Genomic DNA, 42,636 nt, shown 5'->3' with positions numbered 1-42,636 from the left:
GGACGTTCATCTGGTCTCTCCTTGGAACACTGAAGCTTCGCAACCTCAGCTTCCTCGGTTCAGACCAGATGGACAACCTCCTGACAGACCACAACTAGGCGGGGACGACACCTGTGTTTGCCGCACCAGCAGAGCGTCACCGCGGCAAGACGCACCAATCACGTAATCAAATGCATCCCCGCATCCATGCGCACGACCTCGCCGGTCATGTTGCTGGAGGCCGGCATCGCCAGGAAGCAGACGAGCTGTGCGATGTCTTCGGCGCTTGAAGCGACCTTGAGCGGCACCTTCGCCACCACACTGTCGCGCACCTGCTTGGCGCCGGCCTCGCCGCGGCCCTTGGTGAACCAGGGCGTGTCGATATAGCCGGGGCAGACGGTGTTGACGCGGATCAGCGGCGCCAGCGCGCGCGACAGCGACAGCGTCATGGCGTTGAGCGCGCCCTTGCTCGCGGCATAGGCGATCGACGAGCCGACGCCGCTGATGCCGGCAACCGAGGACACGTTGACCACGGCGGACGGCCGCCCCGAGGCCTTGGCGCCGACCTCGAGCAGGCTGCGCGCCGCGCGCACCATCTGGAACGGGCCGATGGTGTTGACGCCATAGACCCGCTGGAAGTCTTCAGCCGACAATCCGTCGAGATCGGCGTGAGCGACATGCTTGGTGGTGCCGGCATTGTTGACGAGGATGTCGAGCCGGCCCCATCCGCTGGCGGCCGCGACGATCTTGCGGCAATCCTCGTCCTTTGAAACGTCGCCCTGCGCGACCAGCACCTCCGCCGCGCCGGCCTTGCGGCAGGCGTCCGCGGTGGCCTCGGCCTCCTTCTGGCTCGACGAATAGTTGATGACGAGCCGCGCCCCGCTGCGCGCCAGAATTTCCGCCGTCGCTGCGCCAAGGCCGGAAGCCGACCCCGTCACGATTGCGCACAGATTGTCCTTGGCCATCCGGATGTCCTTCCCCGTATCTTTGATTTCCGCGCCCTGTTTAGCGAGTTTGCCGCGCCCTGCAAATCGAGCAAACTCCGCTAAGCGGAATTACCATCCTATTGACCCTTGCGCCCATGCCCGCGCCGCAGGTTGACCTGCGATCAACGCTTGTCAGGACCATGGCTTTTTCGGATCATCGGGCGCAAGAAGACCTGCGCGGTTCGCTCAACGAGGCGGGACGCGCCAACGGCAAAATACGGGGAACGCTGTGGCGGAGAGTGATAACATCGTCGTCGAGACCGCGGAGAAGATCTTCGCCGATCTCGCCGATCCGCAAACCATCAACAACGACAAGAAGGGGACGTGGCAGGCGCCGCTGTGGCAGGCGCTGAGCGAGGCCGGCCTGCCATTGTCCTGGGTGCCCGACGATCTCGGCGGCTCCGGGGCGAGCCTGGCCGACGGCTTTGCGCTGCTGAACGCCGCCGGCCGTTTCGCCGTCGCGGTTCCCCTGGCCGAGACCATGCTGGCCGGCTGGCTGCTGGCGCAGGCGAAGATCGCTTCGCCCGCGGGCGAGATGACGGTGTTGCCGGCAAGCCCGAAGGACCGCTTCACTCTCAATGCCGACGGTTCGCTCTCGGGCCGCGCCCGCGGCGTGCCGTTCGCGAAAACGGCCAAGCATTTTGCGGTGCTGGCGCATGGCAAGGACGGCGTCGCGATCGCGCTGGTCGATGGAGCCAAGGCCCGGATCGAATCCGGCCTCAATGTCGGCTACGACCACAGCGATACAGTCACGCTCGACAAGGTCCAGCCCGTCACGCTCAAGCCCGCGCCGAAGGGCGTTGACCAGACCAATCTGATGCTGATGGGCGGCGTTGCGCGCAGCCTGCAGATCGCGGGCGCGCTGGAATCGATGCTCGACATCTCCGTGCGCTATTCCAACGAGCGTGTCGCCTTCGAGAAGAAGATCTCGAAATTCCAGGCGGTGCAGCACAATCTCGCCCGCCTCGCCGGCGAATCCGCAGCCGCGCTCGCGGCTGCGACGTCCGCGGCCGACGCCATCGCCAACGCAGAATCCTTCGACGACGAGGTCTATCTCGAGGCTGCCTCCGCAAAAATCCGCTGCGCGGAAGCCGCCGAAAAGGGCGGCGCCATCGCGCATCAGGTGCACGGCGCGATCGGCTTCACCATCGAGCACATCCTGCACCGTTATTCGCTGCGCGCGCTGGCCTGGCGCGACGACTTTGGCTCGGAGAGCCACTGGGCCGTCGAGCTCGGCAAGCTGGTGGCAAATCGCGGCGCCGACGAATTGTGGCCGCTCGTGGCATCGCGCTGATCAGGGAGAGAAACACATGACCGCTGCGCTTCGTTTCGATCCGATCCGCCTGCCCGAAAAGTGCGAGCAATTGCGCAAGGAAGTGCGCGCCTTCCTCGCCGAGGAAATCGCCGCCGGCACCTTCGATCCGCACAAGCCCAACCGCGAGGACACCGACGTGCCGGAATTCTCCCGCCGGGTCGGCGCCAAGGGCTGGCTGGGGATGACCTGGCCGAAGAAATATGGCGGCCAGGAGCGTTCCTTCCTCGAGCGTTACGTGGTGACCGAGGAGATGCGTGTCGCCAACGCGCCGACGCGCCGCTTCTTCGTCGCCGACCGCCAGAGCGGCCCGGTGCTGCTGAAATATGCCCCCGAGCACATCAAGATGGAGATCCTGCCGCGGATCTGCCGCGGCGAGGTCTGCTTTGCCATCGGCATGAGCGAGCCGAACTCGGGATCCGACCTGTTCGCCGCGAAGACACGCGCCACCAAGACCGACGGCGGCTATCTCATCAACGGCACCAAGATCTGGACCTCGTCGGCGCACATTGCCGACTATATGATCGCGATCTTCCGGACCTCGCCGCCGACCAAGGAGAACCGCCGCCACGGCCTGACCCAGTTCCTGGTGAAGATGAAGCAGCCGGGCATCAAGGTGAATCCGATCGGCCAGATCACCGGGCAATACGAGTTCAACGAGGTCGTCTTCACCGATCACTTCATCCCCGACGACCACGTCCTCGGCGAGGTCGACGGCGCCTGGAAGCAGGCAACGAGCGAGCTCGCCTATGAGCGTTCCGGCCCTGAGCGCTTCCTCGAAACCTACTACGTGCTGACCGAGTTGGTCCGCGCGGTCGGCCCAAATCCGGACACGCGCAGCGCCGAAGGCATCGGGCGCCTCGTCGCGCAGCTCCACACCATGCGCCGCATGTCGGTCTCGGTGGCCGGCATGCTGGAGGCAGGCAAGGAGCCGGTGGTCGAGGCGTCCATCGTCAAGGACATCGGCACGGTCTGGGAGCAACAGCTTCCGCACCGCGTCCGCGATCTCGCCGCCTTCGTCGAGGAGACCGCGACCAACCGCGAGACCTTGGAGCGGCAGCTCGACTTCGCCATCAAGACCGCACCGAAACTCACCATCCAGGGCGGCACCACCGAGGTGCTGCGCGGCATCATCGCCCGCGGACTTGGTTTGCGCTAGTCGCGCGGGCCTGGTTTGCGCTCATCAATCGAGGACATCATGAGCACGTTTAAAGAAATCGGCGTCGAGAAGGTCGGGCATGTCGGCACCATCGAGATCCGCCGCCCGCCGCTCAACTTCTTCGACATTTCGCTGATCAACCAGATCGCCGACGCGCTCGACGAATTCGACCGCGACATCGAGATCCGCGCCTCCGTGCTCTCGGCGCAGGGCAAGGCGTTCTGCGCCGGCGCCAACTTCCAGGATCCGGCGCGGCAGGCGCAGGAGGCGCGCGAGGCAGAGAAGAAGGGCGACCCCGCCGACAGCCTCGGGCCGATCAACCATCTCTACATCCAGGCCGTGCGCATCTTCCGCGCCAAGAAGCCGATCGTCGCCGCGGTGCAAGGCGCCGCCATCGGCGGCGGATTGGGCCTTGCGGTATCGGCCGATTTCCGCGTCACCTGTCCCGAGGCGCGCTTCTCCGCGAATTTCACCAAGCTCGGCTTTCATCCCGGCTTCGGCCTGACCGTGACGCTGCCCGAGCTGATCGGCAAGAACAACGCCGAGCTGATGTTCTACACCAGCCGCCGCGTCACCGGCGAAGAAGCCGTGAAGTGGGGCCTCGCCAACGAGCTGGTGCCGCAGGATCAGGTCAAGGCGGCCGCCATGAAGCTCGCCGGCGAGATCGCCGAATGCTCCCCGCTCGGCCTGCTTTCCACCCGCGCCACGATGCGCAACGGGCTCGCCGACCGCGTCATGGCCGCGACCAACCACGAGCTCGCCGAACAGACCCGCCTGCGCGCAACGGAAGATTTTAGGGAGGGCGTGAAGGCCACGGAAGAACGGCGCGCGGCGAATTTTAGGGGAAGGTGATTGCGGCGGCGTTTCGCCGTATCACTCTCATGTTCCCACAATTTCCCCTGTCGTCCCTGCGAACGCAGGGACCCATAACCCAAGGGAGAAGTTGCGGCGGACAGCTGGTCACCACAAGCCCTCGCAAAACAACTTTCTGTGGTTATGGATCCCGGATCGGCGCTTCGCTTGTCCGGGACGACAGCGGTGTTGCGGCAAGAGCTCAACCCACAAGCCGAAACGTCATTCCGCTCAGCAGAAACTCATTGCCCGCGACCGCAAGCCCCTTCTCCCGCGCCGCATGTAGCACGCTCGCCACATCAGCCACCCGAAACTGCAGCGCGCTCATGATCTCGCTGGCGCCTTTCATGAAGCGGAAGGTCGCATTGGGCAGTTTCAGCTCGGCACCTTCAGGCGCAACGCCGATGATCTTGCCCCAGTGCTCCGCGAGACCATGCGGATCAGGGCTCTGCATCTCCACGGCCGTCAGCGCCTGCGTCACATTCTTGCGGATGAATTTCTGCCAGTCCGGTCCCGCCGGCGGATACGCCCCAAGAATATCGTCGCTGCCTTCGGTGTGGTTGAACTCGATGAAGGCGGCGCGGCAGTCGCGGGGATGAAGCTGCACGCCGTGATAGGGCGCGTGGTCGATGACGTTGGCGGTGCGCACGCCCATCGCATTGGCGTTGCGGCCGCGCTCGTCGGGATCGTTACAGCAGAAGATCGCCATATAGCCGCCGCGGCCGCCGGTCTTCTCGATGAAGCGGCCGGCCGTGGTGCCGTCCTTGAACGGGGCAACCACCTCCAGCAAGATCGTGTCGACCGGGAGCAGCGCGTTCTCCAGGCCGTATTTGGCGACATTGCCGTCGCGGTAGCAGACGGAAAGGCCCATGATCTCCGCGATGTCGGAGACGACGGGCGCGAGCTGCGGCGCGACGAGGCAGATCTGCCGCAGCCGCATATAGGGCGCCATGGTCATGCGCCCCTGAAGGTCGGCTTGCGCTTCTCGACGAAGGCCTTCGCGGCCTCCTTGTGGTCCTCGGTGTCGCCGCAGCGGGTATGATGGATCGCCTCGCCGTCGAAGCAATCCTCCAGCGCCAGATGCTCGGCATTGTTGATATTGCGCTTGATGAAGCCAAGCGCGATCGACGGCCCTTGCGCCAGCGACGATGCGAGCTCGTGCGCGGCGGCGTCGATCTCGGCATCGGGCACGACTTTGGTCACCATGCCGATCGCGTGCGCTTCCCTCGCAGTCAGGACCGGCGACATCAGATAGAGCTCGCGCGCTCGCGCGCTGCCGAGCAGCTGGGTGAGGAAATAGGTGCCGCCGTAATCGCCGGAGAAGCCGACCTTGGCGAAGGCGGTAGTGATCTTGCAGGACTCGGAGGCGATCCGCAGGTCGCAGGACAGCGCCATCGACAGGCCGGCGCCGGCCGCCGCACCATCGAGCTGCGCCACGACGGGCTTCGGCATCTGGTGCAGAATGCGCGAGACCTCCATGCCGCGGCGCAGGTTCGCCATCTTCACCTCGAACGGCAGCGGCGCGCGGCCGGCCGCCATCGACTTGACGTCGCCGCCGACGCAGAACGATCCGCCGGCGCCTTTTAACAGCACCGCGCGCACCTCCGGGTCGTCAGCCGCGCGGCGCGCCGCCTCGACCAGCCCGGCCACCATTTCGGGGTTGAGCGCGTTCTTCCGCTCCGGGCGGTTCATCGTGACGGTGAGCAGCCCGCCTTCGAGCTTCTGCAGGACCATATCGTTCATGGAAGCCTCCCTTGTTGATTGTCTAACCCGGCTGTCGCCTCACCGTCATTGCTAGGAGCTCTTGCGACGAAGCAATCCAGACTGTCTCTGCGGAAACATCTCTGGATTGCTTCGCTTCGCTCGCAATGACGGTCTTATTTCTTCACCAGCGGGCAGCGCGATTGCTCCAGCGACTGGAACGCTTCGTTGCCCGGCACGGTGGCGAGCAGCTTGTAATCGTCCCAGCGGCCCTTCGACTCCGACGGCTTCTTCACCTCGAACAGGTACATGTCGTGGATCATGCGGCCGTCGTCGCGGATCTTGCCATTCTTGGCGAAGAAGTCGTTGATCGGCGTTTCCTTCATCACCTTCATCACGGCCGCCGCATCGGTCGTGCCGGCTGCCTTCACGGCTTTCAGATAATGCGTGACGGAGGAGTAGACGCCGGCCTGTGCCGAGGTCGGCGGCCGCTTCACGCGCTCCTGGAAGCGCTTGGAGAAGGCACGCGTCTCGTCGTTCATGTCCCAGTAGAAGGCTTCGGCGAGCAGCAGCCCCTGCGCGGTCTCCAGGCCAATCGAGTCGATGTCGGTGACGAAGACGAGCAGCGGCGAGACCTTCTGGCCGCCCTTCATGATCCCGAACTCCGCCGCCTGCTTGATGGCGTTGACGGTGTCACCGCCGGCATTGGCGAGACCGATCACCTTGGCCTTGGAGGCCTGCGCCTGCAGCAGGAAGGACGAAAAATCCGAGGTGTTGAGCGGATGGCGCACGCTGCCGAGCACCTTGCCGCCGGTCTTGGTCACGACGGCACTGGTGTCCTTCTCCAGATCCTGGCCGAAGGCGTAGTCGGCCGTGAGGAAAAACCAGCTGTCGAGGCCGGATTTCACCGCAGCAAGGCCGGTCACATTGGCCTGGCCGTAGGTGTCGAACACATAGTGGACGGTGTAGGGACCGCAGGCCTCGTTGCTGAGACGGATCGAGCCCGGACCATTGAACATGATGATCTTGTTGCGCGCCTTTGCGATCTCGCCGGCCGCAAGCGCCGTCGCGGAGGCTGCGACGTCGTAGATCATTTCGACGCCCTGATTGTCGAGCATGTCGCGGGCGATGTTGCCGGAGAGATCGGCCTTGTTCTGATGGTCGGCCGCGAGCACCTGGATCTTGCGCCCCAACACTTCGCCGCCGAAATCCTCCACCGCCATCTTGGCCGCGGTCTCGCTGCCGGGGCCGGTGATGTCGGCATAGAGGCTCGACATGTCCAAGATGCCGCCGATCTTGAGAGGGGGCTTGTCCTGGGCCTGCGCAGCGCTCGCACTGAGGGCCAACGCGGCGGCAAAAATGCCCGACAAAACATGCTTCATCGAAAAGACCTCCCTTTATCGCCTGTCTCTGATGGCGGCTTGGTTATTGCTCTTAGCAGAAGCTGTTGCCGCAATCATGCCGCATGCGCAAGAGCGCAGCAAGCGCGAGGCGCGATGCGCGTCTTGCGATGGCAGCGTGTTTTCCGCAAAACGGAATGGTTGAGAGGACGCTGGTCTTTCCACGTCATTGCGAGCGCAGCGAAGCAATCCAGAGTCTTTCCGCGGAGGGATTCTGGATTGCTTCGCTGCGCTCGCAATGACGGAGTGCGGGGCAATTGCGCGGCGGCACAACTACCTCTTCGCGACCCGCTACGCTTGAGTTAAGGTTGGCACGCAACGCAACCTCTCCGGGCATCTTGACGCGACTGCTTCACCTCATCGCCGCAACTCTTCTCATCGCGAGTCACACCGCGTTCGCCGCGCCGTGCCAGTTCGACTCCCAGGGTGAAGGCCGCGTCGCCGCCGTCGTCGATGCGCGCAGCCTGCGTCTCGACGACGGCCGCGAAGTTCGCCTCATAGGGATCGAGCCCACCGCGTCGACGAAGCAGGCGCTGGCGTCGCTACTCGCCGGACGCGACATCACACTCCGCGGCAGCGACGACACGCCCGACCGCTATGGCCGCCAGGGCGCGCTGGTCTTGATCGGCGAAAGCGACGTCTCGGTCCAAGCCATGCTGCTGGCCCAAGGCGACGCCATGGTCTCCGCCGAAATCACCGACAAGGACTGCGCGGCCGCCCTGATGGCGTCGGAGGCCGCAGCACGGCGCCAAAAAAAGGGCAGCTGGGCTGACCCGTCGGCCATAAAAAACGCGGAAAGTCCGGACGATATTTTGGCGGAGATCGGGCGCTTTGTGGTGGTCGAGGGCAAAGTCCTGTCCGTCCGGCAAGCTGGGGCAATGACCTACCTCAACTTCGGACGAAACTGGACACGGGGCTTTGCGGCGACTATCTCAAAACGCACGCTGCCGGCATTCGAGAATGCCGGCATTGTCCTTAAGTCCTTGGAAAATAAGCGTATTCTAGTTCGGGGCTGGGTTGAGGGAAATACGGGGCCGCGTATCGATATCCGCCTCGTAGGACAGGTCGAGTTGCTGGGTGCAAACGAACCGACAGGGGTAAGGCCTTAAAACGGGCCGGGCACGGGTTAAACGACGTGAATGGGGTGCTAGAACGGCACGTACGGCATGAACGCCGCCGCCTGCGGGCTGCGCCGGCTGTGCTATGCCTCGTGCTGGGCACGGCGCTGGCGGGCTGCGGCGACATGGGCCGGTTCCAGACCGCCGCTGTGCCCGCGACCGTCGCCATGCCGAAGCCGAAGCCGGCCGTGGCGCAGACCCCCGCCACCGAGAAGGAGCACGAGCGCATCCTCGCGAGCTATGGCGGGGCCTATGACGATCCCAGGCTCGAATCACTTGTCAGCAAGACCGTCGACCGCCTGGTGGCCGCCTCCGACCGTCCCGACCAGGGCTACAAGGTCACCATCCTCAATTCCGGCGCGGTGAACGCCTTCGCGCTGCCGAACGGCCAGCTCTACGTCACGCGCGGACTGCTGGCGCTTGCGAGCGACACCTCGGAATTGTCCTCCGTGCTCAGCCACGAGATGGCGCATGTGCTGTCCAAGCATGCCGCGATGCGCGAGGACCAGGCGCGCCAGGCCGCGATCGTCACCCGCGTCGTCACCGACATGAGCAACGATCCCGATCTCACCGCGCTGGCGCTGGCCAAGACCAAGCTCACCATGGCGAGCTTCTCGCGCAAGCAGGAGTTCGAGGCCGACGGCGTCGGGGTGGGCATTTCCGCCAAGGCGCATTTCGACCCCTACGGTGCGGCACGCTTCCTATCGGCGATGGAGCGCAATGCCGAGCTGAAGGCCGGCAAGTCTTCGCTCGATCCGCGCGCGCAGGATTTCACCTCGTCGCACCCGGCGACCCCGGAGCGCGTGCAGAACGCGCAGAATATCGCGCGGCAGTACACTGCGCCCGAAGGCGCCGAGCGCGACCGCGAGAGCTATCTCGCTGCGATCGACAACCTCGTCTACGGCGAAGATCCCAGCGAAGGTTTCGTGCGCGGCCGCCGTTTCCTGCATCCGAAGCTCGGCTTCACCTTCCAGGCGCCGGACAATTTCACGCTCGACAACACCGCCCAGGCCGTGATCGGCGTGCGCGAGGGCGGCGCACAAGCGATGCGTTTCGACGTGGTGCGCGTGCCGGCCGAGCAGTCGCTCGGCGACTACCTGAATTCCGGCTGGATGGAGGGCGTCGAGAAGGCGTCGACCGAAGACCTCACCATCAACGGCTTCCCGGCCGCGTCCGCCACCGCCAAGGGCGACCAGTGGCAGTTCAAGGTCTATGCGCTGCGTTTCGGCAGCGACGTCTATCGCTTCATCTTCGCGACCCGGCAAAAATCGACCGAGAGCGAGCGCAACGCGCGCGAGACCGTCAATTCGTTCCGCCGCCTGACCCTCGACGAGATCCAGGCCGCCCGTCCGCTCCGCATCAAGGTCATCACCGTGCAACCCGGCGACACCGTGGAGTCACTCTCCCACCGCATGGCCGGCGTCGATCATCCCGCCGAGCGCTTCCGCGTGCTCAACGGGCTCGATCGCACCGCGCAGGTGAAGGTGCGGGACCGCGTGAAGATCGTGGCGGATTGAGGTCGGTAGCGTAGCCACACACTCGGCCGTCGTCCCGGATAAGCGTAAGCGCAGATCCGGGACCCATACCCACAGGATTTGATTTGGCGAAGACTCGGAGTTGCCAGCCGGCTCCATAACCCATCCCTGGGGTTATGGGTCCCGGCATTCGCCGGGACGACAGTTGAGTGCGAAGAGCCGCCTGCGCACCAATCAGCCGGTTAGCGCCCCGCGTCCATGTCGCCCTTCTCGCGCTGGCCGCTGAGCCAGAGCGCCAGCAACGTCCAGAACGCGCCCGAGAGCAGATATGCACCGGAAGCGATGACGCCGAGATTGGTGGCGAGCAGCAGCGCCACCAGCGGCGCGAAGCCGGCGCCGAACAGCCAGGCCATGTCCGAGGTCAATGCCGAAGCGGTGTAACGATACGCCTGCTTGAAGTTCGAGGCGATCGCGCCGGAGGACTGGCCGAAGGATAGGCCGAGCAGGATGAAGCCGATCACCATGTAGATGGTTTCGCCGAACGCGCCGGCGTCGAGCAGCTGCGGGGCAAAGCCGCTATAGATCGCGATCGCGATCGCCGATCCCATCAGCAGCGATTTGCGCCCCACCCGGTCGGCGATGATGCCGGACACCACGATCGCGCCGACGCCGAACACGGCGGCGACGATCTCGATGATCAAAAAGCGCACCGGGCTTTCGCGGGTGAACAGGAACACCCAGGACAACGGGAACACCGTGACCATGTGAAACAGTGCAAAGCTCGCCAGCGGAGCGAACGCCCCCAGCATGATGTTCTGGCCTTCGCGCGCGACGGTGTCGGAGATGCGCGCCGGCTGCAATTCGCGGGTCTCGAACAGCGTGGCATATTCCTCCGTCGTCACCATGCGCAGGCGCGCGAACAGCGCCACGACGTTGATGGCAAACGCAACGAAGAACGGATAGCGCCAACCCCAGTCGAAGAAATCATCGGCCGAAAGATTGCCGGCGAAATAGGCGAACAGCGCGCTCGCCACGATCAGCCCGAGCGGAGCCCCGAGCTGCGGCACCATCGCGTACCAGCCGCGCTTGGAAGCCGGTGCGTTCAGCGCCAGCAGTGAGGCCATGCCGTCCCAGGCGCCGCCCCAGGCCAGACCCTGCGCAATGCGCGCCAGCGCCAGCAACCAGATCGCGGCAACACCAATCTCGTGATAGCCGGGCAGGAACGCCAGTGCGACGGTGGCGGTGCCGAGCAGGAACAGCGCCGAGATCAGCTTGGCCGTCTTGCCGTAGGCGCGGTCGACCGTCATGAAAATCACGGTGCCGATCGGACGGGCCATGAAGGCCAGCGCGAAGATCATGAAGGAATAGAGCGTGCCGGTCAGCTCGCTCGCGAACGGGAACACCAGGCGCGGGAACACGATCACCGAGGCGATCGCGAAGACGAAGAAGTCGAAGAATTCCGAGGTGCGGCCGATGATGACGCCGATGGCGATCTCGCCGGCACTGGCCTGGTCGTGGCCATGCTCGCCCGTGTGGAGGTCTGCCATTGCGGGGGTCTGTGCCGTCGCCATACGTGCGCCCTTCACGTCCTGAAAACCAAAGCCGACCGCCCGGCGGACGCCAGGCAATCTGCCCCTGTCTGGCCCAAGCTCCCGCACTGCAACATTGGACAAATTGTCCAATGTCCGGATTGTTGCGTCGCAGCTACCCGTTGGCCCCGCAAAAGAAACTCATTCTCAAAGGCTCGGCCCGTGTCTCGTCTCAAGATCCTGGCGCTACTACCTCTGGCTGCCGCGCTCAGCGGCTGCGACTATGTCGTGCTGGCGCCAGCCGGCGATATCGCAGCCCAACAGCGCGACCTCGTCATCATCTCCACCGTCCTGATGCTCCTGATCGTCGTCCCCGTGATGGCGCTGACCGTGTTGTTCGCCTGGCGCTATCGCCAGTCCAACACCGAGGCCCGCTACGAGCCTGACTGGGATCACTCGACCAAGCTCGAGCTGGTGATCTGGTCGGCGCCTCTCTTGATCATCGTTTGCCTGGGCGCGCTGACCTGGATGGGCACGCATCTGCTCGATCCCTACCGCACGCTCGGCCGCATCCATGCCGACCGCGCCGTGGACCAATCCAAGGCTCCGCTCGAGGTCGACGTCGTCGCGCTCGACTGGAAATGGCTCTTCATCTACCCGGACTACGGCATCGCCACCGTCAACGATCTCGCAGCTCCCGTCGATCGCCCGATCAACTTCCGCATTACCGCGTCCTCGGTGATGAACTCGTTCTACATCCCCGCGCTGGCCGGCCAGATCTACGCGATGCCGGGCATGGAGACGAAGCTCCACGCCGTCGTCAACCACGCCGGCACCTACAAGGGCTTTTCGGCGAACTACAGCGGCGCCGGCTTCTCCGGCATGCACTTCGACTTCCAGGGCCTCGACGACAAGGGTTTTGACGACTGGGTCGCCAAAGCCAAGTCCGCCGGCGGCTCGCTCGGCCGCGCCGAATATCTCCAGCTCGAAAAGCCCAGCCAGAACGAGCCGGTACGGCGCTGGGGCACCATCGATGCCGATCTCTACCGCCTGATCCTCAACATGTGCGTCGAGACCGGCAAGATGTGCCAGAGCGAGATGATGGCGATCGACGCCAAGGGCGGCAATGGCCATCAGGGCCTGAACAACACCCTGCCGCTGGCCTACGACAAATACGCCCGCCGCGGCACCGCACTTGGGCCCGAGCCGACCTTCGTCGCCGGCACCTGCACCCCCGATGCGCCCCAGGGCAAAACCACGGCCTCCATCACGGCCCCCGTCGACACCGCGCCGCTGCTCGGCGCCGGCCTGAAGCGGCCGTCGTTCACGCCGCTGAAGTCATCGTCCTTCTTCCTCGGACAGCGTCCGAAGTCAGACTCCTAAAGAGAGTTCGCATGTCTCCTGATCTTCTCAAGCTCATCTTCGGCCGGCTCGGCTTCGAATCGCTGCCGCTGCACGAGCCGATCGTCGTCGGCACCTTCGTGGCGGTCGCGCTCGGCGGCGCCGTATTGCTCGGCGGCCTCACCTATTTCCGCCTCTGGGGCTATCTCTGGCGCGAATGGTTCACCACGGTGGACCACAAGCGCATCGGTATCATGTACATGATCCTCGGCATCGTGATGCTGCTGCGCGGCTTTGCCGACGCGCTGATGATGCGCGGTCAGCAGATGCTGGCCTTTGGCGGCTCCGAAGGCTATCTCAACGCCCATCACTACGACCAGGTCTTCACCGCACACGGCGTGATCATGATCTTCTTCGTGGCGATGCCGCTGGTCACGGGCCTGATGAACTACGTCGTGCCGCTGCAGATCGGCGCGCGCGACGTGTCGTTCCCGTTCCTGAACAATTTCAGCTTCTGGATGACGGTTGGCGGCGCGGTGCTGGTGATGGCCTCGCTGTTCATCGGCGAATTCGCCCGCACCGGCTGGCTGGCTTATCCGCCGTTGTCGAACATCGGCTACAGTCCCGATGTCGGTGTCGACTATTATATCTGGGCGCTGCAGGTCGCCGGCGTCGGCACGACGCTATCCGGCATCAACCTGATCTGCACCATCGTCAAGCTGCGCTGCCCCGGCATGACCATGATGAAGATGCCGGTGTTCACCTGGACCTCGCTCTGCACCAACGTCCTGATCGTCGCCTCCTTCCCGGTCCTGACCGTCGTGCTCGCGCTGCTGTCGCTCGACCGCTACGTCGGCACCAACTTCTTCACGAATGATTTCGGCGGCAGCCCGATGATGTACGTGAACCTGATCTGGATCTGGGGCCACCCTGAAGTCTACATCCTGGTTCTCCCGGCCTTCGGCATCTTCTCGGAGGTGACCTCGACCTTCTCCGGCAAGCGGCTGTTCGGCTACACCTCGATGGTCTACGCCACGGTCGTCATCACCATCCTGTCGTACCTGGTCTGGCTGCATCACTTCTTCACGATGGGCTCGGGCGCCAGCGTCAACTCGTTCTTCGGCATCACCACGATGATCATCTCGATCCCGACGGGCGCGAAGATGTTCAACTGGCTGTTCACGATGTATCGCGGCCGTATCCGCTACGAGCTGCCGATGATGTGGACGATCGCCTTCATGCTGACCTTCGTGATCGGCGGCATGACCGGCGTGCTGCTCGCGGTGCCGCCGGCCGACTTCGTGCTGCACAACAGCCTGTTCCTGATCGCCCATTTCCACAACGTGATCATCGGCGGCGTGGTGTTCGGCGCGTTCGCCGGCATCAACTACTGGTTCCCGAAGGCGTTCGGCTTCAAGCTCGATCCGTTCTGGGGCAAGATGTCGTTCTGGTTCTGGGTCACCGGCTTCTACCTCGCCTTCATGCCGCTCTACGTGCTCGGCCTGATGGGCGTGACCCGCCGTCTGCGCGTGTTCGATGATCCCAGCTTGCAAATCTGGTTCGTCATCGCCGCGATCGGTGCCGTCTTCGTCTTCATCGGCATCCTCTCGATGCTGATGCAGTTCGCGGTCAGCTTCCTGAAGCGCGAGCAGCTCAAGGACGTCACCGGCGATCCCTGGGACGCGCGCACGCTGGAATGGGCGACTTCCTCGCCGCCCCCGGATTACAACTTCGCCTTCACCCCCGTCGTTCACGACAATGACGCGTGGTGGGACATGAAGAGGCGCGGCTACCAACGTCCGCTCACCGGCTTCAGACCGATCCACATGCCCAGCAGCACCGGCACCGGCATCATCCTCGCCGGCCTCGCCACCGCGATGGGATTCGGCCTGATCTGGTACATCTGGTGGCTGGCGGCGTTGAGCTTCATCGCCATGCTCGCCGTCGGCATCGGCCACACCTTCAACTATCACCGCGACTTCGACATTCCGGCTGAAGACGTCATCCGGACCGAGGACGCGCGCACCAAACTGCTCGCCGGAGCCAAGTAAATGACTGTCGCTGTCAATCCCACCCAAACCGGCGAGCCGGTCTTCTACCTCGCCGACGAACATCCGCATCCGGAAGGCTGGAGCACCTCGCTCGGCTTCTGGATCTATCTGATGAGCGACTGTCTCATCTTCGCGATCCTGTTCGCCACTTTCGGCGTGCTCGGCGGCAACTACGCCGCCGGCCCCGCGCCGAAGGATCTGTTCGACCTGAACCTGGTCGCGGTGAACACCTCGATGCTGCTGCTGTCGTCGATTACCTATGGTTTCGCGATGCTGACGATGCAGCAGAACAAGATCGCCCAGACGCAAGTCTGGCTGGCGATCACCGGACTGTTCGGCGCCGCCTTCATCGGCATCGAGCTCACCGAGTTCGCGCATATGATCCATGAAGGCGCCACCCCTCAGCGCAGTGCCTTCCTGTCCGCCTTCTTCACCCTGGTCGGCACCCACGGCCTGCACGTCTCCTGCGGCCTGATCTGGCTGGTGACGCTGATGGTGCAGGTCTGGAAGTTCGGCCTGATCGAGGCCAACCGCCGCCGCCTGATGTGCCTGTCGATGTTCTGGCACTTCCTCGACGTGGTCTGGATCGGCGTCTTCACCTTCGTCTATCTCCTGGGAGTTCTGCGATGAGCACCAATACCCATGCCGCCCGCGCGGACGACCATCATCACGACGGCGGCCATGCCCACGGCACGTTCTCGAGCTATATGTTCGGCTTCGTGCTCTCGGTGGTGCTCACCGCCATCCCGTTCTGGCTGGTGATGAGCGGCACGCTGCCGAGCAAGCAGGTCACTGCGCTGGTCATCATGGCCTTCGCGGTCGTGCAGATCGTCGTGCACATGATCTACTTCCTGCACATGAACACGACGTCCGAGAACGGCTGGAGCATGATGGCCCTGATCTTCACCATCGTCATGGTGGTCATTGCGCTATCCGGTTCGCTTTGGGTGATGAGCCACCTCAACAGCAACATGATGCCGATCCACCAGATGAGTGGAATGAAGTGAGCGAGGTCAGGACCGTGACGGACAGGGACGATGCGCCGCGCGGCAAGGCTGCGCGTGCCCCTTCCCTATGGCTCACGGTCCTCTCGCTTATCGCATTCGTCGTTCTGATCGCACTCGGAATCTGGCAGATCGAGCGCCGCGCCTGGAAGCTGGCGCTGATCGACCGCGTCGAGCAGCGCGTCCATGCCGCAGCCCAGCCGATCCCCGCGCCCGTGTCATGGCCCGCGGTCTCCGCCGCCAACGACGAATACAGGCACGTTAACGTCACCGGCCGCTTCCTGCATGACCGTGAGACGCTGGTCCAGGCCGTCACCGAGGAAGGCCCGGGCTATTGGGTGCTGACGCCGCTCCAACGCAGCGACGGCACACAGGTCCTGATCAATCGCGGCTTCGTGCCGTCGGAGCGACGTGACGCATCGGCGCGCCGGGACGGCAATCCGGACGGCCGGGTCGAGATCACCGGCCTGCTCCGTATCACCGAGCCCAAAGGCGGGTTCCTCCGAAACAACGTGCCCCAGCACAACCGCTGGTATTCGCGGGATGTCGCCGCGATCGCGGCGGCCCGCGGTCTCCACGATGTCGCACCTTTCTTCGTCGATGCCGATGCCGGATCACAATCCGCCGGCGGTCCCATCGGCGGATTGACCGTGGTGCGCTTTCCCAATAACCACCTGATCTACGCGCTGACGTGGTTTGCCCTGGCCTTGATGCTGGCCGGCAGGCTTTTCGTCACATTCGGCGGCGGGCTGTTCCGTCGCACGCGCTTCGTCCACGAACCCGCCGGCGGCCCCGATGCCGCCGCGCGCAGGACGGGATCAGATGCTGGAACGATCGTCGAACAGGCCTGACGACGGGAAGACGCTTTCCCACACACTTGCTCATGGCGGCCTGGCCGTCACGCTGCAATCGCAGGCGGACGCGCGCAGCGAGCTGATCGGTGCTGCACCCACCGACGACGAGACCAACCGCAAGAACATGGCGCTGCTGATCCAGCTGCGCTGGACCGCGGTGGTCGGCCAGGTCGTCACCATCGGCGCCGTGCATTTCGGCCTCGGCATCCCCCTGCCGTTGGAGCGGATGGGCGCGGTCATCGGCGCGCTGGTGCTGCTCAACGTCACCAGCCTGATCTGGGTGCGCCATCGCGCCGCGATCACCAACAACGAGCTGCTGGTCGCCTTGATGCTGGACGTCGCCGCGCTGACCGCGCAGCTCTATCTCTCCGGCGGCGCCACCAATCCCTTCACCTCGCTGTTCCTGCTCCAGGTGACGCTGGGGGCGGTGCTGCTCGATGCCCGCTCGACCTGGTCGCTGGTCGCGCTGACCTGCGCGAGTTTCGTGTGGCTGACCTTGGCGTACCGGCCGCTGGATCTGCCGCCCAACCCATTGAGCGAGACTTACACGCTCACCGTCGCCGGCATGCTGCTGGGGTTCGTGCTCAACGCCGTGCTGCTGGTGGTGTTCGTCACCCGCATCAATCGAAACCTGCGCGAGCGCGACGCGCATCTGGCGGCGCTGCGCCAGCATGCCGCCGAACAAGACCATATCGTGCGCATGGGCCTGCTTGCCTCCGGCGCGGCCCATGAGCTCGGCACGCCGCTCGCTTCGCTCTCGGTGATTCTCAGCGATTGGCGGCGCATGCCGGATCTTGCCGCCGACCAGGAGCTCGCCGAGGATCTTTCGGAGATGGAAACCTCGCTGCAACGCTGCAAGTCGATCGTGACGGGCATTCTGGTCTCGGCCGGCGAAGCGCGCGGCGAGGGCTCGTCGCCGACGACGGTGACGGCCTTCGTGACCGCCTTGGTCGACGAATGGCGCGACGCGCGCTCGGCACGGACGCTCTATTTCGTCAATACGTTCGGCGCGGACGTTGCGATCGTCTCCGACATCGCGTTGAAGCAGGTGATCTTCAACGTGCTCGACAACGCCTACGAGGTCTCGCGCGACTGGGTCGAGCTCGTGGCCGAGCGTGAGGGCGACAACCTCGTGCTGTCGATCAGCGACCGCGGTCCCGGCTTTGCGCCGGAGATGCTGGCGCAGCTCGGAAAGCCCTATCACTCGAGCAAGGGCCGCGCCGGCGGCGGGCTCGGGCTGTTCCTGGTGGTGAACGTGGTGCGCAAGCTGGGCGGCACCGTTACTGCGGAAAATCACAGGAAGCGCGGCGCCACTGTCCGCCTGACGCTGCCGCTCGCAACGCTCGCGATCGGAGGGGAATTTTGACGCCTGACCGTTCGCTCATCGTCGTCGAGGACGATGCCGGCTTTGCGCGCACGCTGAAGCGCTCGTTCGAGCGCCGCGGCTATGACGTCGTGCTGGCCGCCTCGATCGATGAGGTGCGCCAAGTGCTGGAGGAGCGCTCCTTCGGCCATGCCGTGGTCGATCTCAAGCTCGGCGGCGCCTCGGGCCTCGCCTGCGTCGAGCTGCTGCACGCACACGATCCCGACATGCTGATCGTGGTGCTCACGGGCTTCGCCAGCATCTCCACCGCCGTGGAGGCGATCAAGCTGGGCGCCTGCCATTATCTGGCAAAGCCGTCGAACACCGACGACATCGAGGCCGCCTTCAACAAGGCCGAGGGCAACGCCGAAGTCGCGCTCGACGCGCGGCCGACCTCGATCAAGACGCTGGAATGGGAGCGCATCCACCAGACCCTGATCGAGACCGATTTCAATATCTCGGAAGCGGCACGGCGATTGGGCATGCACCGGCGCACGCTGGCCAGGAAGCTCGAGAAGCGGCCGGTGCGATGATGAAGACGTAGCGCGTCGTTTGACGAAGACTCTCTCGTCGTCCCGGCGAACGCCGGGACCCATACCGCGGAATCTACCGTTGCGATCGGTAGAAGTACCGAACGACGTATCTTCGTCAAACTTCTCCCTGGGGTTATGGGTCCCGGCGTTCGCCGGGACGACATCGAGTTTGTTGAGATGTCTTTGCGCAAAACTCCGGTCGTCGATCCAGATCACGGTCGTGAAACAAAGAAGCCCGGCCGAACGGCCGGGCTTTTGATCTCTTGCGATCGACGCGACGAGACGCTTACGCGGCCTCGTCGGCAACCGTGGTGTCGTCGCCATCGGTATCGTCAGTCTCGCCCTCGGCATCCGTCTCGCCTTCGGCGGCTTCCGCCTTGGCATTGCGGCGCGGGCTCTTGGCGAGCTGGGCCTCGATCTCCTTGACCGCTTCGGTCTCGGTCGAGTGCTGCACCACCGCGATCTCGCGGGACAGACGGTCGAGCGCCGCTTCATAGAGCTGGCGTTCGGAGTAGGACTGCTCCGGCTGCGATTCCGAGCGATAGAGGTCGCGCACGACTTCCGCGATCGCGACGATGTCGCCCGAATTGATCTTCGCTTCGTATTCCTGGGCGCGGCGCGACCACATGGTGCGCTTGACGCGGGCGCGGCCCTTGAGCGTCTCGAGCGCCTTCTTCACCAGCGTGGGCTCGGACAGCTTGCGCATGCCGACATTGGCGACCTTGGCGGTCGGCACGCGCAGCGTCATCTTGTCCTTGATGAAGTTGATGACGAACAGCTCGAGCTTCGCACCGGCGATCTCCTGCTCCTCGATGGCCAGGATCTGGCCGACGCCGTGAGCGGGATAGACGACGAATTCGTTCGCCTTGAAGCCCTGGCGCTGGGTCACGACCTTCTTTTCCTCGACCTTCGGCGCAGCAGCGGGCTTGGCCGCCGGCTTGGCAGCGACGGGAGCCTTGGCAGGAGCAGCAGCAACATGAGCCTTCGGCGCGGCGGCGGGCTTGGCAGCGGAAGCCTTGACGGCAGCGGGCTTGGCAGTCACAGGCTTTGCAGTCACAGACTTGGCAGCAGGCTTGGCAGCGGTCGCTTTCGCGGCCGGTTTGGCAGTCTTGTTAGGCATTGCGCTTCTTTTGTTCTTCGAGGACTTTGCAGCCGGCGCCTTCGTCGCGGTCCGACCCTTGGATGCGCTACGGCTGGCCGCGGCGACTTTTTTGGCCTCCTTATGGGAAGCCCTCGCTGAAGTACTCTTTTTACGCGTTTTCTGTGACACAGCCTGCGCGCGGAAACTGCCACGCCCCTGTTCGACATTTGGTTTCACGGGAACCCAGAGGGGCCAACGGGGCTGAACGGGGTTCGGCTTAATGTGCTCAATATAGCACATTTCCCGCAAAAATCAATGATTTAGGGGTCTTCAGGGCTGGATTTCGGCGGCGGCGCCGCTATTAGGGTTAAGTTTGGGTCCGATTTAGTCGCCGGAGCCGGGGTTCGGAGAAAAATATTTCTCGAACTTGCCTTCCATGCCGTCGAATTCCTTGGCGTCGGCAGGTGATTCTTTCTTCTGGGTGATATTCGGCCAGCTCTTGGCGTAGTCGGCGTTGACCTGGAGCCACTTCTCCAGGCCGGGTTCCGTATCCGGCTTGATGGCGTCGGCGGGGCATTCGGGCTCGCACACGCCGCAATCGATGCACTCATCGGGGTGGATGACCAGCATGTTGTCACCCTCATAGAAGCAGTCGACCGGGCAGACCTCGACGCAGTCGGTGTACTTGCACTTGATGCAGTTTTCAGTGACGACGTAAGTCATCCAACGCTCCGAAAAGCTCTTTTAAAAGTCGGGGCTTGCCTAGCGCGGATGGCCCTGCGCTGCAAGGTCGGGAAAGCCCGATCATGACGGCTTTGTGTGTTTGATCGACCAAGAAATGAATTCGATGCGCAATTAATTGCGCATCCCGAGCTCCTCGTAGAGCACCCGGGCCGAGGCTGCATCGCCGCGGCGCTCGCTAAAGCTTGTCACTTTCAACACGCGCACCGTGCGGTCGAGCGCGATGGTGAGCACATCGCCGATCTTGACCGCATGCCCCGGCGAGGTCTCGCGTGTGCCGTTGATGCGAACATGGCCCGTGACGACGAGCTCGGCCGCGGAGGTGCGCGCCTTCACCACCCGCGCGTGCCACAGCCATTTGTCGAGGCGCTGCCGCTCGGTCGTGGGATCACTCCTTGCGGCCGGACAGCTGCTCTTTCAGCGCGGCAAGCTTGGCGAAAGGCGAATTCGGATCAACGGGGCGATCACGCTCGCGCGGGTTCGCGCTCGAGGCGTAGGGGCGGAGTGACGGACCGCCCTGGCGGTCGCGGCCCTTGTCCCGGTCGCGGCCACGATTGTCGCGGCCCTTGTCGCGATCGCCGCCGAACTTGCCCTTGTCGCGATCACGCCCCTTGTTGTCGCGATCCCTGTTGTCGCGATCCTTGCCCTCGAAGCGGCGGCTCTTGTCGTCGCGCCCCTCGGGACGCGGCGCGCCTTCGCCGCCACCTTCGCGCGGCTTGCGGAAATCTCTGCCGCCGTCCCTGCGATGGCCGCCATGACGATGGCCCGGCTTCGCGCCTTCGGCGGCTTCACCGGGCGCGGCGCTCGCCGCACCGGCCTCGGCACCGGCTTGCGGACGCGGCTGATGGTGATGACGCTGGTGGCGGTGGCGCTCGTGGCGCGGCTTGCGGTCCTCGTGACGGCCGCCGGGACGCCAGACCTCGACCAGCTCGGGCTCGGCGGGCGTGGCCGCGGCCTCAGGCGCGGCAGCGTCGGGCGATGCAGCGGCTTCCGTTGCAGCGGCCTCGGCGGGAGCAGCCTCAAGACCATCGGATTCGGCTTGCGCAGCCGGCTCTTCCGCCGGCGGCGCGATGCCGGGGGCGTCTTCGGGCGTGACGGGCGCCTCGGCGGAGGCGTCCAGCGCAGGCTCGGCGTCGTGAGCCGGCTCGTCCTGCGGCTCCATGCCGGGTGCGTCTTCGACGGTGACTGCTTCAGCGGCAGCTTCGGTGGATGCGGCCGGCTCCTCGGGCAGGCCGGCAACGGCCTCCGCAGCGGTCTCGGTCGAAGTCTCGGCGCTGCCCTCAACCGGCGGCGTCTCTGCCGCGACCGTTTCAGTCACGACCTGCTCGGCCACGACGGGCTTTTGCGGCAGCGGCGGACGCTTCTCCATGCGATAGCCGAGGGCACGTAGTACCGACGCAAAATCCTCACCTGCAGAGCCAGTGAGCGAGGTCATCGCCTGGGTGACGACGAAGCTGCGGCCGTCGAAGGCGCCGGCCGGCTTCTCGCCGGAGGCATTCTCGCGCCAGGCCAGCGCCGGGCGGATCAGATCGGCAAGACGCTCCAGGATGTCGACGCGCACGGCGCGCTCGCCGGCCTGCTTGTAGCCGAGCACGCGATAGGCATCGCGCGGCAGCGCCTTGTCGACCGGGAACGAGGTGCGCCCCGAGGAGGCCAGATGCTGCGCGCCGGACAGCGAGGATAGATCGACGTTGTCCTGCTTCAGCGCCCACAAGAGCGCGGCGAGCGCGCGCGCGGCGGGCTTGAGCAGGCCGGGGAAATAGATGTGATAGGCGCCGAAACGGACGCCGTATTTGCGCAACACCGCGCGCGAGGGCTGGTCGAGATCCTTCAGCTCGTTCGCGATCTTGGGACGCTCGAGCACGCCGAGGGCCTCGACGAGCTGATAGGCGATGCCGCGGGCAATGCCGGTGACGTCCTCGGCCTTGGAGAGCTCGAACATCGGCCCGAGCAGCTTCTCGATATGCGTCTTGAGCCAGAGCTCGAGCCGCGCCTGCACCTTGTCGCGCGGGCCGCCGGTCAGGCGCTCGTCGGAGATGATGCGGATGCGCGGATGCAGCGCGTCCTCTGCGGCAGACAGCCGCGCCACGGCGTCTCCGGTCCAGCGGATGATGCCTTCCGAGGTCAGCACGAACTGATCGTCGGGCGCATTGCCCAATCGTTCGGCGCGCGTGTTGATCTCGCCGGCGAGCACCGCTTGCGCTGCAGCCTGCAAGGCTTTCGCATCGGAGCCCGCTTCCGCAGCGTCCGGTGCAAAGGTGAAGCCGTCGAGGCGGCCGATGACATGGCCTTCGACGATGACTTCGCCGGTCTTGCCGATTTCAGTATTCAAGCTCGTGTTCTCCCGCAGGCGGCGCATCAATACACTGGTCCGGCGATCAACGAAACGCTCAGTCAAGCGTTCATGGAGCGCATCCGATAATTTATTTTCGACTTCCCGCGTGATTCCCTGCCAGCGATCGGGGTCTTTCAGCCAATCCGGGCGGTTGGCGACGAAGGTCCAGGTGCGAATCTGCGCGATCCGGGCCGACAGCGTGTCGATATCGCCGTCGACGCGGTCGGCCTGGGTAACCTGGGCTTCGTACCAAGCATCGGGGATGCATCCCTTCTGCATCAGGAAGCCGTACAGCGTCGTCACCAGCTCGGCATGGGCCGCCGGCGATAATTTCCGATAGTCCGGAACCTGACAGGCCTCCCACAGCCGTTCCACCGCCGTCTGGCCATGCGCGATATCGCGCACCTCGCCGTCGCGGGCGGCATGGTCGAGCACGCGCATGTCCTCGGCAACAGGCGCGCGCGTCAGCGCCTCATGGCCGGGGGCGAGGTTCAGCGACACCTGCAGCGCGCCGAGCGATGCAAAATCCAGCTTCGAATTGCGCCATTGCAGCATCTTCACGGCATCGAAGGTGTGGTTCTGCAGCGCGTTGACGAGCTCGGGCTCGAACGGCGCACAGCGGCCGGTGGTGCCGAACGTGCCGTTGCGGGTGGCGCGGCCGGCGCGGCCTGCGATCTGCGCGAATTCGGACGGCGTGAGGCGGCGGAACTGATAGCCGTCGAACTTGCGATCGGAGGCAAAGGCGACGTGGTCGACGTCGAGATTGAGGCCCATGCCGACGGCGTCGGTGGCGACGAGATAATCGACGTCGCCGTTCTGGAACATCTCGACCTGCGCATTGCGTGTGCGCGGCGAGAGCGAGCCTAGAACCACAGCGGCGCCGCCGTGCTGGCGGCGGATCAGCTCGGCGATGGCGTAGACTTCATCGGCCGAGAACGCGACGATGGCGGTGCGGCGCGGCTGCCGCGTGATCTTGCGATCGCCGGCAAATTCCAGCTGCGACAGGCGCGGCCGGGTGATCATGGAGACGCCCGGCAACAGGCGCTCGATGATCGGGCGCATGGTCGCAGCGCCCAAGAGCAGCGTCTCGTCGCGGCCGCGGCGGTTGAGGATGCGATCGGTGAAGACGTGGCCGCGTTCGAGATCGCTCGCGATCTGAACCTCGTCGACGGCGAGGAAGGAGAGGTCGAGGTCGCGCGGCATCGCTTCGACGGTCGAGACCCAATAGCGCGGGCTCTTCGGCTTGATCTTCTCCTCGCCGGTGACGAGCGCGACCGCCTCGCTGCCGACCCTTGCGGCGATCTTGTTGTAGACCTCGCGCGCCAGCAGGCGCAGCGGCAAGCCGATCATGCCCGAAGGGTGCGCGAACATCCGCTCGATGGCGAGATGGGTCTTGCCGGTGTTGGTCGGCCCGAGCACCGCAGTGACGCCAGCGCCAGGCACTCGATCAGAAGCTGCGCGCTCGGAAGCGAAGGGGGAGGAGGAAAAAGCCATGTCTGGGGATTAGGTAGTCGCGATTTGGGCGAATGTCAGTGCTGGATTGCGGCGAGGGCTGCTCCTTCCTGAGGAGCGCGTTAGCGCGTCTCGAAGGATGAAGGCCCGGCTGGCGCCATAGGGCAAGCCAAGCCCCTCGCCCTTCGAGACGGCCGCTGGCGCGGCCTCCTCAGGGTGAGGGGCACACCGAGCGCGTGGGCCTCCTCCCCAAATCCCGCGCAACTGTCTCACTTTGCGACGCTTTTCCTGCCCGTCTTAAGTTTCGGAACGACTCTAGAACGAATCGCGGCCGAATCGCTGACTCCAGATTGAGTCCCGTTCCGTTCACGCAACATGTCGCGGGAGTCTTAACCGTTACGACTAGATGGAGTTTTCGGCCGCCGGACAAGTGACGTTTCGAGGGCGCAAAGCCTTAAGTTGGGGACGGCGCGGAGTCGAATCAGAATCGGGGCGGAGTCAAATGGATTCCCGATTGCGAGCCCTCCAAAGCAAAAAACGCGAAAACAACCCCATGCACAGTAGGTAAGCTATTGATATTGCGAGACCTCTTACCCCCCTGGAGGGGGAGGGTAAGTGCGCCACCACCGTTGCGGCTTTACTGCGTCTTCGCCACCCTTGGCGGCTGGGCGGTGGTGATGAAGCTGGTGGCTTCCAGCATGGCGGGGCCGAGCGGCGTCGGCACTTTCAGCCAGAACGGGACCAGGATGCGGGTGCCGGCGACCGGGGCGAAGGCGATCTCGATGTGGCGCTGGGCGGCGAGGTATTTGATCACGGGGCGGTCGGGGATGTAGCCCGCCACAGGCACGAAATAGAGCGAGCAGACCACGACCGGGCCATGATAGCCCTTTTCCGCCTTCACGCTCTCCATGCGCTTGAAATCGAGCTTGAGGTCGTAGCGCATGCGGCCGTCGAACACCGGGGCCGAGTTGTGGCAGGCCTCCGGCGTAACAGGATCGCCATTGCCGGGTACGCGCAGCAGCGAGGCCGTCATCGGGTCCCAGACGCCGCGGCGGTGGGCGTCGGTGACGACGATGCGGTCAGGATCGACCGGCGGCTCCGGCAGGATCGCAAAATCCTTCACATTGCCCTTGTCGAGCGTGATGCGGATCTCTTCGGTCTTCTTCGAGGTGGTGGTGGAGGCCTGGTAGCCAGTCGCAACCAGCGCGCCATTGACGACGCGCCCCTGCGAGGCGCCGGTGCCGGACCCGCCCGTGAACGACTTCAGCAGGCCCGTGGTGCCGCCTGCGGCGGCCGCCGAAAACACGTCGTCCTGGATATCGATGTTCCAGCCGCCCTTGCCGACCGGAATGCCTGACAGCGAGGCCTCATATTGCGCCTCGAGCTTGCCCTGCGCCGCCGCGGGCAGCGCGCCCCACACCACCGACAGGCCGCAAAATGCCGCGAGCCAGCCGGCCAAGCGCGGCCGGACAGAGCGCGATTGGGGCGCAAGAGGAGGCATTGTGAGCACGAAACAATCCATGGGGGCGCGACGGTTGTTACTTAAGCCAAAAACCGCGGCAAACAATGTGTCCGGGCGTGTCGGGCCGGGAACTCCACCGGACTCTTCGGTCGCGAATACGCCGTTTATGTGATGGTAAGGTGCGACAAACATTGCCGTTTTGGTGATCGGGAGGTAGCCGCGGACGCGGTCACCTCTCCCGCTTGCGGGAGAGGTCGCGCCGCAGGCGCGGGTGAGGGCTCTCTCCTCTGGGGGACACTCGCGGCTGCCCCTCTGCGGAGACACCCTCTCCCCGCCCTCCCCCGCAAGCGGGGGAGGGAGCGCACCGCGCGCGGCTTCAAAAGACCGCCCAAAACCTTGACGTCCCGCCCCTTCCCCCCTATACGTCCGCCCGCTCCCTGCAAGGACGAAAGAATTTGCCCCCGTGGCGCCCAAAAATGGCGGCCGCACTCGTTGGGGGTTCGAACTAAAGGATTTCTACCATGTCACGCCGCTGCGAACTGACGGCCAAGGGCCCCCTCGTCGGCCACAAGGTCAGCCACTCCAACATCAAGACCAAGCGCCGCTTCCTGCCGAACCTAGTCAACGTGACCTTCATCTCGGAAGCCCTGGAGCGCAACGTGCGCCTGCGCGTCTCCACCAACGCGGTCAAGAGCGTCGACCACAATGGCGGCCTGGACGCCTTCCTGCTCAAGGCCAACGCCGACGCCCTGTCGCCGCGCGCCCTCGAGCTGAAGCGCGCCATCCAGAAGAAGGTCGGCGACACCGCGCCGGCCAAGAAGGCCAGCTGAGTTTTTTCGAGTTAGGGCGGGGGCTAAGTTGCGTCGCGTGGCGTAGGCTTAGCCAGTAGAGTTTGCGTAGCGGCCGGATCGAAAGATCCGGCCGTTTTTTGTTTGTGGGGTCGGCGGCATGATACCTCTGCCTACCTTGCCCTGAGGCCATTGCCCGCTATGATCGTGAAAAACAACGATTCAACTTGGGGGGTAGTGGGTTGGGGCTTAATGTCGGCCAGCTGCGGGCTATCGCGCAGCAACGCGATAGATATAAAACGCAGCTAAGTCGGCTGAAGACGACCGGCAAGCAGACGTCTTGCATCGAAGCGGCAGTCTCAAGTGCTTGCGACACCTTGGAAAGCGGCACCACGTCATTCGTTATTTACGGAGAGCCTCAGAGCGGCAAGACAGAAATGATGATCTGTCTTACAGCAAAGCTCTTGGATGACGGGCATCGCGTCGTTGTACATTTGTTGAATGACAGCGTTCAGCTCCTTCAACAAAACCTAGAGCGCTTCCAACGATCGAAACTGTCGCCAGCAGCTCGCAACTTCTCAGATGTAATCGATCCCGACTATTCATTATCCGCCGGTTATCATGTCATCTTTTGCAAGAAGAATGCGAGCGATCTGACGAAGCTGAATCAGAAGCTGGAGCGAATCGGCGACAAGGTCATCATCGATGATGAAGCTGACTTCGCAACTCCAAATGCGCTGATCAACAAAGGCGACATCACCAGTATCAACGCGCTTATCAATAAGCTCATCAGCCACGACGGCATCTACATCGGCGTGACGGCGACTCCTGCACGTCTGGACCTCAACAATACGTTCGAGAACGATAACGAGAAGTGGGTCAATTTCCCGCCGCATGAGGCCTACACTGGCCAAGATGTCTTCTTCCCCCTGGACACCGATGTGCAATTTTCCTTGCACACGCTTCCCGACACAGACGATAGCCCGAAGTACCTGCGTGAGGCCATCTTCCGATTTCTGGTGCGAGTCGCCGCCCTTAACTTGACCGCGAAGTCCGACGAGAACTTCTCGATGCTCATCCACACGAGCGGCAAGAAGCTCGATCACAAGTCAGACAAGAAGCCAATCGACGAAGTGATGAATGCTCTCTCAGACACTCATTCTAAGAAGTTTGAGTCTTTCGCATGAGATCGGCAAGATAGCGACCAAACTATACGGTCAAGAGCAGGCAAGCAGCATCCTCGCGTATATCGTGAAGAATTGCGACCAAACCAGCACGATTATAATGAACAGCGAGCGAGACAAGAATGTCGACTTCAAGTCTGCCACTTCGCCAGCAGCGATGTTTACATTCGTCATTGGCGGCAACATCGTTTCAAGAGGCGTCACATTCGACAACCTCCTCTCGATGTTCTTCACTCGCGATTCAAAGCACAAGATACAACAGGATACTTATATCCAGCGCGCACGAATGTTTGGCTCGCGCAAGAAACATCTTCCCTACTTTGAATTGACCATACCGGAGCAACTTTATCTCGACTGGCAACGCTGCTTCGCCTTTCACAAGCTCGCGCTTGAGGCCATCAAAACAAAAAAGGGCTCTCCCGTTTGGTTGGCCGATCAGCGAATCGCAGCAGTTGCATCAAGCAGCATCGACAAAACGAATGTACTGCTCGACAAGGGAGAAATGTCTTTTCCGATTTTTGACTACTCGCCCAAGATCGAGAAGCTGCTATATGGCTCGAATGATCCAATTAGCAGCTTGAAGCAACTACAAGAGAGAATCGGCAATGATGCTCTACCAGACTATTTGATCAGATACGTGCAACGAATACTCCCAAACGGAGCCTCATCCATTGCACTGCATCAGTCGAGCACGATCGAGAACATGAAAGATGCCAACAAAAACAAGATCGAGCGTACGAAGGGGCTTTTCGGTCAAGTTAAGCGCGAGTTTCCTGACGCAGTGCACCACTTCAAGATTTTCTACAACGCGAAGGGCAAAGCGCGACTAATCTATAAGTTCAATGGCAGTATTACTTTTTTGAAAAATGTCAAAAATGCTGGATGATTACGAATTCTATCAAGGTGTTGTTCTCCGACAGCTTGCCGTAGAGAACGATTACTCTCTATCCGTTTCCTTCCGTCCATTTGTCCGAGAGGGTCGAATCAATGCGTTCGTCATGAACGGGCGTGTCGGCGTCTACATGAAGCATTCCTCGAAGCGAATGTCGCCGTGGCGATTCACATTTACAATCGAGCAAGCCGCAGATCTTTTAGACATGGAGCATAAGTTTCCGGACTCTTTCATGGTGTTTGTGTGCGGTACCGATGGTCTAGTTACGCTCTCATTAGCGGACCTACACAGCATCGTTAGCTTCCAAGAAAGCGAAAACGCTTGGGTCAGTATTTCGAGACCACCTCGCACTCAATACGAGATCGCCGGCAATCGCGGCGAACTAGGGTATAAGGTTTCGAGGGGCATAGGTCCGATTCCTGAGACTTTAAAGACGCGCGTGCGCGAACGCTATGCTACTGGCTAACCGTTTCCCTGCGGGCAACTCATCCTAGATGACCTCCTAACACTCGCTTCCGCGCAAATTCGTAGCATGAGCAAGACTTACACAAAAACCATACAGGAAGCGCTTGGGCGCGATCCCGTTCATCCCTTCCCCGCCCGAATGGCTCCCGGGATTGCTCTCGATATTTTGTCGAGCGAGCAAGACCAAATTCGAGTTCTGGATCCAATGATGGGATCAGGGACCGTACTTGCGATGGCTCGCGCGAGCGGCCACTCAGCGATCGGAATTGATATTGATCCGCTTGCAGTGCTCCTAGCCCGCGTATGGACAACAGCGATCGATGAACCCAGGGCAAGAGCCAGGGCCGCTGAGGTATTGGAGCGCGCAAGAGACAATATGCCCTCGCTAAGCGTAAGCGATGCATACCCGCGAAACGCGGATTCAGAGACTCGCAGCTTTGTTCGCTATTGGTTCGACATATACGCGCGCAAGCAACTAGCCTCGCTCGCAAACTCCATTCACGGCGTCAGAGATGATCACATCAGAGATGTACTTTGGTGCGCCTTCTCACGCCTGATCATCACTAAGCAGGCCGGTGCTTCATTGGCTATGGACCTCTCCCATAGCAGGCCGCACAAGGCTTTTGAGAGCGCTCCAATCAAGCCCTTCAACAAATTTCTTTCCGCCGTTGACCTCGTTCTGAAGAACTGCATTTCAAAGAGCCAACCTGAACGCGTCCGGCGACGCGGACATCGCTCGGTGACGCACGAAAGCTTCCTCTTGCGAGAGGGACGATCGATCTTGTTTTGACTTCTCCTCCTTACCTGAATGCAATTGACTACATGAGATGCAGCAAATTTTCGCTAGTTTGGATGGGGCATACGGTTGGCGAGCTTAGCAGTATTCGAACTGACAGCGTAGGCACTGAATGCGGAGACCATGATGCTCGCCAAGATTCGGTGATTAGAAAAATCATTTCTGATCTGCGACTGAGCCCGAGGCTCAGCCAGCGACATGAAGCCGTCCTTGCACATTATGTCGATGACATGATGCGCTCTATAGATGAGGTCGCTCGGGTGCTAGCGCCGGGAGGCAGGGCAATTTATGTCGTAGGCGAAAACACGGTACGTGGAACGTTCATACCGAACGCCAAGATCGTGACGGCAGTTGCCGAACATGCTGGACTCTCTATCGGTAATAGAAAAGCTCGAACTTTACCGGCTAACCGGCGCTATCTCCCCCCGCCAACGGTTCTGAACGCTCCAGAAGCCATGGGAGGCCGAATGCGCCGCGAGGTTATTCTATCCTTTTCAAAATCACCGGCCAGCCTCTGAGAAGGCCAAAGGGCTCATACTGTCCGGACGGGCGTCCGGACAGTGCGAAGAGAATTCCGGCATAAATCCTGCCGAGCCGCTTCGATCGTCACGGTCTCTTCCCGAAATTCCGCTATACTCGCCCCGGTAGCATCACCCGGAGGCGCATCCCATGGACCCCGCGCACACCACCACCTCCCCCAAAAACCTCGTCATCTGCTGTGACGGCACCGGCAACGAGATCAGCGAGAACATCTCCAACGTCCTGAAGCTCTATCGCTGCCTGCGCAAGACCGAGAAGACACAGCCGCGGCAGATGGTGTTTTACGATCCCGGGGTCGGCACGGTGACGGAGCCGACGACGTGGCACCGGCTCAAGGCCAATATCAATCTGGTGCTGGGGCTCGCCACCGGCTACGGGCTCGATGACAACGTGCTCTCGGCCTATTGCTTCCTGGTCGAGCATTATGCGCCGGGCGACCGCATCTATCTGTTCGGCTTTTCGCGCGGGGCTTACACGGTTCGCGTGCTGGCGGGGCTGATCCACAAGATCGGCCTGATCAGGCCGGAGCAAGCGAACCTCGCTGGCTCGGGCCTCGTCGCCTACAAGCAATATTCCGGCACCGGGCGCGGCAACGATATCGAGGATCTCACGGGCGTCGCCTTCGACGACCAGGGGCCGCTGCCGAAGGACCAGTTCGACCTCGCCGCGCAGTTTGCGCGCATCACCTCGACGCGCTGGCCGACCATCCACTTCATCGGGGTGTGGGACAGTGTGGCGAGCGTGATCGTGCCGCGCGCCGACCGCCTGTTCTGGCCGAGCCTGGAGGAGCTCGCCTTCACGCTGCGCAACCCCAGCGTCAGGATCTTCCGGCAGGCGATCGCGATCGACGAGCGGCGCTGCATGTTCCGCCTCAAGAAGTACGAACAGCCGCAGGAATTCTGGAGCAACCGCTACGTTCCTGATGAGAAGAAGGTGCCGCAGGACATCCTGCAGGTGTGGTTCGCCGGCGTGCACAGCGACGTCGGCGGCGGCTATCCGGAAGCCGAGAGCGGCGAGTCGAAATATCCGCTGCTGTGGATGATCGCGGAGGCGGAGAAGGCGGGGCTGAACTTCAACCCGGCGACCATCAAGCAGCTCGCCTGGGGTATCCCGCGCAAGAACTCGCCGTTTCAATATGTCGCGCCGGCCTTTACGGGCAAGACCGGCGTGCTGCACGATTCCATGACGGCGGGCTGGCGGCTGCTGGAGTTCTTGCCGAAGAGCGCGACGTACCGGGAATGGCCGGAGCGGAAGGTATTGTTCGGCTTCTACATCCCCGATTGCGAGCCGCGCCCCATCCCCGAAGGCGCGTGTGTGCATGAGAGCGTGGTGAAGCGGATGGCGGTGGAGCCGGATTACCGGCCGGTGAATTTGCCGAAGGATTTTGTGACGGTGCCGATGCCGGTGGGGCCGCATGAGGCGGAGGCAGAGACGGTGCCACCCTCCCCTGGAGGGGGAGGGTAAGACCCCGCTACCGCCGCTTTCTTCCTTTGCTGCTACTTTTCGTTAAAATTCTCCGGCCCGCCTTAGCGGGATCGCATCATCTCCTCCGCATCATCGGGGCAAACCACCCGCCGCTATTCCTGCGGAATTGGAGGAGAGTGCCAATGTACCCGCGCAAATATGCCCGCGTGAAACCGGCAGGGCTGGTGTCGCGCCAGGCCAAGATCATCACCGACCCGCGCGCGCCGGTGATCCCCTGCACGCTGATCGACTATTCGCCCGGCGGGGCCTGCGTCGATCTCGGCGGCCAGGTGAAAATCCCCGATCGCTTCGAGCTGCTGCACGTCAACACCAAGAAGCGCTGCCGCATCGCCTGGAAGCGCGGCACGCGGGTGGGCGTGGTGTTTTAGGGAGCGCTTGAGTCACAAGCTCCGCTGCGCTGGTGTGCGCTCCCTCCCCCGCTTGCGGGGGAGGGCTGGGGAGAGGGTGTCTCCGCAGAGGGATTCCCCTCGATTGTTCTCCAACAATTCCCCTACTACTTCCGCATTCTCGCCTTTGCACCCGCGATGATCTGCATGGCGACGCCGGCGAGCCAGCCGATGAAGACGAGCCAGGTCCAGGCCATGTGCGGATCGAGGCGGAGCACGATGACGGCGACGGAGACGAAGGCGGTGCCGGTGGCGAACAGCGTGCCGGCGGAACTGAGGAATTCCGCCGCGTCGATGTGGCTGTGGGCGTCGTCGAACGGCATCTGCGGCGTGTCGATGCCGAGATAGAAGCCGATGCCGCCGAGCAGCATCATCAGCAGCAGAAAACCCTGCGTGGTGAGCTGCGGGATCGCCGATCCCACAAAGGCGCCGATGAACAGGCCGCACGCCGCGCCAGCCATCGCAAGGCCCACGCGCTCGAAGACGTGAGCGGTTTTGCGAACAGGATAACGCATGGGCGGGCCTCCGTTGCCTCGACTGGGCCGAAGGTTAGGCCAGATTTGGGGAGTGTGGAAGCTGGGGAGATTTACGGATGCGGGGAAGTGAGAGGCGAAAGCGCGTCCACATAGTCCGCTGTCGTCCCGGACAAGCACGCCCTTAGGCGCGCGCCGATCCGGGATCCCCGTGCGAGCGCTTGCGCTCGTCGCGATATCCACAGGGAGAGGTTTGACGAAGACTCCCGGTTATTTGTCGACGCACACCCCGCGCAATCGAGAGATCACGCGGTATGGGTCCCGGATCTGCGCTGGCGCTTGTCCGGGACGACACTATTGATTTGGCGACGCTACCGCGCCTCAGCTGCAGCGGCGCACCCTACCTCGCCCCGAAATTGGTCTTGCCGAACAGCGCCTTTTGCGTCGAGGGCTGCGAGCGCCAATATTGCGGCGGGGCTTCGACCTCGCCGCCGAGCTCGGCGGCGGCGTGCCAGGCCCAGCGCGGATCGTAGAGCATGCCGCGGGCGAGCGCGACCATGTCGGCCTTGCCGGATGCGACGATCTCCTCGGCCTGCCTGGCTTCCGTGATCAGGCCTACGGCGATGGTGGGCAGGCCGGTCTCGCGGCGGATGCTATCTGCGAACTGCACTTGATAGCCGGGGCCGAGCGGGATTTTCTGCAGCGGCGAGACGCCGCCGGAGGAGGCATCGATCCAGTCGACGCCGCGCGCCTTCAGCGCTTTGGCGAATGCGATGGTCTGCGAAATATCCCAGCCGCCCTCGACCCAGTCGGTCGACGACACCCGCATGCCAACCGGCCTGTCGTGCGGGAAGGCGGCGCGCACCGCGTCGAACACCTCCAGCGGGAAACGCATGCGGTTCTCCAGGCTGCCGCCGTACTCGTCGGTGCGCCGGTTCGAGATCGGCGACAGGAACTGATGCAGGAGATAGCCGTGCGCACCATGAACCTCGATGGCGTCGATGCCGAGACGCGCGGCGCGTTTGGCGCTGTCGACGAAGGCCTCGCGGATGCGCTTGAGGCCCGCGGCATCGAGCGCCAGCGGGGCGGCCTCGCTCTCCTTGTGTGGCACGGCGCTTGGGGCCACCGTCTGCCAGCCGCCCTGCTCCGCCGGAATCAGCTGGCCGCCGTCCCAGGGCCGCGCGCTGCTCGCCTTGCGGCCGGCATGGGCGAGCTGCATCGCGACCGCGGTGGAGGAATGCTTGCGCACCGAGGTGAGGATCTGATGCAGCGCGGCCTCGCAGGCATCGCTGTAGAGCCCGAGACAGCCCGGCGTGATGCGGCCGATCGCCTCGACATGGGTCGCCTCGATGCAGAACATCGCAGCGCCCGACAGGCTGAGATTGTTGATGTGGGTGAAGTGCCAGTCGGTGGCGACGCCGTCATCGGCCGAATATTGGCACATCGGCGACACCACGATGCGGTTCTTCAGCGTCAGGCCGCGCAGCTTGATCGGGGAAAACAGGACGGACATGCGGGGGAGTTCCGGGGAATGAGAAGGCAATGGGGGGAGTGTAGTGAGGGGACGGCGGATTGCTAGGCGCACGGGGGAATGGCGGGTCGCCTCAGCGTGCATTTCGGCAATCATTTGGTCGCGAGATGACGCCACGCATTCCGCTGTCGTCCCGGACAAGCGTCAGCGCAGATCCGGGACGACGGCGGTGGCTATTCCGCCAGCGTGAATTGCAGCAGCAGGGTCCGCTGCAGCATCGAGAAATTGTCGTCGGAGATCAGCGTCAGGACGGTCTCGCCCTCGGGCGTGACGTGGGCGTCGATGCCTTCCATGTTGTCGATCTCGTGGCCGAGATCGGCGACGAACAGCGCGGGGCCGTCGACCAGCACGCCCGGCGCGATCGACTTCAGCGGAATCGACCGGATGCGGATGTTGACGCCGGTGAACCAGGAGAATTTGCGCTCGAGGATCAGAAGCTCGCCGGACGGCAGCAGCACGGCGTCGCTGATGTCGTATTTCTCGGTGCGGCGCACGCTGAACTGGCCGGGCGTGGGGCCGCCGATCAGGAAGGCTGTGAGATTGCCGTCCGCGTCGAGCCCGCGCTCGGAAAAGGCGATCAGGGTGCCCGCGAGCGGCTGGGCCTTCTGCATGTCCCTGGGCACGACGACCAACGCCTCCAGCCCCTTGTTGGAGGGCAGTCTGCGCACGCCCGCCGGCACCGGCACCACCTCGCCGCGGGCGCGTGTGCCGCCCTTGGAAAAATCATAGCGCAGGATCTGGTTGACGCGTTCGAGCCCGACATAGACGATATTGCCGTCGCGCGCGATCGATTCCGAATCCCACCACAGCCGCTTTTCCGTGATCGGCCGGCCCTCGGCGCCGAGCAGCGGCGCGGCCTCGACGTCGTCGAGTCCAACCATCTTGCCATTGGCGTAGCGGATGGTCCCGGTGAACCAGCCGCCCTGGTCGGAGACCGCGAGGAAGCGCTCGCCCTTGGCGTCCACCCGGATGGCGGACAATCCGCCGAAGCCACGATAGGGCGAGGTCAGCACCAGGCCGCTGCGATAGTCGAGCGAGCCGAAGCGCGTGCGCGCACGGTCACGCGGCTCGAAATGGGGAATGGCGCGCGCATTGACCTCGATGCTGACGGGCCCTGTGACGGCACGCTCGACTTGAAGCGCGCGCGGCGGCGGCTCGCTCGCGGCTTGCGCCAGCGCGATGCGGGAGGCTGCGAAAGTGGAGAATCCCGCTGCTGCAAAGCCGAGAATGCTGCGGCGGGATTGATGCGTGCTCACGAATGCAATTTGCGTCGCGGGCGAGCGGGTGCTTGCGTGGGCGCCGTGTTGGTCTCGCTGAACAGCTCGGCGAGCTTCTCGGTGATGGCGCCGCCGAGCTCTTCGGCGTCCACGATCGTCACCGCGCGGCGGTAATAGCGCGTCACGTCATGGCCGATGCCGATCGCGATCAGCTCGACCGGCGAGCGGGTCTCGATCTCCTCGATGATGTGGCGCAGGTGCCGCTCGAGATAATTGCCGGGATTGACCGACAGCGTGGAATCGTCGACCGGCGCGCCGTCCGAGATCATCATCAGGATCTTGCGCTGCTCGGGCCGGCCGAGCAGACGCTTGTGCGCCCAGTCCAGCGCCTCGCCGTCGATGTTCTCCTTCAGCAGCCCCTCACGCATCATCAGGCCGAGATTCTTTCGCGCACGACGCCAGGGGGCATCCGCCGACTTGTAGATGATGTGGCGGAGATCGTTGAGGCGGCCCGGATTGGCCGGCTTGCCGGCGGCAAGCCACGCCTCGCGCGATTGCCCGCCCTTCCAGGCGCGCGTGGTGAAGCCGAGGATCTCGACCTTGACGCCGCACCGCTCCAGCGTGCGCGCCAGGATGTCGGCGCAGGTCGCGGCGACCGTGATGGGCCGGCCGCGCATCGAGCCGGAATTGTCGAGCAGCAGCGTCACCACGGTGTCGCGGAACGTCGCCTCCTTCTCGTGCATGAAGGACAGCGGGTGATAGGGATCGGTGACGACGCGCGACAGGCGCGCAGGGTCCAGGATGCCCTCTTCGAGATCGAACTCCCAGGCGCGGTTCTGCTGCGCCATCAGGCGGCGCTGCAGGCGGTTCGCGAGGCGGGCGACGATGCCCTGCAGATGCGCGAGCTGCTTGTCGAGATAGGCGCGCAGGCGTTCCAGCTCGTCATGGTCGCAGAGATCCTCGGCGGCGATGATCTCGTCGAATTTCGGCGCGAAGGCGTGATATTCCGGTCCGCGCGGCTCGTTCTTGCCATGCTGGTTCGGACGGGTCGCCTCGCCCGGCGTCTCGTCGTCGCCGAGCTCGCCGTCGTCGAAGGTGTCGGAGGTCGAGGCCTGCGCGCTTTCCATCGCGCTCTCGCTCATCTCTTCGCTCGACGCCTGCGCCTGGTCGGCGCTCATCTCCTGCGCGGCGTCGGAATCGGGCGACCCCTCGGCGCCGGACTGGTCGTTGTCGCCGTCCTGGTTCTCGTCGTTATCGTCATCGTCCTCGCTGTCGGCGTTGCGCTCGTCGCCGAGCTCGAGCGCGGTCAAGAGGTCGTGCACGGCATCGCCGAACCGGGTCTGGTCCTCGACCAGGCCATCGAGGCGGTCGAGCCGCTTGCCGATCTTGTCTTCGAGAATCGGACGCCAGAGGTCGACCATCTTCTTCGCAGCCGTCGGCGGCGCCATGCCGGTCAGGCGCTCGCGCACCAGCATCGCCAGCGCGTCCGCCAGCGGCGCATCGGCGCGGTCGGTGATCTCGTCGAACTTGCCGCGATGGAAATGGTCGTCGAGCATCGCGGTGAGGTTCTTCGCAACGCCCGCCATGCGGCGCGCGCCGATCGCCTCGACCCGCGCCTGCTCCACCGCCTCGAACACCCCGCGCGCCTGCGGATTGCCCGGCATCAGCTTGCGATGCAGCTTGGCATCATGACAGGCGAGCTTGAGCGCGATGGAATCGGCGTGGCCGCGCACGATCGCCGCATCGCGCTTGGTCATTTTTCGCGCGGGCTCGGGCAAGCGGGCTTTGCCGGGCGCGAGGCCCGGCCGCTCGGCCGCGAAGGAGACGTCAAGCTCCGGCGTCTTGGCGATCGCCTTCAGGCAGGAGGCGACCGAGCGCTTGAACGGCTCGGTCGGCGCTTCCTTGTTGCTGCGGAATTTGGAGTTGGAGGTGGTGCTCATCTCGATCTCACCGTCGTCCCCGCGAACGCGGGGACCCATAGCCACAGGGAGCAGTTAGTGAGCACACTGATGGCCCGATCTTCGCAAAACCACGGCCTGTGGTTATGGGTCCCGGATCTGCGCTTCGCTCTCGACAACGCTTCGCGTTGCCAAGAGCTGCGCTTGTCCGGGACGACATCCCACACCTCAGCTGAGCGCCACGTTGACCGCCGATTCCGGCAGCTCCGCGTTGAAGCAGCGCTGGTAGAACTCGGCGACCAGGGGACGCTCGAGCTCGTCGCACTTGTTGAGGAAGGTGACGCGGAAGGCGAAGCCGATATCGCCGAAGATGTCGGCGTTTTCCGCCCAGGTGATCACCGTGCGCGGGCTCATCACCGTCGACAGGTCGCCGTTGGCGAAGGCGTTGCGGGTGAGATCGGCAAGGCGCACCATCTTGTTGACGATGTCGCGGCCTTCGCTGGTGCGATAGTGCTTGGCCTTGGCCAGCACGATCTCCACTTCCTCGTCATGGCTGAGATAGTTCAGCGTGGTGACGATCGACCAGCGGTCCATCTGGCCCTGGTTGATCTGCTGGGTGCCGTGATAGAGGCCCGATGTGTCGCCGAGGCCGACCGTATTCGCCGTGGCGAACAGGCGGAACGCCGGATGCGGCTTGATCACCTTGTTCTGGTCCAAGAGCGTCAGGCGTCCGGAGACTTCGAGCACGCGCTGGATCACGAACATCACGTCCGGGCGGCCGGCGTCGTATTCGTCGAACACCAGCGCGACGTTGTGCTGCAGAGCCCAGGGCAGGATGCCGTCGCGGAATTCGGTGACCTGCTTGCCGTCACGGACCACGATGGAGTCCTTGCCGACGAGGTCGATACGGCTGATGTGGCTGTCGAGGTTGACGCGTACGCAGGGCCAGTTCAGGCGTGCCGCGACCTGCTCGATATGGGTGGATTTGCCGGTGCCGTGATAGCCGGTCACCATCACGCGGCGATTGCGGGCGAAGCCGGCGAGAATGGCGAGCGTGGTGGCGCGGTCGAAGCGGTAGTCGGAATCGACTTCGGGCACGTGAGGATCGACTTCGGAATAGGCGGGGACTTCGAGATCGCTGTCGATCCCGAACACCTGGCGCACCGACACCTTCATGTCGGGCAGACCGGAAACTTCCTCAACTTTGGACAGGGCGGCGGTCGTCATCAATCCTCCGAGGTCCCGGGCGGTCCCGAAACCGGTTATTCGCACGTTGGCTGCGGCTGGGTGCTGAAACTCAACCTATCAGAGACAAGTGGCTGGCAGAAGCCCGCCCTCCGATCAAAGTTCCGTTGTCTTTTCATTTAGATAGGCAAGGAACGCAGTTTTTGGAGGGCTGCCTTGCGAATCACGCCCAAATTCGGGCGGATCACGCCCGTTCCGTGCGAATGGCACTTTGGCCGTATGCAGTTACTTATGTAGGGTCCAAAGCCCCCGTGCTCCAGCCCGCCAGAGACGATGTGACGTCCTTTCTCGATCCCCTCATATCCTTCGTTTCGGCCCATCCGTGGCTGGCCTATCTGACCCTGTTCCTGGCAGCGCTGCTTGAGGCCGTCCCGGTGGTGGGATCGGTGATTCCCGGCTCGACCATCATCCTGGCGCTCAGCGCGCTGATTCCGGGCGGCGAGCTGATGCTGCCGTGGGTGCTGCTCGCCGCCGCCGCGGGTGCCTTGCTGGGCGACGGCTCGGCTTATTGGATCGGACACCGGCAGCAACGCGAGATCCTCAACACCTGGCCGCTGACCAATTATCCGCGCGTGGTCGCCGAGAGCGAGAGCTTCTTCCACCGCTTCGGCACCTGGGCCGTGTTCTTCGCCCGCTTCGTGCCGCCGATCCGCGCCTTCGTGCCGGTGACAGCGGGCGCGCTGGGAATGGCGCCCGCAAAATTCTACGCGGTGAACATCCCGGCGATCCTGGTCTGGGCCCCCGCCCATGTGCTGCCGGGCGTGCTGGCGGTGTCGGCCTTGCACGAATATGCCGGGCTGCATCATCACGGCCATGTCGGCAAGCACATCTGGATCTTGACGGTGGTTGGGGTCGCGATCGTGCTGGGGGTGACGGTGTGGATCTATCGCCGGCGGCAGAACGGCTTCATCGCAACGACCAAGCCACGGGGTTAGGCTGCCGCCACACCAAAGGCGTCGTCCCTGCGAACGCAGGGACCCATACCGCGTGATCTACCAATTGCGACCGGCGGGAGTACCGAACAACCAGTCGTCGCCAAACTGCTCCCTGGGGTTATGGGTCCCGCGTTCGCAGGGACGACAGCGGAATAACACGGCCTAGCAGAGATCCTAACCGGCCCGCCTTCCCGGCGCCGGCCCCACATACCTGGCCCTTGGCCGGATCAACTTCCCGAACTGCAATTGCTCGCTGGCATGGGCGATCCAGCCGACGCTGCGGGCCATCGCGAACAAGGCGAGCTCGCTGCCCGCAGGCAGGCGCAGCGCGTGCACGAGGACGGCGAGGGCATAATCGATGTTGACGAATTCGCCGGTGGCTTCCGCGATGCGCTCGGGCACTTCGCGGGTGAATTTCCGCGGCGCGCCGGCGCGCGAGAGCGCGTTGAGCAGGGATTGCGCGCGGGGATCGCCGCGCTTGTAGACGCCGTGGCCGAAGCCGGCAAAGCGCTCGCCGAGCGCGACGCGCTCGCGCACAACAGGGGCGACGTCACGGTCGATCAATGTCTTCACGAGCTGCGAGGCCAGCACGCCGGCGCCGCCATGCTTCGGGCCCTTCAGTGCGGCAAGGCCGGCGATGACGGCGTCGTACAGGTTGAGACCGGTCGAGGCCGCGCAGCGCGCGGTGAAAGTCGAGGCGTTCAATTCGTGATCGGCGAGCAGCACCAGCGCGCGGCGGATCAGGTCGGGTGCGTGCTGGTTGTCCGCGGCCCAGGCCGCCGCGATCTGTTGATGCAACGGTGAGGGCGACGGCTCGGCATTGAGCATGGTCGCAACCAGCAGACGGACGATGCGGCCACCGACCATGGCGCGGCCGTCGGGCGCCCGGGTGAAGGCGCGGGGATCGGCGCTGGCGGCGAGCGCGAGCACGGCGATGGCGCGGTCGATCGGCGCCGCCCGGCGTGCGACTTGCGCGATCGCGCGCATCTCCTCGGAGAACTCAGGCTGGTTATCGGGGCCGAAAGGATCGACGTCGGAGACATCCCAGAGCAGCGTCGCCGTGTGCTCCAGCGTGTCGTTCTCGGAAAGATCGACGCAATTGACGCCGCGATAGATCGCGCCCTCTTCCGTGATGGTCGAGATCTCCGTGTCCATGACCGGCAGGTCGGCGTCGAAGCTGCGCAAGCCCCGCGGCTCCGGCGACGGCACCCGGCGCTCTTTCAGCGCCCGGACGTCCTCGGCCCGGTAGCGGTTCTTCCGCGAGTCCGGCGTCGGCTCGGAGCGGATCAGGCCGCGGCTGACATAGGCGTAGAGCGTGGCCGGCGAGATCGCGAGCTCGGCCGCGGCCTCTCGGGCAGACAAATAGAGCCCATCAGAACTTTTCATATTGATTGATATAATCAAGATTGATCAACGCGTCGAGAGGCCCGACCTTATGTTCTCCCTGAACAGGAGATTTGGGCCATGAACATCCACCTCACCAAGAGCCAGATCGGGCTAGACGGCGTTCCCGCGGCCGAGACCGTGCTGAGCCATGTCGATGGCGAGCGCGGCGAGCTGATCATTGCCGGGGAACATGTCGGCCGGCTGGCGAGCCAGTCGAGCTTCGAGGGCGTCACCGCCCGGCTCTGGAACGGCGCCAGCAAGACGACCTTGAGCGAAGCCAACGTGCGGGCGAGCCTGGGCGCGGGGCGCGAGCGCGCCTTCGCGCGCCTGCCGGACCTCTTGCCGGCGACACGCGGCATGGGGGTCATCGACGGGTTTCGTGCGGCCGTCGCCGGACTTCGCGCCGAACACGGCCTCGAGCATGAAGCCACGATCGTCGGCGCGTTTCCGGTGATTGCGGGCGCGCTGGTGCGCCGCGCCAAGGGGCTCGAGCCGGTCGCGCCCGATCCAACGCTGAGTCACGCCGCAGACACGCTGCGCATGTTGCACGGACGCGCGCCCGCCGCGCGCGAAGTCACCGCGCTCGACGCCTATCTCGTCACCGCCAGCGACCACGGCATGAATGCCTCGACCTTCACCGCGCGGGTGGTGGCCTCGACACAAGCCGATCTGTTCGCCGCGGTGACCGCAGGCTATTGCGCGCTCACGGGTCCGCTGCATGGCGGCGCGCCGGAGCCGGTGCTGGAAATGTTGGACGCGATCGGCTCGCGCGAGCGCATCCAGCCATGGGTCGACGCTGCGCTCGCGCGTGGCGAACGTATGATGGGTTTCGGCCACCGCGTCTATCGCGTGCGCGATCCACGCGCAGACGTGCTCAAGACCGCGGTCGAGGCACTGGCGTCGAACGGCGCCGACCTGCCCTTCGCCGGCGAGGTCGAGGCCTATATCCGCAGCGCACTGCGCAAGAAGAATCCGGAGCGGCCGCTGGAGACCAATGTGGAGTTCTTCACCGCGATCCTGCTCGACGCGCTCGCTATTCCACGCCAGGCCTTCACACCGATCTTCGCGGTGGCGCGCAGCGCAGGCTGGACCGCGCATGCGCGCGAGCAGCAGCGCACCGGACGGCTGATCCGGCCGAGTTCATCCTACGTCGGACCAATGCCGAAAGATTGAAGCCGCCTGGACGGACCGGTGGGTCGCGCGTCAAGCGCCGACCCATCGGCAACTGCGCCACAGCCTGGAGATCAATTGCGGGTCTCGGCGTGATGCCCTTCGTTCTTCAAAAACCCCATCGAAGAGATTCCAGGCATCACTTGGGAACATACGTGGGCCGGGCGGATTAGCTGATCTGGCCCCGTAGAGGAATGCAATGCTGGACTTGTTTGGACATTCGGACGAGGCCAGGATCGGCGAGATCGCCAGGCAGGCAATGAGCAGGAGTGCTGCCGGGACGGATTCTGAAAGGCGATTCCGGGACTTGCTCGAGGCACTGCCCACCGCGATCTACACGACCGACGCAAAGGGCCGCATCACCTTCTTCAATCAGGCCTGCATCGATTTTGCCGGACGCACGCCCGAGATCGGCGAGATGTGGTGCGTGACCTGGAAGCTTTTTCTCCCCGACGGCACTCCGCTTCTCCACGATGAGTGTCCGATGGCCGTCGCGCTCAAGCAGAACCGCCCCGTG

At 63.9% G+C, this 42,636-nt stretch carries 36 protein-coding genes and 1 pseudogene (1 of these 37 running past the window's edge); 21 read left to right on the top strand and 16 right to left on the bottom strand.

Going from position 1 to position 42,636, the window contains the following annotated elements; translation table 11 throughout:
- Positions 1–158: 158 nt before the first annotated feature.
- Positions 159–944: an SDR family NAD(P)-dependent oxidoreductase gene (locus XH84_RS36150; RefSeq protein ID WP_128919160.1), complete on the bottom strand. Its 786-nt coding sequence runs from the start codon at positions 942–944 to the stop codon at positions 159–161.
- 250 nt (positions 945–1,194) lie between these two features.
- On the opposite strand from XH84_RS36150, the gene XH84_RS36145 reads away from it, so the two are divergent.
- Genes XH84_RS36145 through XH84_RS36135 form a run of 3 tightly spaced genes read left to right on the top strand, consistent with a single transcriptional unit; the run spans position 1,195 to position 4,288 of the window.
- Entirely contained in the window at positions 1,195–2,259 is a 1,065-nt protein-coding gene (locus XH84_RS36145) for an acyl-CoA dehydrogenase family protein (RefSeq protein WP_128919159.1), read from the top strand.
- Between the two features lie 16 nt (positions 2,260–2,275).
- Entirely contained in the window at positions 2,276–3,436 is a 1,161-nt protein-coding gene (locus tag XH84_RS36140) for an acyl-CoA dehydrogenase family protein (protein ID WP_128919158.1), read from the top strand.
- Between the two features lie 39 nt (positions 3,437–3,475).
- Complete coding sequence (locus XH84_RS36135; protein ID WP_128919157.1) at positions 3,476–4,288, top strand: enoyl-CoA hydratase/isomerase family protein; 813 nt, start codon at positions 3,476–3,478, stop codon at positions 4,286–4,288.
- Between the two features lie 202 nt (positions 4,289–4,490).
- On the opposite strand, the gene XH84_RS36130 is transcribed toward XH84_RS36135, so the two are convergent.
- From XH84_RS36130 to XH84_RS36120, 3 genes are all read right to left on the bottom strand, one after another.
- Complete coding sequence (locus XH84_RS36130; protein ID WP_164936221.1) at positions 4,491–5,240, bottom strand: VOC family protein; 750 nt, start codon at positions 5,238–5,240, stop codon at positions 4,491–4,493.
- A 2-nt stretch (positions 5,241–5,242) separates the two neighbouring features.
- Positions 5,243–6,031, bottom strand: a complete 789-nt coding sequence (locus XH84_RS36125) for an enoyl-CoA hydratase (RefSeq protein WP_128919155.1) — start codon at positions 6,029–6,031, stop codon at positions 5,243–5,245.
- A 134-nt stretch (positions 6,032–6,165) separates the two neighbouring features.
- Positions 6,166–7,371 (bottom strand): ABC transporter substrate-binding protein, encoded by a 1,206-nt coding sequence (locus XH84_RS36120; protein ID WP_128919154.1) that lies wholly within the window; start codon positions 7,369–7,371, stop codon positions 6,166–6,168.
- Between the two features lie 326 nt (positions 7,372–7,697).
- Here XH84_RS36120 and XH84_RS36110 point away from each other — a divergent pair, with 326 nt between their 5' ends.
- On the top strand, positions 7,698–8,498 hold the full coding sequence (locus tag XH84_RS36110) for a thermonuclease family protein (protein ID WP_128919152.1): 801 nt from the start codon (positions 7,698–7,700) through the stop codon (positions 8,496–8,498).
- A 35-nt stretch (positions 8,499–8,533) separates the two neighbouring features.
- Complete coding sequence (locus XH84_RS36105; protein ID WP_128919168.1) at positions 8,534–10,024, top strand: M48 family metalloprotease; 1,491 nt, start codon at positions 8,534–8,536, stop codon at positions 10,022–10,024.
- 200 nt (positions 10,025–10,224) lie between these two features.
- Here the strand turns inward: XH84_RS36105 and XH84_RS36100 are convergent, their stop codons facing one another.
- Positions 10,225–11,553, bottom strand: a complete 1,329-nt coding sequence (locus XH84_RS36100) for an MFS transporter (protein WP_128919151.1) — start codon at positions 11,551–11,553, stop codon at positions 10,225–10,227.
- 180 nt (positions 11,554–11,733) lie between these two features.
- Here XH84_RS36100 and cyoA point away from each other — a divergent pair, with 180 nt between their 5' ends.
- The 7 genes from cyoA to XH84_RS36065 are packed head-to-tail and all read left to right on the top strand — an operon-like array spanning position 11,734 to position 18,657.
- Positions 11,734–12,894 (top strand): ubiquinol oxidase subunit II, encoded by a 1,161-nt coding sequence (gene cyoA, locus XH84_RS36095; RefSeq protein WP_128919150.1) that lies wholly within the window; start codon positions 11,734–11,736, stop codon positions 12,892–12,894.
- Between the two features lie 11 nt (positions 12,895–12,905).
- Entirely contained in the window at positions 12,906–14,903 is a 1,998-nt protein-coding gene (gene cyoB, locus XH84_RS36090) for a cytochrome o ubiquinol oxidase subunit I (protein ID WP_128919149.1), read from the top strand.
- The gene (gene cyoC / locus XH84_RS36085) at positions 14,904–15,533 is read left to right on the top strand and encodes a cytochrome o ubiquinol oxidase subunit III (RefSeq protein ID WP_128919148.1); all 630 of its coding nucleotides are present in this window, start codon (positions 14,904–14,906) and stop codon (positions 15,531–15,533) included.
- A complete protein-coding gene (gene cyoD / locus XH84_RS36080; protein WP_128919147.1) occupies positions 15,530–15,910 on the top strand; it encodes a cytochrome o ubiquinol oxidase subunit IV in 381 nt (126 codons plus the stop codon). Before cyoC ends, cyoD begins: the two co-directional genes overlap by 4 nt.
- Positions 15,907–16,758, top strand: coding sequence for an SURF1 family protein (locus XH84_RS36075; protein ID WP_128919146.1), 852 nt, complete (start codon positions 15,907–15,909; stop codon positions 16,756–16,758). The genes cyoD and XH84_RS36075 overlap by 4 nt, the downstream gene beginning before the upstream one ends.
- Positions 16,730–18,127 (top strand): ATP-binding protein, encoded by a 1,398-nt coding sequence (locus XH84_RS36070; RefSeq protein ID WP_164936218.1) that lies wholly within the window; start codon positions 16,730–16,732, stop codon positions 18,125–18,127. Before XH84_RS36075 ends, XH84_RS36070 begins: the two co-directional genes overlap by 29 nt.
- A complete protein-coding gene (locus XH84_RS36065) occupies positions 18,124–18,657 on the top strand; it encodes a response regulator transcription factor (protein WP_128919144.1) in 534 nt (177 codons plus the stop codon). The genes XH84_RS36070 and XH84_RS36065 overlap by 4 nt, the downstream gene beginning before the upstream one ends.
- Before the next feature lie 286 nt (positions 18,658–18,943).
- Here XH84_RS36065 and XH84_RS36055 read toward each other — a convergent pair whose 3' ends face one another.
- The 5 genes and pseudogenes from XH84_RS36055 to XH84_RS36030 form a co-directional block, all read right to left on the bottom strand.
- Positions 18,944–19,777, bottom strand: a complete 834-nt coding sequence (locus XH84_RS36055; RefSeq protein WP_164936217.1) for a CarD family transcriptional regulator — start codon at positions 19,775–19,777, stop codon at positions 18,944–18,946.
- A gap of 345 nt (positions 19,778–20,122) precedes the next feature.
- Complete coding sequence (fdxA, locus tag XH84_RS36050; RefSeq protein ID WP_018643465.1) at positions 20,123–20,461, bottom strand: ferredoxin FdxA; 339 nt, start codon at positions 20,459–20,461, stop codon at positions 20,123–20,125.
- Positions 20,462–20,593: 132 nt separating this feature from the next.
- Positions 20,594–20,857, bottom strand: a pseudogene (locus XH84_RS36045) (RNA-binding S4 domain-containing protein); the annotation flags it as partial.
- Positions 20,858–20,867: 10 nt separating this feature from the next.
- Positions 20,868–24,308, bottom strand: coding sequence for a helicase-related protein (locus XH84_RS36040; protein ID WP_128919141.1), 3,441 nt, complete (start codon positions 24,306–24,308; stop codon positions 20,868–20,870).
- Between the two features lie 595 nt (positions 24,309–24,903).
- Positions 24,904–25,767: a DUF3108 domain-containing protein gene (locus XH84_RS36030; RefSeq protein ID WP_245471986.1), complete on the bottom strand. Its 864-nt coding sequence runs from the start codon at positions 25,765–25,767 to the stop codon at positions 24,904–24,906.
- 482 nt (positions 25,768–26,249) lie between these two features.
- On the opposite strand from XH84_RS36030, the gene rpmB reads away from it, so the two are divergent.
- The 6 genes from rpmB (at position 26,250) to XH84_RS36005 (ending at position 32,246) form a co-directional block, all read left to right on the top strand.
- Positions 26,250–26,558, top strand: a complete 309-nt coding sequence (gene rpmB, locus XH84_RS36025) for a 50S ribosomal protein L28 (protein ID WP_092220416.1) — start codon at positions 26,250–26,252, stop codon at positions 26,556–26,558.
- Between the two features lie 200 nt (positions 26,559–26,758).
- Complete coding sequence (locus tag XH84_RS41530) at positions 26,759–27,703, top strand: DEAD/DEAH box helicase family protein (RefSeq protein ID WP_283811986.1); 945 nt, start codon at positions 26,759–26,761, stop codon at positions 27,701–27,703.
- The gene (locus XH84_RS41525) at positions 27,657–28,586 is read left to right on the top strand and encodes a Z1 domain-containing protein (RefSeq protein ID WP_283811985.1); all 930 of its coding nucleotides are present in this window, start codon (positions 27,657–27,659) and stop codon (positions 28,584–28,586) included. Before XH84_RS41530 ends, XH84_RS41525 begins: the two co-directional genes overlap by 47 nt.
- 538 nt (positions 28,587–29,124) lie before the next feature.
- Positions 29,125–29,847: a hypothetical protein gene (locus XH84_RS36015; RefSeq protein WP_128919140.1), complete on the top strand. Its 723-nt coding sequence runs from the start codon at positions 29,125–29,127 to the stop codon at positions 29,845–29,847.
- A 675-nt stretch (positions 29,848–30,522) separates the two neighbouring features.
- Entirely contained in the window at positions 30,523–31,857 is a 1,335-nt protein-coding gene (locus XH84_RS36010) for a T6SS phospholipase effector Tle1-like catalytic domain-containing protein (RefSeq protein ID WP_128919139.1), read from the top strand.
- A 143-nt stretch (positions 31,858–32,000) separates the two neighbouring features.
- Entirely contained in the window at positions 32,001–32,246 is a 246-nt protein-coding gene (locus XH84_RS36005) for a PilZ domain-containing protein (RefSeq protein ID WP_164936216.1), read from the top strand.
- 125 nt (positions 32,247–32,371) lie between these two features.
- On the opposite strand, the gene XH84_RS36000 is transcribed toward XH84_RS36005, so the two are convergent.
- The 5 genes from XH84_RS36000 to cobS form a co-directional block, all read right to left on the bottom strand.
- Entirely contained in the window at positions 32,372–32,779 is a 408-nt protein-coding gene (locus tag XH84_RS36000) for a hypothetical protein (RefSeq protein WP_128919137.1), read from the bottom strand.
- Positions 32,780–33,137: 358 nt separating this feature from the next.
- On the bottom strand, positions 33,138–34,250 hold the full coding sequence (locus XH84_RS35995; RefSeq protein WP_128919136.1) for an NADH:flavin oxidoreductase/NADH oxidase: 1,113 nt from the start codon (positions 34,248–34,250) through the stop codon (positions 33,138–33,140).
- Between the two features lie 191 nt (positions 34,251–34,441).
- Positions 34,442–35,524 (bottom strand): esterase-like activity of phytase family protein, encoded by a 1,083-nt coding sequence (locus XH84_RS35990; RefSeq protein ID WP_128919135.1) that lies wholly within the window; start codon positions 35,522–35,524, stop codon positions 34,442–34,444.
- Positions 35,521–37,425, bottom strand: coding sequence for a cobaltochelatase subunit CobT (gene cobT, locus XH84_RS35985; RefSeq protein WP_128919134.1), 1,905 nt, complete (start codon positions 37,423–37,425; stop codon positions 35,521–35,523). The genes XH84_RS35990 and cobT overlap by 4 nt, the downstream gene beginning before the upstream one ends.
- A gap of 186 nt (positions 37,426–37,611) precedes the next feature.
- Positions 37,612–38,610, bottom strand: a complete 999-nt coding sequence (gene cobS / locus XH84_RS35980) for a cobaltochelatase subunit CobS (protein ID WP_128919133.1) — start codon at positions 38,608–38,610, stop codon at positions 37,612–37,614.
- Positions 38,611–38,903: 293 nt separating this feature from the next.
- Between cobS and XH84_RS35975 the strand changes: the two genes are divergently transcribed.
- Positions 38,904–39,563, top strand: coding sequence for a DedA family protein (locus XH84_RS35975; RefSeq protein WP_128919132.1), 660 nt, complete (start codon positions 38,904–38,906; stop codon positions 39,561–39,563).
- A 174-nt stretch (positions 39,564–39,737) separates the two neighbouring features.
- Here XH84_RS35975 and XH84_RS35965 read toward each other — a convergent pair whose 3' ends face one another.
- Positions 39,738–40,949, bottom strand: a complete 1,212-nt coding sequence (locus XH84_RS35965) for a citrate/2-methylcitrate synthase (protein ID WP_128919130.1) — start codon at positions 40,947–40,949, stop codon at positions 39,738–39,740.
- Positions 40,950–41,027: 78 nt separating this feature from the next.
- Here XH84_RS35965 and XH84_RS35960 point away from each other — a divergent pair, with 78 nt between their 5' ends.
- Positions 41,028–42,122: a citrate synthase/methylcitrate synthase gene (locus XH84_RS35960; protein WP_128919129.1), complete on the top strand. Its 1,095-nt coding sequence runs from the start codon at positions 41,028–41,030 to the stop codon at positions 42,120–42,122.
- 196 nt (positions 42,123–42,318) lie between these two features.
- Positions 42,319–42,636 carry the start of a sensor histidine kinase gene (locus tag XH84_RS35955; protein ID WP_128919128.1) on the top strand. The gene runs 717 nt beyond the window's last position, so the window shows 318 of its 1,035 coding nt (coding positions 1–318); its start codon is at positions 42,319–42,321; its stop codon lies off the right edge, out of view.

Source organism: Bradyrhizobium nanningense (genome assembly GCF_004114535.1).
GTDB classification, from domain to species: Bacteria; Pseudomonadota; Alphaproteobacteria; order Rhizobiales; family Xanthobacteraceae; genus Bradyrhizobium; species Bradyrhizobium nanningense.
Note: the sequence above shows the minus strand (reverse complement) of the source record. Positions and strands in the feature narration are given on the sequence as shown.

Bases quoted from the DNA above. Each gene is read 5' to 3' on its own strand.
- cyoC (WP_128919148.1), top strand. From the start codon at position 14,904: ATGACTGTCGCTGTCAATCCCACCCAAACCGGCGAGCCGGTCTTCTAC.
- XH84_RS36000 (WP_128919137.1), bottom strand. From the start codon at position 32,779: ATGCGTTATCCTGTTCGCAAAACCGCTCACGTCTTCGAGCGCGTGGGC.
- XH84_RS36005 (WP_164936216.1), top strand. From the start codon at position 32,001: ATGTACCCGCGCAAATATGCCCGCGTGAAACCGGCAGGGCTGGTGTCG.
- XH84_RS36010 (WP_128919139.1), top strand. From the start codon at position 30,523: ATGGACCCCGCGCACACCACCACCTCCCCCAAAAACCTCGTCATCTGC.
- XH84_RS36100 (WP_128919151.1), bottom strand. From the start codon at position 11,553: ATGGCGACGGCACAGACCCCCGCAATGGCAGACCTCCACACGGGCGAG.
- XH84_RS36120 (WP_128919154.1), bottom strand. From the start codon at position 7,371: ATGAAGCATGTTTTGTCGGGCATTTTTGCCGCCGCGTTGGCCCTCAGT.
- XH84_RS36135 (WP_128919157.1), top strand. From the start codon at position 3,476: ATGAGCACGTTTAAAGAAATCGGCGTCGAGAAGGTCGGGCATGTCGGC.
- fdxA (WP_018643465.1), bottom strand. From the start codon at position 20,461: ATGACTTACGTCGTCACTGAAAACTGCATCAAGTGCAAGTACACCGAC.
- XH84_RS36130 (WP_164936221.1), bottom strand. From the start codon at position 5,240: ATGGCGCCCTATATGCGGCTGCGGCAGATCTGCCTCGTCGCGCCGCAG.
- XH84_RS35995 (WP_128919136.1), bottom strand. From the start codon at position 34,250: ATGTCCGTCCTGTTTTCCCCGATCAAGCTGCGCGGCCTGACGCTGAAG.
- XH84_RS41525 (WP_283811985.1), top strand. From the start codon at position 27,657: ATGCTCTCTCAGACACTCATTCTAAGAAGTTTGAGTCTTTCGCATGAG.
- rpmB (WP_092220416.1), top strand. From the start codon at position 26,250: ATGTCACGCCGCTGCGAACTGACGGCCAAGGGCCCCCTCGTCGGCCAC.
- cyoB (WP_128919149.1), top strand. From the start codon at position 12,906: ATGTCTCCTGATCTTCTCAAGCTCATCTTCGGCCGGCTCGGCTTCGAA.
- cobT (WP_128919134.1), bottom strand. From the start codon at position 37,425: ATGAGCACCACCTCCAACTCCAAATTCCGCAGCAACAAGGAAGCGCCG.
- cobS (WP_128919133.1), bottom strand. From the start codon at position 38,610: ATGACGACCGCCGCCCTGTCCAAAGTTGAGGAAGTTTCCGGTCTGCCC.
- XH84_RS36030 (WP_245471986.1), bottom strand. From the start codon at position 25,767: ATGCCTCCTCTTGCGCCCCAATCGCGCTCTGTCCGGCCGCGCTTGGCC.
- XH84_RS36055 (WP_164936217.1), bottom strand. From the start codon at position 19,777: ATGCCTAACAAGACTGCCAAACCGGCCGCGAAAGCGACCGCTGCCAAG.
- XH84_RS36070 (WP_164936218.1), top strand. From the start codon at position 16,730: ATGCTGGAACGATCGTCGAACAGGCCTGACGACGGGAAGACGCTTTCC.
- XH84_RS36015 (WP_128919140.1), top strand. From the start codon at position 29,125: ATGAGCAAGACTTACACAAAAACCATACAGGAAGCGCTTGGGCGCGAT.
- XH84_RS35960 (WP_128919129.1), top strand. From the start codon at position 41,028: ATGAACATCCACCTCACCAAGAGCCAGATCGGGCTAGACGGCGTTCCC.
- XH84_RS35965 (WP_128919130.1), bottom strand. From the start codon at position 40,949: ATGAAAAGTTCTGATGGGCTCTATTTGTCTGCCCGAGAGGCCGCGGCC.
- XH84_RS36150 (WP_128919160.1), bottom strand. From the start codon at position 944: ATGGCCAAGGACAATCTGTGCGCAATCGTGACGGGGTCGGCTTCCGGC.
- cyoD (WP_128919147.1), top strand. From the start codon at position 15,530: ATGAGCACCAATACCCATGCCGCCCGCGCGGACGACCATCATCACGAC.
- XH84_RS36140 (WP_128919158.1), top strand. From the start codon at position 2,276: ATGACCGCTGCGCTTCGTTTCGATCCGATCCGCCTGCCCGAAAAGTGC.
- XH84_RS36040 (WP_128919141.1), bottom strand. From the start codon at position 24,308: ATGGCTTTTTCCTCCTCCCCCTTCGCTTCCGAGCGCGCAGCTTCTGAT.
- XH84_RS36125 (WP_128919155.1), bottom strand. From the start codon at position 6,031: ATGAACGATATGGTCCTGCAGAAGCTCGAAGGCGGGCTGCTCACCGTC.